This window comes from Roseibium sp. (assembly GCF_048261595.1).
In the GTDB taxonomy this organism is placed as follows: domain Bacteria; phylum Pseudomonadota; class Alphaproteobacteria; order Rhizobiales; family Stappiaceae; genus Roseibium.
Map to the genome: position 1 here is coordinate 523,715 of NZ_JBLXFW010000002.1, position 57,671 is coordinate 581,385.

At 60.2% G+C, this 57,671-nt stretch carries 50 protein-coding genes (2 of these 50 running past the window's edge); 25 read left to right on the plus strand and 25 right to left on the minus strand.

The features are described 5' to 3' along the window. The 4 genes from ACN0SY_RS09750 to ACN0SY_RS09765 form a co-directional block, all read right to left on the minus strand. A protein-coding gene (locus ACN0SY_RS09750) for a LysR family transcriptional regulator (RefSeq protein ID WP_417686765.1) crosses the window boundary here: on the minus strand, positions 1-545 show its 5' portion. It extends 403 nt beyond the left edge of the window; 545 of the gene's 948 nt are visible here — the first part of the coding sequence; the start codon lies at positions 543-545; the stop codon falls past the left edge of the window. Between the two features lie 88 nt (positions 546-633). Beyond that, complete coding sequence (locus ACN0SY_RS09755; RefSeq protein WP_417686767.1) at positions 634-1,644, minus strand: SDR family NAD(P)-dependent oxidoreductase; 1,011 nt, start codon at positions 1,642-1,644, stop codon at positions 634-636. Positions 1,645-1,722: 78 nt separating this feature from the next. Then, positions 1,723-2,631, minus strand: coding sequence for a sugar kinase (locus ACN0SY_RS09760; RefSeq protein ID WP_417686769.1), 909 nt, complete (start codon positions 2,629-2,631; stop codon positions 1,723-1,725). After that, positions 2,621-3,331 (minus strand): GntR family transcriptional regulator, encoded by a 711-nt coding sequence (locus ACN0SY_RS09765; protein WP_417686771.1) that lies wholly within the window; start codon positions 3,329-3,331, stop codon positions 2,621-2,623. The genes ACN0SY_RS09760 and ACN0SY_RS09765 overlap by 11 nt, the downstream gene beginning before the upstream one ends. Positions 3,332-3,426: 95 nt before the next feature. Between ACN0SY_RS09765 and uxaC the strand changes: the two genes are divergently transcribed. The 21 genes from uxaC (at position 3,427) to ACN0SY_RS09870 (ending at position 29,948) form a co-directional block, all read left to right on the plus strand. Continuing rightward, entirely contained in the window at positions 3,427-4,833 is a 1,407-nt protein-coding gene (gene uxaC, locus ACN0SY_RS09770) for a glucuronate isomerase (RefSeq protein WP_417686773.1), read from the plus strand. A gap of 27 nt (positions 4,834-4,860) precedes the next feature. Beyond that, positions 4,861-5,841, plus strand: coding sequence for a TRAP transporter substrate-binding protein (locus ACN0SY_RS09775; protein WP_417686775.1), 981 nt, complete (start codon positions 4,861-4,863; stop codon positions 5,839-5,841). A 70-nt stretch (positions 5,842-5,911) separates the two neighbouring features. Then, positions 5,912-6,424: a TRAP transporter small permease gene (locus ACN0SY_RS09780; RefSeq protein ID WP_417687202.1), complete on the plus strand. Its 513-nt coding sequence runs from the start codon at positions 5,912-5,914 to the stop codon at positions 6,422-6,424. Between the two features lie 3 nt (positions 6,425-6,427). Then, complete coding sequence (locus tag ACN0SY_RS09785) at positions 6,428-7,708, plus strand: TRAP transporter large permease (RefSeq protein WP_417686776.1); 1,281 nt, start codon at positions 6,428-6,430, stop codon at positions 7,706-7,708. Between the two features lie 10 nt (positions 7,709-7,718). Next, positions 7,719-8,036 carry a cupin domain-containing protein gene (locus ACN0SY_RS09790; protein ID WP_417686778.1) on the plus strand — a complete coding sequence of 106 codons (318 nt, stop codon included), beginning with the start codon at positions 7,719-7,721 and terminating at the stop codon, positions 8,034-8,036. Positions 8,037-8,059: 23 nt separating this feature from the next. Beyond that, the gene (gene kduI / locus ACN0SY_RS09795) at positions 8,060-8,884 is read left to right on the plus strand and encodes a 5-dehydro-4-deoxy-D-glucuronate isomerase (protein ID WP_417686780.1); all 825 of its coding nucleotides are present in this window, start codon (positions 8,060-8,062) and stop codon (positions 8,882-8,884) included. Beyond that, entirely contained in the window at positions 8,881-9,609 is a 729-nt protein-coding gene (gene kduD / locus ACN0SY_RS09800) for a 2-dehydro-3-deoxy-D-gluconate 5-dehydrogenase KduD (RefSeq protein ID WP_417686781.1), read from the plus strand. The genes kduI and kduD overlap by 4 nt, the downstream gene beginning before the upstream one ends. Beyond that, positions 9,581-11,044 (plus strand): mannitol dehydrogenase family protein, encoded by a 1,464-nt coding sequence (locus tag ACN0SY_RS09805; protein WP_417686783.1) that lies wholly within the window; start codon positions 9,581-9,583, stop codon positions 11,042-11,044. The genes kduD and ACN0SY_RS09805 overlap by 29 nt, the downstream gene beginning before the upstream one ends. Then, positions 11,041-12,225: a mannonate dehydratase gene (gene uxuA, locus ACN0SY_RS09810; protein WP_417686785.1), complete on the plus strand. Its 1,185-nt coding sequence runs from the start codon at positions 11,041-11,043 to the stop codon at positions 12,223-12,225. The genes ACN0SY_RS09805 and uxuA overlap by 4 nt, the downstream gene beginning before the upstream one ends. Before the next feature lie 475 nt (positions 12,226-12,700). After that, positions 12,701-13,711 carry a BMP family protein gene (locus ACN0SY_RS09815; protein ID WP_417686787.1) on the plus strand — a complete coding sequence of 337 codons (1,011 nt, stop codon included), beginning with the start codon at positions 12,701-12,703 and terminating at the stop codon, positions 13,709-13,711. Between the two features lie 82 nt (positions 13,712-13,793). After that, a complete protein-coding gene (locus ACN0SY_RS09820) occupies positions 13,794-15,341 on the plus strand; it encodes an ABC transporter ATP-binding protein (RefSeq protein WP_417686789.1) in 1,548 nt (515 codons plus the stop codon). Further along, positions 15,338-16,420: an ABC transporter permease gene (locus ACN0SY_RS09825; protein WP_417672487.1), complete on the plus strand. Its 1,083-nt coding sequence runs from the start codon at positions 15,338-15,340 to the stop codon at positions 16,418-16,420. The genes ACN0SY_RS09820 and ACN0SY_RS09825 overlap by 4 nt, the downstream gene beginning before the upstream one ends. Continuing rightward, the gene (locus tag ACN0SY_RS09830) at positions 16,417-17,361 is read left to right on the plus strand and encodes an ABC transporter permease (RefSeq protein WP_417672485.1); all 945 of its coding nucleotides are present in this window, start codon (positions 16,417-16,419) and stop codon (positions 17,359-17,361) included. Before ACN0SY_RS09825 ends, ACN0SY_RS09830 begins: the two co-directional genes overlap by 4 nt. A gap of 19 nt (positions 17,362-17,380) precedes the next feature. Then, positions 17,381-18,673, plus strand: coding sequence for an amidohydrolase family protein (locus ACN0SY_RS09835; RefSeq protein WP_417686791.1), 1,293 nt, complete (start codon positions 17,381-17,383; stop codon positions 18,671-18,673). 256 nt (positions 18,674-18,929) lie between these two features. After that, a complete protein-coding gene (locus tag ACN0SY_RS09840; RefSeq protein ID WP_417686793.1) occupies positions 18,930-20,129 on the plus strand; it encodes an MFS transporter in 1,200 nt (399 codons plus the stop codon). Continuing rightward, positions 20,126-21,478 carry a lysine N(6)-hydroxylase/L-ornithine N(5)-oxygenase family protein gene (locus ACN0SY_RS09845; protein ID WP_417686795.1) on the plus strand — a complete coding sequence of 451 codons (1,353 nt, stop codon included), beginning with the start codon at positions 20,126-20,128 and terminating at the stop codon, positions 21,476-21,478. The genes ACN0SY_RS09840 and ACN0SY_RS09845 overlap by 4 nt, the downstream gene beginning before the upstream one ends. A gap of 16 nt (positions 21,479-21,494) precedes the next feature. After that, complete coding sequence (locus ACN0SY_RS09850; protein WP_417686797.1) at positions 21,495-23,315, plus strand: IucA/IucC family protein; 1,821 nt, start codon at positions 21,495-21,497, stop codon at positions 23,313-23,315. Next, positions 23,312-24,370, plus strand: a complete 1,059-nt coding sequence (locus ACN0SY_RS09855) for a GNAT family N-acetyltransferase (protein WP_417686799.1) — start codon at positions 23,312-23,314, stop codon at positions 24,368-24,370. The genes ACN0SY_RS09850 and ACN0SY_RS09855 overlap by 4 nt, the downstream gene beginning before the upstream one ends. Continuing rightward, a complete protein-coding gene (locus tag ACN0SY_RS09860; protein WP_417686801.1) occupies positions 24,367-26,184 on the plus strand; it encodes an IucA/IucC family protein in 1,818 nt (605 codons plus the stop codon). The genes ACN0SY_RS09855 and ACN0SY_RS09860 overlap by 4 nt, the downstream gene beginning before the upstream one ends. A 183-nt stretch (positions 26,185-26,367) precedes the next feature. After that, positions 26,368-28,551 carry a TonB-dependent receptor gene (locus tag ACN0SY_RS09865; protein ID WP_417686802.1) on the plus strand — a complete coding sequence of 728 codons (2,184 nt, stop codon included), beginning with the start codon at positions 26,368-26,370 and terminating at the stop codon, positions 28,549-28,551. Positions 28,552-28,631: 80 nt separating this feature from the next. Next, a complete protein-coding gene (locus ACN0SY_RS09870) occupies positions 28,632-29,948 on the plus strand; it encodes a RhtX/FptX family siderophore transporter (RefSeq protein WP_417686804.1) in 1,317 nt (438 codons plus the stop codon). 32 nt (positions 29,949-29,980) lie between these two features. Here ACN0SY_RS09870 and ACN0SY_RS09875 read toward each other — a convergent pair whose 3' ends face one another. From ACN0SY_RS09875 to ACN0SY_RS09900, 6 genes are all read right to left on the minus strand, one after another. Next, on the minus strand, positions 29,981-30,262 hold the full coding sequence (locus tag ACN0SY_RS09875; protein WP_417686805.1) for a DUF2160 domain-containing protein: 282 nt from the start codon (positions 30,260-30,262) through the stop codon (positions 29,981-29,983). 14 nt (positions 30,263-30,276) lie between these two features. Next, the gene (locus ACN0SY_RS09880; protein ID WP_417686806.1) at positions 30,277-31,077 is read right to left on the minus strand and encodes a carbohydrate ABC transporter permease; all 801 of its coding nucleotides are present in this window, start codon (positions 31,075-31,077) and stop codon (positions 30,277-30,279) included. Next, positions 31,077-31,940: a carbohydrate ABC transporter permease gene (locus tag ACN0SY_RS09885; protein WP_417686808.1), complete on the minus strand. Its 864-nt coding sequence runs from the start codon at positions 31,938-31,940 to the stop codon at positions 31,077-31,079. The genes ACN0SY_RS09880 and ACN0SY_RS09885 overlap by 1 nt, the downstream gene beginning before the upstream one ends. A 10-nt stretch (positions 31,941-31,950) precedes the next feature. Next, positions 31,951-33,015: an ABC transporter ATP-binding protein gene (locus ACN0SY_RS09890; protein WP_417686810.1), complete on the minus strand. Its 1,065-nt coding sequence runs from the start codon at positions 33,013-33,015 to the stop codon at positions 31,951-31,953. Positions 33,016-33,047: 32 nt separating this feature from the next. Next, positions 33,048-34,115, minus strand: a complete 1,068-nt coding sequence (locus ACN0SY_RS09895) for an ABC transporter ATP-binding protein (RefSeq protein WP_417686812.1) — start codon at positions 34,113-34,115, stop codon at positions 33,048-33,050. A gap of 93 nt (positions 34,116-34,208) precedes the next feature. Beyond that, positions 34,209-35,945 (minus strand): ABC transporter substrate-binding protein, encoded by a 1,737-nt coding sequence (locus tag ACN0SY_RS09900; protein ID WP_417686814.1) that lies wholly within the window; start codon positions 35,943-35,945, stop codon positions 34,209-34,211. Between the two features lie 444 nt (positions 35,946-36,389). On the opposite strand from ACN0SY_RS09900, the gene fhuF reads away from it, so the two are divergent. Continuing rightward, complete coding sequence (gene fhuF, locus ACN0SY_RS09905; protein ID WP_417686815.1) at positions 36,390-37,187, plus strand: siderophore-iron reductase FhuF; 798 nt, start codon at positions 36,390-36,392, stop codon at positions 37,185-37,187. 62 nt (positions 37,188-37,249) lie between these two features. Here fhuF and ACN0SY_RS09910 read toward each other — a convergent pair whose 3' ends face one another. From ACN0SY_RS09910 to ACN0SY_RS09930, 5 genes are all read right to left on the minus strand, one after another. Further along, positions 37,250-38,032 (minus strand): DeoR/GlpR family DNA-binding transcription regulator, encoded by a 783-nt coding sequence (locus tag ACN0SY_RS09910; protein WP_417686817.1) that lies wholly within the window; start codon positions 38,030-38,032, stop codon positions 37,250-37,252. Between the two features lie 335 nt (positions 38,033-38,367). Then, positions 38,368-39,459: an ABC transporter ATP-binding protein gene (locus ACN0SY_RS09915; protein ID WP_417686819.1), complete on the minus strand. Its 1,092-nt coding sequence runs from the start codon at positions 39,457-39,459 to the stop codon at positions 38,368-38,370. Between the two features lie 33 nt (positions 39,460-39,492). Further along, complete coding sequence (locus ACN0SY_RS09920) at positions 39,493-40,626, minus strand: carbohydrate ABC transporter permease (RefSeq protein WP_417686821.1); 1,134 nt, start codon at positions 40,624-40,626, stop codon at positions 39,493-39,495. Between the two features lie 10 nt (positions 40,627-40,636). After that, positions 40,637-41,626 carry a carbohydrate ABC transporter permease gene (locus ACN0SY_RS09925; RefSeq protein ID WP_417686823.1) on the minus strand — a complete coding sequence of 330 codons (990 nt, stop codon included), beginning with the start codon at positions 41,624-41,626 and terminating at the stop codon, positions 40,637-40,639. 74 nt (positions 41,627-41,700) lie between these two features. Next, positions 41,701-43,059 (minus strand): ABC transporter substrate-binding protein, encoded by a 1,359-nt coding sequence (locus tag ACN0SY_RS09930; RefSeq protein ID WP_417686825.1) that lies wholly within the window; start codon positions 43,057-43,059, stop codon positions 41,701-41,703. A gap of 223 nt (positions 43,060-43,282) precedes the next feature. Here ACN0SY_RS09930 and ACN0SY_RS09935 point away from each other — a divergent pair, with 223 nt between their 5' ends. After that, complete coding sequence (locus ACN0SY_RS09935; protein ID WP_417686827.1) at positions 43,283-44,305, plus strand: LacI family DNA-binding transcriptional regulator; 1,023 nt, start codon at positions 43,283-43,285, stop codon at positions 44,303-44,305. Positions 44,306-44,319: 14 nt separating this feature from the next. Here ACN0SY_RS09935 and ACN0SY_RS09940 read toward each other — a convergent pair whose 3' ends face one another. The 10 genes from ACN0SY_RS09940 to ACN0SY_RS09985 all read right to left on the minus strand — a co-directional run bounded on the left by ACN0SY_RS09940 (position 44,320) and on the right by ACN0SY_RS09985 (position 54,827). After that, positions 44,320-45,582, minus strand: a complete 1,263-nt coding sequence (locus tag ACN0SY_RS09940; protein ID WP_417686829.1) for a LysR family transcriptional regulator — start codon at positions 45,580-45,582, stop codon at positions 44,320-44,322. 23 nt (positions 45,583-45,605) lie between these two features. Further along, positions 45,606-46,475, minus strand: a complete 870-nt coding sequence (locus tag ACN0SY_RS09945; protein ID WP_417686831.1) for an amidohydrolase family protein — start codon at positions 46,473-46,475, stop codon at positions 45,606-45,608. Continuing rightward, the gene (locus tag ACN0SY_RS09950) at positions 46,444-48,372 is read right to left on the minus strand and encodes a TRAP transporter permease (protein WP_417686833.1); all 1,929 of its coding nucleotides are present in this window, start codon (positions 48,370-48,372) and stop codon (positions 46,444-46,446) included. The genes ACN0SY_RS09945 and ACN0SY_RS09950 overlap by 32 nt, the downstream gene beginning before the upstream one ends. A gap of 60 nt (positions 48,373-48,432) precedes the next feature. Next, a complete protein-coding gene (locus ACN0SY_RS09955; protein ID WP_417686835.1) occupies positions 48,433-49,353 on the minus strand; it encodes a TAXI family TRAP transporter solute-binding subunit in 921 nt (306 codons plus the stop codon). Positions 49,354-49,380: 27 nt separating this feature from the next. Then, a complete protein-coding gene (locus ACN0SY_RS09960) occupies positions 49,381-50,448 on the minus strand; it encodes a 4-oxalomesaconate tautomerase (protein ID WP_417686837.1) in 1,068 nt (355 codons plus the stop codon). Beyond that, positions 50,441-51,115 carry a 4-carboxy-4-hydroxy-2-oxoadipate aldolase/oxaloacetate decarboxylase gene (locus ACN0SY_RS09965; protein ID WP_417686838.1) on the minus strand — a complete coding sequence of 225 codons (675 nt, stop codon included), beginning with the start codon at positions 51,113-51,115 and terminating at the stop codon, positions 50,441-50,443. Before ACN0SY_RS09965 ends, ACN0SY_RS09960 begins: the two co-directional genes overlap by 8 nt. Before the next feature lie 15 nt (positions 51,116-51,130). Beyond that, entirely contained in the window at positions 51,131-51,862 is a 732-nt protein-coding gene (locus tag ACN0SY_RS09970) for a PIG-L deacetylase family protein (protein WP_417686840.1), read from the minus strand. A gap of 12 nt (positions 51,863-51,874) precedes the next feature. Continuing rightward, positions 51,875-52,828 (minus strand): catechol 2,3-dioxygenase, encoded by a 954-nt coding sequence (locus ACN0SY_RS09975; RefSeq protein ID WP_417686842.1) that lies wholly within the window; start codon positions 52,826-52,828, stop codon positions 51,875-51,877. Positions 52,829-53,064: 236 nt separating this feature from the next. Next, positions 53,065-53,955, minus strand: coding sequence for a DUF1932 domain-containing protein (locus ACN0SY_RS09980; RefSeq protein WP_417686844.1), 891 nt, complete (start codon positions 53,953-53,955; stop codon positions 53,065-53,067). 200 nt (positions 53,956-54,155) lie between these two features. Then, on the minus strand, positions 54,156-54,827 hold the full coding sequence (locus tag ACN0SY_RS09985) for a GntR family transcriptional regulator (RefSeq protein ID WP_417686846.1): 672 nt from the start codon (positions 54,825-54,827) through the stop codon (positions 54,156-54,158). Positions 54,828-55,305: 478 nt separating this feature from the next. On the opposite strand from ACN0SY_RS09985, the gene ACN0SY_RS09990 reads away from it, so the two are divergent. Together ACN0SY_RS09990 and ACN0SY_RS09995 are read left to right on the plus strand one after the other, a co-directional pair. Further along, a complete protein-coding gene (locus ACN0SY_RS09990) occupies positions 55,306-57,402 on the plus strand; it encodes a putative bifunctional diguanylate cyclase/phosphodiesterase (RefSeq protein ID WP_417686848.1) in 2,097 nt (698 codons plus the stop codon). Positions 57,403-57,583: 181 nt separating this feature from the next. After that, positions 57,584-57,671, plus strand: partial view of a TolC family outer membrane protein gene (locus ACN0SY_RS09995; protein ID WP_417686850.1) — the 5' portion only. 1,394 nt of this gene lie beyond the right edge of the window; only the first 88 of its 1,482 coding nucleotides appear in the window; its start codon is at positions 57,584-57,586; its stop codon lies off the right edge, out of view.

Here is a 57,671-nt window from a genome sequence, read left to right on the forward strand (position 1 = left end):
AGGCAAACGAGACGGGAGCGGCGAAACGGCAACTGCTTGACGCCGGGCTGGCGCGTCGTGAAATCCGCAATCGCAAGGTCATAGCGTTCGTCCGCCACGTTCCGGATCAGGGAATCGGAATCACAGACGTCGAAAAACACCTCGAAGTCCGGTTGCAGGCGCATGAAGGAACTCATGCGTGAATGCAGGAAGCGATGTGCAATGGTCGGTGGCGCGCCGATACGGAGCTGGGGCTTGACCGAACTGACGCTCGCGCGCTGGTCGATCGAGGATAACGCCGTGAAGATCGGGTCGAGAGCCTCGTTCAGCCGTAGGGCCTCTGCGGTCGGCTCCAGTCGTCCACCGCTTCGAATGAAGAGCGTGCTCCCGATCCTCGCCTCGAGATTGGCAATAGATCGGCTTACCGCGGATTGCGAGATCCCGAGCTGCTTTGCCGCGGCTGTAGTGGTGCCTGCGACAATCATCGCTCTCAAGGATTCGTATTCACGAATGGAATGCCAATTCTGTCGCACTGCTCGGTCTTTCCGGCCACCTGCACACGACATAGGTCATCGCAGGTTCATCAAGGATGAGCAATACGCATATTTAGGGCAATTTGGCGTAAATATTATTCAAAATCAGGCAGGCGACCGATCAGACCGCGTAGTAGTCCCGGTACCAGGAAACGAACTTGGCAACCCCGGTCGTCACGTCGGTCTTGGGCCGGTAGCCTGTCAGTTTCTGGAGGAGATCGGCGTTCGCCCAGGTCGCAGGAACGTCGCCTGCCTGCATGGGCATGAGATTTCTCTCTGCCTTGCGCCCGACCGCTTCCTCGATTGCTTCGATATAAGCCGTCAGCTGAACGCTCTGGGAGTTGCCGATGTTCACGACACGCCAGGGGGCAACCGGTGAAAGGCTGTCCCCTTCCTCGACGACACCGTCCTCCGGCCGCACCGGCACCGCATCAATCAACAGCCTGATGCCCTCGACGAGATCCTCAACATAGGTGAAGTCCCGTTTCATATCTCCGTAATTGTAGACGTCGATGGGCTTGTTCTCGAGGATTGCCTTGGTGAACTTGAACAAGGCCATGTCCGGCCGTCCCCAGGGTCCGTAGACCGTGAAGAAGCGGAACATCGTTATCGGAAGTCCGAACAGATGCGCATAGGAATGCGCCATGTTTTCGGTCGCCTTCTTCGTCGCAGCGTAGAAGGACATCTGGTGATCGGCCTTGTCGGTCTCGGTGTAGGGCATCTGCGTGTTCGCGCCATAGGCGGAAGATGTCGATGCCAGAAGCATATGCTGCGGCGGATGCGCCCGGGCAGCCTCCAGGAGTTCGAACGTGCCGCAGATATTGCTCTCAAGGTATGAGCGCGGGTTCTCGATCGAATAGCGAACGCCCGCCTGGGCCGCGAGATGAATGACGACGTCGGGCGTTTCGCGCGCGAACAGCTGCATCAGCAGATCCGGAGCTTCGACACGGTCATTGACGGCGACGAAATGCTGGTTCTGCATCAGCATCTGCTGGCGCCGTTCCTTCAGCTTCACGTCATAGTAATCGGTCAGAGCGTCCAGACCGATCACCCGGAAGCCGTCGTCCAGAAGCCGCTTGCAGAGGAAATAACCGATAAAGCCAGCTGATCCGGTCACCAATGCAGTCTTCATGTCACCCGACACCTTAAAATATCCGTGCCGGATGCATACCCCGCCGATCAGGTCAATACAATGACGCTCCGGCCCGCACTACACTTTCGCCACGACATCGACCAGTGCGCCGCGCGCACCGATCACCGCGGATGCGATCCGGTTGCCGGATTGGACGGCGCCCTGCAGATCTCCCCCTTGCAGGTACGCGGAAAGAAAACCGGCATTGAAACTGTCCCCGGCTGCGGTCGTATCAACGACATCTGCCGCCGGGACTGCCGCATGAGTCGATACGATGCCCTCCGCCAGTGAGATCAGATCCTCCGGCCCGTTTTTCACGATCACCAGTCTCGCACCGCCAGCCGCGTACCGGTTTGCGGTTGCAAGAGGTGTCTCGTCACCGAAATGGACCGCTTCATCCTCGTAAGACGGCAACACGATATTGCTGACCTGCGCAGCCTCCGTGATGGCCTCGCACATTTCCGTTGTTGTCTCCCAAAGCCGGGGGCGGAGATTTGGATCAAAGGCGATGGTGGAACCTTGCGAGCGAGCGTTCGCAAGCGCCTGCAGAAACGGTCTGCGGTCGGTCTGCGGCAGGATCGCAAGACTGATCCCGGAGAAATAGATCATCTCGGCACCAGCCAGACTTTCGGCGAGTGCTTGCGCATCAGCCGCAATCTGACGCGCAGCAGAATCCGAACGCCAATAGGAAAAGCTTCGCTCGCCGTCATCCAACTGGATCATGTAGAGCCCGACGGTCTTTCCCGGTGAACGCAGGACATCGCTGGTATCGATCTGCGCGGACCTGAAAAAATCAAGCATGCGGTCCGATATGGAGTCCACTCCGACACCGGTCACATACGAAACCGTCCAATTCGCAGGCAGCAGTTTGCGGACATACCAGGCGGTGTTGAGCGTATCACCGGCAAAGCCCATCCTGTAGGTGCCCTCACCGGTCGGCGCCATCTCCACCATGCATTCGCCGATGGAGACAAATCTATTTCTCACTGTCAGCAGCTCCAGCGAAGAATTCGGAATAATTGGCCCGGATGCGCGGGATCTGCTCCTTGATACGTGACAGATGGAGATGCATGAGCGCCATCGCCGTCGCACTGTCGCGGGCCTTGATGGCCTCCATCACTTTCAGATGGTCGTCGTAGGCATGCTGCGAAGCAAAGGACAGGGACAGATATCGAACCCGGTCCATGTGAGCCTTGTTTTCCCGAATGATGTCCCACGCGAAATCGAGGCCGGAGCGCTGGCAGATTTCCCGGTGAAACTGATCGTCGAGAGCATGGAACCGGATCGGCTCCTTTGCTTCGACGGCCTGACGCTGAAGGTCAAGGATGTCTTCGAGTGCCTTGTGATCCTCGCTCGTGAGTTTTTCGCACGCAGCTCTCACGGTCTCGGCCTCAATGGCGCTTCGCACGAAGCGAGCCTGGAAAACCGCCTCTTCGGAAATCTGTGAGACGGTGGTCGCGCGCTGTGGCCTGATCAGAAGAAATCCGATCTTGGACAGCCGGTAGAACGCATCGCGCACTGGCTGGCGTGAAACACCCAGCGCCTTGGCGACATCGGCTTCCGACATCTTGGTTCCGGGCGGCAACTCCAGGGACAGGATCTGCTGGTGCAACTCTTCGAATACGGTGTCTGCAACCGATGGGCGGTTGAGTGGCTCCAGCACCCTCAACGGGCTCGATCCCGGCATTATTTCTCTCCGTTGACTCGTCATGCATACTAGCATATTACCAAACTAGCTTTATTGGAAGCCCCAGTTTTCCTGGGGCAATTCGGGAGGATAGCGTGGGACAACTCGATCCGAACAGGCTTCTGCCAGCGGATGAAAAGACCCGTGGAATTGCACAGGCGCTCTACGGCACCGTGAAGGATCTGCCGATCATCAGCCCGCATGGTCACACAGACCCGCGCTGGTTTGCTGAAAATGAAGCCTTTCCTGATCCTGCCCAGCTGTTCATCGTTCCTGACCACTATGTCTTCCGGATGCTTTGCTCCCAGGGGCACTCTCTGGAAAGTATGGGAATCCCGCGTGTCGACGGCGGCTGGACCGAAACCGACGGACGCAAGATCTGGCGCATCTTCGCCGAGAATTACCACCTGTTCCGGGCAACCCCGTCACGCATGTGGCTGGATCATTCATTTGAGCATGTCTTCGGCTGGACGAAGCGCATATCGGCCGAAACCGCGGATGAAGCCTACGATCACATCGCCGGCTGTCTCGGCAGGCCGGAATTTCGTCCGCGCGCGCTCTTCGATCGTTTCAACATCGAAGCGATCGCAACCACGGAAGCCGCTCTGGACGATCTCAAATGGCATCGCATGATCCGAGACAGCGACTGGAATGGCACCGTGGTGACCGCCTATCGCCCGGACAGCGTCATCGATCCCGAGTTCGAGGGCTTTGCTGCCAACGTCGAGAAACTCGGCGAGATCACCGGCGAGGACACTTCATCCTGGGTCGGGTACTTGAACGCCCATCGCAAACGCCGCGCCTACTTCAAGGAATTCGGAGCAACCTCTTCCGACCACGGCCACGCGACCGCGCGCACCGAGAACCTCCCACAGGCAGAAGCCGCAGCACTGTTCCAGAAGGCTCTCACGGGAAACTGTTCCCCTGACGAGGCAGACGCGTTCCGCGGCCACATGCTGACCGAAATGGCGCGCATGAGTCTTGAGGACGGGCTCGTGCTCCAGATCCATCCGGGCAGCTACCGCAATCACAGCGGTCCGGTGATGAAGGCATTCGGCCGCGACAAGGGCTTCGACATACCGACCCGAACCGACTATGTGCGCGCCCTGAAACCACTGCTCGATGCTGTCGGTATGGAACGGGACCTGAACATCATCCTGTTCACACTCGATGAAACCGCATACGCCCGCGAACTTGCACCTTTGGCCGGGGCCTATCCGGCCCTGAAACTGGGACCGGCCTGGTGGTTCTACGACAGCCCTGAGGGCATGCGCCGTTTCCGTGAAATGACGACCGAGACGGCCGGGTTCTACAACACCGTCGGCTTCAACGACGACACGCGCGCATTCTGTTCGATCCCCGCCCGGCACGATGTGGCCCGGCGTGTGGATTGTGCCTATCTCGCAACGTTGGTCGCAACTGGACGACTGGCTGAAGACGAGGCTTTTGAGGTCGCTCACGACCTCAGCTACCGGCTTGCCAAGCAGGCCTACCGGCTCTGAAGAGCCATCCTAATGGGAGGAATAGACATGAAACTTGTAAAGACGCTCGCGTCCGCATTGCTCGCAAGTGTAGCGCTCGCAACGACATCGATGGCATGTGAAGTCACGCTGAAATCCTCGGACACCCATCCGGACGGCTATCCGACCGTTGAGGCCGTCAAGCACATGGGCAAGCTGCTCGAGGAACGCACCGGTGGCCGCCTCTGTGTCGAGGTCTTCCACTCCGCTCAGCTCGGTCAGGAAAAGGACACCATCGAACAGACCAAGTTCGGCGTGATCGACCTGAACCGCGTTTCCATGGGTCCGTTCAACAACCTGGTCGAAGAAACCAAGGTTGTTTCCCTGCCCTACGTCTTCAAGGGCGTTGACCACATGCACCGCGTCATGGACGGCCCGGTCGGCGAAGACATCCTGAAGGCATTCGAACCTCATGGGTATGTCGGCCTTGCCTTCTTCGACGGCGGCTCGCGCAGCTTCTACAACAAGGTCAAGCCGATCAAGTCGATCGACGACCTGGCCGGAATGAAGGTACGCGTCATGCAGTCCGACATCTTCGTCGACATGATGTCCGCCCTGGGCGCCAACGCGACCCCGATGCCCTATGGCGAGGTCTACTCCTCGATCCAGACCGGCGTCATCGATGGTGCTGAAAACAACTGGCCGTCCTATGAATCCTCCGGTCACTTCGAAGTCGCCGGCTACTACACGCTGGACGAACACCTGATCGTTCCGGAAGTCCTCGTCATGTCCAAGGAATCCTGGGACAAGCTTTCCGCCGACGACCAGGCCGCCGTTCGCCAGGCAGCCAAGGACTCCGTCCCGGTCATGCGTGACCTCTGGCAGGCACGTGAAAAGGCTTCTGAAGAAAAGGTGCGTGCCGCCGGTGTCGAAGTCGTGACCGAAATCGACAAGGCTCCGTTCATGGCAGCTATGGACAGCGTCTACGAAAAGCACGTTACGTCCGACAAGCTGAAGGATCTCGTTGCACGCATTCGCGCAACCGACTGATGCTTTCAAACCCCGCGGCGCCTGTCGCCGCGGGGCTCACATGCCCCAGGACATCGCCGTGCAAAACCTGATGAAATCAGTCGCCCTGGTCCTTGGCCAGGTCGCAAAAGCCGCGCTTTGGCTCGCCGGAGCCGGGCTGATCCTCATGACCGTCTTCATCTCTGCCCAGGTCTTCATGCGTTACGTCATGAACGACAGCCTGGTCTGGAGCGAACCGGCATCCGTCATTCTCATGGGCTGGTTCATCTTCCTCGGAGCCGCGGTCGGCATCCGGGAAGGCTACCACCTGAGCTTCGACGTGCTTCTTTATTTCCTGCCGCAATCGGCAAAGCTCTGGCTCTATTCGCTGTCCGATATTGTCGTGACTGCTTTCGGCATCGGCATGGCCTGGTTCGGTTCCGAACTCGCGATCTCCGCTTGGGATGTAAAACTTCCCTCCCTCGGAATTTCCGGTGCAGTCGACTTCCTGCCCCTCGTGGCCGGCGGATGCCTCCTCACCCTGTTTTCACTTGAACGGCTTGCCCGACGCGCAGCCGGACTGCATACCGCCCGCTTCGGCGAGAGCGAACCTGAAGAGGCGTAAAAAATGGAACCTCTCGTCCTCTTCGGAACCTTCTCGGTTCTCCTGCTCATCGGCACGCCTGTAGCCTTCTGTCTGGGCGCAGCGTCCCTTGCCACCGTGCTCTACATGGGCCTACCGCCCATGATCGTTTTCCAGCGCCTGAACTCCGGCGTCTCGGTCTTCGCGCTGATGGCAATCCCCTTCTTCATCTTCGCCGGTGAACTGATGGTCCGTGGCGACATCGCCCGAAGGCTTGTCGCCTTGGCCGGCGCCGCGGTCGGACAGATGCGGGGTGGCCTCGGCCAGGTCAACATCGCCGCTTCCGTCCTCTTCGGCGGCATCTCCGGCTCTGCGGCTGCAGATGCAACGGCCATCGGCGGCCTGATGATCCCGCAGATGGAAAAGAAGGGGTATTCGATCGAGTACGGCGTCAACATCACGGTGATGTCCTCGATTATCGCCCTGATGCTTCCACCGTCGCACAACATGATCATCTACTCGATCGCCGCGGGCGGCCGTCTGTCGATTGCCGATCTCTTCACCGCCGGCATCATTCCCGGACTGCTTCTGGCGGGTTCCCTGATGGTCACTGCCTGGTTCATCGCAAAGCGCGATGGCTATCCGACGGAAAAATTCCCCGGCTGGCAGGCCCTCGGCATCCTGTTCTTCAACGCTGTTCCGGGTCTTTTGCTGATCGGAATCATCTTCGGCGGTGTCCGCTCCGGCGTTTTCACTGCCTCCGAAAGCTCCTGTATCGCAGCTGTCTATGCGATCCTCGTCACGACCCTTGCCTATCGGACCATGCGTTGGCCCGAGTTCGTTGCCGCCACCAAGGCTGCTGTACGCACAACGGCGATGGTGCTGCTCGTGATCGGCTGCGCGGCCTCCTTCGGTTGGCTTCTCGCCTTCCTGCGGATTCCCGCAGAGCTTGTCACGATGCTGAAGGCACTTTCGGACAACCCGCTGGTCATCCTGCTCCTGATCAACGTGGTCCTTCTTGCGCTCGGTACCTTCATGGACATGTCGCCGCTCATCGTGATCACGACCCCGATCTTCCTTCCGGTCGCCAGCGCCTTCGGCGTCGATCCCGTGCACTTCGGGGTCATCCTGATCCTGAACCTCGGCATCGGCCTTTGCACACCGCCGGTGGGAACCGTTCTCTTCGTCGGCTGTGCCGTCGGCAGGATATCGGTCTGGGACGCGATCAAGACCATCTGGCCGTTCTACGGCGCGGCCATCTTTACCCTGCTGCTTGTCACCTACATCCCCGCGCTGTCCCTGTGGCTCCCGGCACTCTTCCGCTAAGGACCAGAAAATGTTCGTGAAAACCTACCCCGAAGTCGAGGCGGATGCCGGAGTGACACGCCAGGTCCTGTCTGACAGTCCGGAACTCATGGTCGTTGCCTTCCGCTTCAAGGTGCAAGGCGCTGAGGGCAAGCTGCACAACCACCCCCATATCCAGTCGACCTATGTCGAGAGCGGCAAGTTCCGTTTCACAGTCGCTGGAGCGTCCTTCGAGGTCGGCCCCGGCGACAGCTTCGTCATCCCCTCACAAGCGATGCACGGCTGCGAGTGCCTGGACCCCGGCACCCTCGTCGACACTTTCACACCGCGCCGCGACGACTTTCTCTGATTTTCTCCTGAAAGGAGCATTCCATGCTGACCGTTGAAACCCGTTACGCAATCGATCCGGAAACCGCGAAGGGACTCGACACACAGGGCCTGCGTTCGCATTTCCATGCTGACGGTCTGTTCGTCGAAGGCGAAATCCGCCTGGTCTACTCTCACTACGATCGCCTTATCCTCGGCGGAGCGGCCCCCGGAAAAGGCACCCTGACACTCGATCACGTTCCCGAATGCGGCACGCCGTCGATCCTCGACCGGCGCGAAATGGGCATCCTGAACATCGGCGAAACCGGCACGGTTTCCGTTGCCGGCACCGACTACACCGTCAACAAGGGCGACGTTCTCTATATCGGCATGGGCGCAGGCCCGGTCCAGCTCTCCGGCAATGCCCGTTTCTATGTTCTGTCCGCTCCGGCCCACCGCACCTGCCCGACCAAACTGATCACGGTCAAGGACGCACGCCGTGTTGAACTTGGCTCCGCCGAGACCTCGAACGAGCGCGTCATTTTGCAGTTCCTCCACCCGGAAGTCGCCGAAAGCTGTCAGTTGCTCATGGGCTATACCCAGTTTGCTCCGGGCTCCGTCTGGAACACCATGCCCGCACATGTTCACGACCGCCGAATGGAAGCCTATCTCTATTTCGATCTCGGCCCGGAACAGCGCGTGTTCCACTTCATGGGCAAGCCGGAAGAAACCCGTCACCTCGTCATGAAGAACGAAGATGCCGTCATCTCCCCGCCGTGGTCGATCCACTGCGGTGCTGGCACCGGTGCCTACACCTTCTGCTGGGCCATGGCCGGTGACAACGTCGATTTCACCGATATGGACATGGTCGCCATGGAGGACCTTCGATGAACCCGTTTTCCCTGGAGGGAAAGACTGCACTGGTCACCGGTGCCAATACGGGTATCGGTCAGGCCATCGCGATCGCCATGGGGAACGCCGGTGCGGAGGTGATCTGCGCCGCGCGCCGCTCGTGCTCGGAGACGCTGGCCTCAATCGAGAACGGAAGCGAAGTGCAACTCGACTTCGCCGACCCGATGGCGGCACGGGACGTATTCTCGTCCCGCAAGATCGACATCCTGGTCAACAATGCCGGCATCATCCGCCGCTCAGATGCGACGGACTTCAGTGAAGCCGACTGGGACGACGTGGTCGATGTGAATCTCAAGGCCGTGTTCTTCACCTGCCAGGCATTCGGCAAGGCAGTCCTTGAGCGCGGCGGCGAAGGCAAGATCGTAAACATCGCCTCGCTCCTGTCATTCCAGGGCGGCATTCGCGTTCCGTCCTACACCGCATCCAAGCATGGCGTTGCGGGCATCACGAAGCTGCTCGCAAATGAGTGGGCCGCCAAGGGGATCAACGTCAACGCGATTGCCCCAGGCTATATCGCCACCAACAATACGGAAGCCCTGCGCAACGACGAAGTCCGCAATCGCCAGATCCTGGAACGGATACCGGCAGGCCGTTGGGGCGAAGCCTCGGACATCGGCGAGACGGCGGTCTTCCTTGCCTCCCCAGCGGCAAAATACATCCACGGCGCCGTTCTCAATGTCGATGGAGGCTGGCTTGCCCGCTGATTTGCCGCGCCTGAAGCGTCAAAATCCGAACATGTCCAAGGCCGGGATCGTTCATCTCGGACTTGGCGCCTTCTTCCGTGCATTTGGTGCCATTTACATCGAGGAGGCGGAAGCTCTTTCAGGTGGCGATTGGGGCATCATCGGCGTCAGCCTGCAGAGCCCACGCATGCGCGACCAACTGGCTCCACAGGACTTCGTCTACACGGCCCAGGAACTTGGTCCGGAAGGTGAGACCCTCCGCCAGGTCGAGATCCTTCGCGACGTTCTCGTCGCCCGGGAAGATCCGTCGGCCGTGCTCGAGGCCATGGCCAACCCCGATATCCGGATCGTCACGCTCACGGTGACCGAGAAGGGCTACTGCCACGACCCGGCATCCGGGCGGCTCAACCTGGACCACCCTGACATCCGCCACGACCTTTCGGAAGATCTTCCGCTCTCTGCGCCCGGCTTCCTCGTTCGTGCCCTGCAGCGTCGCCGGGACGCGGGACTTCCGCCTTTCACTGTGCTGACCTGCGACAACCTTCCCGAGAACGGACGGCTCGTTCGTGGCCTGGTGCTTGATTTTGCCCGTGCCGTCGATCCTGCGCTCGCGGAATGGATCGAGGCTGAGGGACGCTTCCCGAGCACCATGGTCGACCGCATCGTGCCGGCCACGAAACCGGAAGACGTGGAGGCACTGGCCGAAAAAACCGGCAACCTCGACGAAGCGCCCGTGTTGCACGAACCGTTCCGCCAATGGGTGATCGAGGACGACTTTGTTACCGCCTATGGCGACAACGCGCGCCCAGACCTCGGAAAGGTCGGTGTCGAACTGGTCAAGGACGTGACTGCCTACGAGCACATGAAGCTGCGCATGCTCAACGGCACCCACTCATCCCTCGCCTACCTCGGTTATCTGGCCGGTCATGAAACCATCGCCGACACGGTCGCGGACTCAGTGTTCGCAGACTACGTCAAGGCGCTGTGGAAGCGGGAGATCATCCCGTCCTTTTCTGCTCCGGATGGAGTCGATCTGAACGCCTATGCGGACGCCCTTTTCCAGCGTTATTCGAACCCAGCAATCCGTCACCGGACCTGGCAGATCGCCATGGACGGAAGCCAGAAACTGCCGCAGCGCATTCTCGGCACGCTCCGCGACAATCTCGCGGCCGGACGCCATTGCCCGAGCCTTGAGACAGCAATTGCTGCCTGGATGATCTATGTGAGCGGTACCGACCTGGCCGGCGCTCCCATTGATGTTCGCGACCCGCTCGCTGACGAACTGCGCAGCTTGTCTGCATCCGGAGCCACCCCGGGCGAAAAGGTTGCAGCGCTGTTGTCGGTGGAGCAGATCTTCGAGCCCGAGTTGGCAAAGGCAATAAGGCTCGATGTCGAGGCCGCCTACATCGTGCTGCAGGCCGATGGCGTGCGTACAGTTCTGGAGGATCTGGGATGAAGGAAGGCTGGCGCTGGTACGGCAGCTTCGACAAGATTTCCCTCGCCGAGATCGCTCAGACCGGCGCGACGGATATCATTACTGCCCTTCATGAGGTTCCCTACGGCGAGGTCTGGCAGCGCGATACGATCAAGGCAGTCCGCCAGAAGATCAGTGCCGCTTGCTTCGACTGGACGATTGTCGAAAGCCTGCCGATCCACGAACGGATCAAGCGCGGCGACGGCGATCTCTCCGGCCTCTTCGCCAACTACCGCGCGTCGATGGCGAACCTTGCCGCCGAAGGCATCAAGGTCATCTGCTATAACTTCATGCCCCTGCTCGACTGGACCAGAACGGATCTGGCGGCGCCCGTCGCACGCGGCGGAAGCTGCCTGCGGTTCTCTGCCCAGAAAATGGCAGCGCTCGAACTGTTCATGATCGATCGTCCTGAAGCGGCAGACGACTACCTCCCCGAGGTGGTCGAGGCCGCAAAGATCTGGTTCGAGCAATCGACTGGGGAAGATCGCGACCGACTGATCCATGCGGTAATGGCGGGCCTTCCTGGCGCCTATGATCGCTATGACGCCGCCGGCCTCAAGGAAGCCTTGAAGGCATACGAAGGCATCGGAAGAGACGAGCTGCGGGCGAACTACAAACGTTTTCTGGACGAGGTCATCCCGGCAGCTGAGGATCTCGGCCTGTCCTTCGGAGTTCACCCGGATGATCCGCCCCGCGACATACTCGGTCTGCCGCGTATCGTCTCCAGCGGCGATGACATCGGCTGGATTCTGAACGCTCATGAAAGTCCTGCCAACGGTCTGACCCTTTGCTCCGGTTCCCTTGGAGCAAATCCTGCGAACGATGTTCCTGCCATCGCGCGGCGCTTTGCGGACAAGATCCACTTTGCCCATCTGCGCAACGTGAGGAAGGATCCGGACGGCTCATTCGAGGAAGCAGCCCATCTCGGCGGCGACACCGACATGGTCGACCTGATCTCGGCATTGCTGGACGAGGAAACCCGCCGCCTATCGGACGGACGCTCAGATGCGCAGATCACGTTCCGGCCCGACCACGGCCATGACCTTCTGAACGACGCGGAACGCGGCGCCCATCCCGGCTACCCGCTCATCGGTCGCATGAGAGGATTGGCGGAGCTGCGCGGCGTCATCGCGGGACTGACCGGACCCCGAAAAGTCGCCTAGAGCCGTTGCTCTGACAGTCGAACAGCGATCGGCCGGCGTCCGCTTTTTCAAGGAGAAAGCATGCCGGCCCAAAGGCTCCCGGCGGGTTTTTTCCGAGCGCCCCGCTACCTCACCGGAAACGCATTTGCACAAATTCTGTGCGCGTTTCCGGTGCTTGTTTCCTTGGCTCCGGCCCACTGCCAAGCTTTCGAGCGGACGCGGCCGAATACGCCATAGGCCTAAAATCAGTTTTAATTTCAAATTCTTATAAACAAATATGCAGGCTTAAATAGGCAGGCAGGGCGCACAGCGCTGCAGACACCCTGACAAGTACACTGCTCGCGATCCAACCGTGAATTGAACCAACTGATCTTCGCGCCCAGCTCCTTGTCCATCTGGTCAAATAATCAGCATCCAATAGGCAGCGCACCGATTGTGGGCGTGCTGATTTTATGATCAACTCTCCGGGTTTCTTACAATCTTCCAGGGGGTCCCAATGGCTCTGACAAAAACGTTTTCGTGGTCTCGGCGGACCTTCCTGTCTGCCGCAATCGCCGTCTCGGCAACACTTGGCCTCGGCCAGCCTGCCGCCATCGCAAAGGACAAGCCACTCAAAGTCGCCGCCATCTACACGGTGCCGGTCGAGCAGCAATGGGTCAGCCGCATCAACAAGGCGCTGAAGGCAGCCGAAGCGCGCGGCGACATCACCTATACCTTCTCCGAGAACGTCGCCAACACGGACTACGAGCGCGTCATGCGCGAATATGCCGAACAGGGCATGGATCTCGTCGTCGGTGAAGCCTTCGCGGTCGAGCGCGCAGCCCGCAAGGTTGCCGCAGAATATCCGGAAACGGCCTTCCTGATGGGGTCGTCCTTTGGCCCTGCAAAGCCGAACTTCTCGGTCTTCGACAACTGGATCCATGAGCCGTCCTACCTGACGGGCATGATCGCGGGTGCAGCCACCAAGTCGAACGTGATCGGCATGGTCGGCGGCTACGCCATTCCGGAAGTGAACCGCCTGATGAACGCCTTCATGGAAGGTGCCCTCGCCGTCAATCCGGACGTGAAGTTCCTCGTGACCTTCATCAACTCCTGGTACGATCCGCCCAAGGCCAAGGAAGCTGCCTTTGCCATGATCGACAAGGGCGCCGACCTTCTCTACGCCGAGCGCTTCGGCGTTTCGGACGCAGCCAAGGAGAAGGGCATTCTCGCCATCGGCAACGTGATCGACACGGCCGCCGACTATCCAGGCACGATCCTGGCCTCCGCCCTGTGGCACATGGAACCGACAATCGACAAGGCGATCGAAGCCGTCGCAACCGACAGCTTTGAGCCGGCCGACTATGGCTCCTACAGCTTCATGAGCTATGGCGGCGGTTCCTTTGTCGCTGATGAAAGCCTTGCCCCGGCCGAAGCTCTTGCCGCCGCCAAGGAAAAGGAACAGGAAATCCTCGACGGCCTGTTCCGCGTCAACGTCAACGACGGCGAACCGAAGTCGACGATGTAATGCGAATGAAGGCGGGCCACCGGCCCGTCTTCACCCCACCGCCTGAGTAAACCTGTCAAGACCGAGACGCCGGGAGAGGCCAATGACCCGAACCGCAGACGACAGCAACGTCGTTCTGAAGCTCGACCGGATCACCAAGATCTTTGGCGCCCTGACCGCGAATGGTGACGTTTCCTTGACCCTGCACCGAGGCGAGATCCTCGCCCTGCTCGGCGAGAACGGCGCAGGCAAGACCACCCTCATGAACATTCTCTTCGGCCACTATGTCGCCGATGAGGGCACCGTCGAGGTCGCCGGCAGAGACGGCGGCCTCAGGGAACTCGAACCCGGCTCGCCCCATGCGGCGCTGGAAGCCGGGATCGGCATGGTGCACCAGCATTTCACACTGGCGGAGAACCTCTCCGCGCTTGAAAATATCCTGCTCGGCACAGAACCCCTGACGGCCTGGAAATCTGGCCGCGCAAAGGCAACCAGACACCTCGACGAACTGATGAAGCGCTCGGGCCTGACGGTCGATCTCAACGCCCGCATTTCCAGCTTGTCCGTTGGCGAGAAACAGCGTGTGGAGATCCTGAAAGCCCTTTACCGCGATGCCCGTGTTCTGGTTCTGGATGAGCCGACCGCCGTGCTGACGCCGCAGGAATCCGACAGTCTCTTTGCCACGTTGAAGAAGCTTGCCGCCGACGGTCTCGCCATCATCTTCATCTCCCACAAGCTCGACGAGGTGCTGACAGCCTCCAACCGTATTGCCGTGCTGCGCGGTGGACGCAAGGTCGCGGACCAACCAACCGCCGGATGCGACAAACGCCAGCTGGCCGAGCTGATGGTCGGCAAGAGCGTCCCGGAAAGTACAAGAGACAAACAATCGCCTGGCGCACCGCTTCTCACGCTGAGCAAGGTAACGACCGGAACCGGGCGCGATGCTCTGCACTCTGTGGACCTGCAACTGCTCTCGGGCGAAATCCTCGGCATCGCGGGTGTATCCGGCAATGGACAGGGCACACTCGCAAAGGTCATATCCGGCCTGATCGCCCCCCTGTCAGGGACAATGGAACTGGATGGCCAGCCACTCGGTCAGACCGATGCGCGCAAGATGATCGATGCCGGCATCGCCCGTATTCCCGAAGACCGCCACAAGGACGGTATTGTCGGCGCAATGAGCGTTGCCGAGAACCTCGCCATTGAAACAATCCGGAAACCCGAGAACCAGCGCTTCGGCTTCCTGCGTTTCGACGCCATCGCCCAGCGGGCCCGCGATGCGATCAAGGGCTACGACATCCGCTGCCAGGGCGAAAAGGCCTCGGCCCGCCTCCTGTCCGGCGGCAACATCCAGAAGATCGTCCTTGCCCGCACCCTCGACGCCAACCCTGTCGTCGTTCTGGCGGCCCAGCCGTCCCGAGGCCTCGACGTCGGCGCGACCGCCGACGTGCACCGCCGCCTGCTGGAAGCCCGGGCCAGAGGCGCGGGTGTCATTCTCATTTCCGAAGACCTGGACGAACTCATGCGCCTGTCCGACCGCATCGCCGTCATGCACCGCGGACATCTGTCCGCCGCAGACAAGACGGAGACCCTCGATCGCGGGACACTGGGCCTGCGCATGGTAGGGCAAACAAAGGAGCAGGCCGCATGATCCGCTTCGAGCCTCGTGAACCGGCCTCCCTGCCGCGCCTGATCCTTGTTCCTGTCGTGGCCGCCGTTGTTGCCCTGATCCTTGCGGCAATACCGATGCTGTCGGCCGGATTGTCGGTGTTTGAAGCCTATGGCCTGATGATCACCGGCGCCTTCGGCTCGCTCTTCGCCTTCACCGAGATGCTGACCCGTGCAGCGCCGCTGATCCTGACCGGCCTTGCCGCCGCCCTCGCCTTCAGGGCGAAGCTCTGGAACATCGGAGCGGAAGGACAGCTCTACGCCGGAGCGCTCGCTGCCGTGGCCGTCGGTTCCGGCATGATCGAAGCCCCCTCCTTTGTCCTGATCCCGCTCGTGGTGCTGGCCGGAGCGCTCGCCGGCGGCCTCGTCATGCTCGGCCCGACACTGCTGAAGACACGACTCGGCGTCGACGAAGTGGTTACGACGCTGCTTCTCAACTTCGTCATCCTGCTCTTCGTCCAGATGATGCTCGAAGGACCGATGAAAGATCCCATGGGAATGGGCTGGCCCCAGTCGGAGCCAATGCTCGATGAAGCCATGCTGCCCAAGCTCATGGACCGCATGCGCATCCATGGCGGACTGATCCTCGCCTTCATCGCTGCCATAACGGTCCATATCCTGCTGAAGCGGACCGTGTGGGGTTTCGAGATCCGCGCCGTCGGCGAGAACGCCAATGCCGCGCGCCACGCAGGCATTCCCGTCACCGCCACATTCATCCGCGTCGGCCTCTTTTCCGGAGCGCTCGCCGGTCTCGCAGGCGTCGGCGAAGTCGCCGGCCTGAAAGGCTATCTCACCGCCGACCTGTCGCCCGGCTTCGGCTATTCCGGCATCGTGGTTGCCATGTTGGCCGGCCTGTCACCCATCGGGGTCGTGATCGCGGCGCTCTGTATCGCCAGCATTTTCGTTGGTGCGGACTCCATGTCCCGCGCTACCGGCGTTTCCAACTATCTTGCCGATCTGATCGTCGCCATGGCGCTGATCTGCGTTCTGGTCTCCGGCCTGTTCCTCCGCTTCAGGATTCGTTTCGTCGGCCACAAGGCCGCACAGGGAGTTTCGAAATGAGCGACATTCTCGAAATCCTCCTGACCGCGAATTTCTGGGCAGCTGCCCTGCGCATCGCGACACCGCTCATCTTCGGCGTCATCGGCGCCCTTGTGTGCGAGCGCGCGGGCGTTCTCAATCTCGGCATCGAGGGCATCTTCACAGCCGGCGCCATGGCCGGGTGGATGGCCGTCTGGCTCGGAGCGGGTCTTTGGGGCGGCGTCCTTGTTGCGGCGCTCGCCGGCGGCTTCTTCGGCCTTATCCACGCGATCCTGACCGTGCCCCTCGGCCTCTCCCAGCACGTCTCAGGCATCGGCGTGACGCTCTTCGCCACATCGCTCAGCTACTTCGTCTACCGGACCGCCTTGCCGGATGTCTCGTCGCCGCCGCGCATCGAGGCCTTCAAGCCGCTCGACATACCGGTCCTCTCGGACTTGCCATTTGTCGGCCCGGCCCTGTTCCAGCAGACCGCCCTCACCTTCCTGGCGCTCGCCGTGGTAGCGGTGACCGCCTTCGTTCTCTACCGCACGCCGCTCGGCCTTGCCATCCGCGCCGTCGGCGACAACCCGTCGGCCGTCGAATCCCAGGGCCTCTCGGTCTATGGCCTTCGCATCGGAACCGTGGTTGTCGGCTCCGCGCTCATGGCCCTCGGTGGCGCCTTCCTCACCATGTCCGCCTTCGATGCCTTCTTCTTCGGCATGGTCAACGGCCGTGGCTGGATCTGCATCGCCTTGACGGTCTTTGCCTCATGGCGACCGGGCAAGGCCCTGATCGGCGCGCTTCTCTTCGGCGCCTTCGATGCCTTCCAGGTTCGCCTGCAGACGGAAGTCGGCAGCTTCATTCCCGGACAAGTGTTCCTGATGATGCCCTATCTCCTGTCGATTGCCGCCCTTATCCTGGTCGCCCGCAAGGCCGACTATCCGCGCGCCCTTCTGGTTCCCTACTTCCGCGGCCAGCGCTAAGGTCGCCAAGGACACGTCCATGAGCTTCGATCTCCTCATCAAGAACGCAACTCTGACCGACGGGCGCACCGGTGTCGACATTGCTTGCGCCAACGGCAGCATCGTCGCCGTCGAGACAGGAATCGCTGGCGAGGCCGCACGGACAATCGACGCTGGCGGGTATCTCGTTTCTCCGCCCTTTGTCGACAGCCACTTCCACATGGACGCGACCCTGTCCCTCGGGCTGCCGCGCATGAATGAAAGCGGCACCTTGCTGGAAGGCATAGCCCTTTGGGGTGAACTGAAGGCGATCCTGACGGTCGAGGCCGTTGTCGAACGCGCCCTGCGCTACTGCGATCTTGCCGTGTCACAGGGCCTTCTCGCCATCCGAAGTCACGTCGATGTCTGCGACGACAGGCTCAACGGCGTGAAGGCACTTCTGGAGGTGCGCGAGAAGGTCAAACCCTACATCGACCTGCAGCTTGTTGCCTTTCCGCAGGACGGCCTCTATCGCTCTCCCAACGCGGAGAAGAACCTCCTGAAGGCCCTCGACATGGGAGTCGATGTGGTTGGCGGCATCCCGCATTTCGAGCGCACCATGGAAGATGGCGCCAAGTCTGTCCGGCGCCTGTGCGAGATCGCTGCGGATCGCGGTCTGATGGTCGATCTCCACTGCGATGAGAGCGACGATCCGATGTCCCGCCACATCGAAACGCTTGCCTATGAGACCCAGCGTCTCGGCCTTCAGGGCCGCACGGCGGGATCACACCTGACGTCCATGCACTCCATGGACAATTACTACGTCTCAAAGCTCCTGCCGCTGATCGCCGAGGCGGAGGTCCATGCCATTGCCAACCCGCTGATCAACATCACGCTTCAGGGCCGCCACGACACCTATCCCAAGCGCCGCGGCCAGACCCGCGTTCCGGAAATGCGCAGCTACGGGATCAACGTCTCCTTCGGCCACGACTGCGTCATGGACCCCTGGTACTCTCAAGGCTCCGGCGACATGCTGGAGGTTGCCAGCATGGGCTTCCATGTGGCGCAAATGACCAGCCGCGACAACATTCGCTATGCCTTCGACTGCGTCACGAAGCATCCGGCCACGGCGATGGGGCTGGAAGGCTACGGTGTCGAGAAAGGCTGCAAGGCCGACTTCGTGCTGCTTCAGGCCACCGACACCATCGAAGCCATCCGCTTGAAGGCCACGCGCCTGGCCGTCGTGAAAGCGGGCAAGGTCATTTGCGAAACGCCGCCCAAGGTCGCCCAGCTTGCCCTCGAAGGCCGCCCCGCGACTGTCGATCATTCTGCCTATTTCCCTGTAAGCGCCTAGGCGGCGCGGCCTCCCGGCAAACGTCAGACACCCTCATTGGTTGAGTGAGAAATCGGCGATTTTGCGCCCATTCTCTCACTCCGACGCGCGCACCTGAATGGAGTTAGACGGCTATCAATTCGCCGTATCGTCTCCCTGTGACCAGCGCCAGGTCAGCCAGCAAAAAATGTAACGAATTGTAATCAACCCTATTTACCTGAGTATTTGACTCAGGTATTTGTCCGCCATCGAACACTTCATTCAGATGCCGGGCACGATGTCTCACAGGAACAGCATACTACTGATTTTACTATGTAATTCGTTCCATCAATCCGCATTGGTGGTGATGACACCAGTGCTGCAGGCTCTCTTTGACCTCTCTCTTTCGACCCTCGGCGCTATTGTCGGAGGCGGTCTTCTGCTCTCGGCGGCAACCACACCATTGTGGGGCAGATACGCTGGCCGGTACGGCACCAACCATTCGCTGAGCGTAAGCGCGATCGGCGGCTTCATCGGTATACTGTTCCTCAGCGGCTCCATCTGGATGGCCCAGCAGGAAGCTGACAACATCGGCCTATGGTTGCATTTCCTGGTGCTCGGCAGGGTGATCTACTGTGCGACAGCCAATGCGGCGCTCCCTCTTTCACAGGCGGCGCTTGCCGCCAATTCGGCGCCCCAAAACCTGTTCGGCACCCTTGGCACTCTCAACGCGATGAACGGCATCGGCCGCCTCGCCGGAAACGCCCTCGTCGGCCCCTTGCTCGCCCTTGGCACGTTGATGCCGGTAGCGATTGTCCTGCCGATCTATATCGCGGCACTTGGCAAGCTCATTGGCACTGCAGGTCGCACGACGCCCGAGCACCGCACCAAAACCACGCCGGTACACTCGGGGCGTGTTCCGATCATCGCTCTTGCCAACGCCTTCGGACTGCAGTGCGGTGTCGGCGCGGCCTATATCCTTCTTGGCCCGATCTTGAGAGACCGGCTGGATCTGCCGCCCACGCACGCCAGCAGCCTTGCCGGCATGGTCCTCGCCTTGGCTCTCGCCAGCGCGATCGGGACACAGATCTTTGCCACGCGGCGCTTTGCCGAGCGGACACATGCGGCCTTTCTGACCGGGTGCGTGCTGGTTGTCGCCGGTCTCGTGACGCTCTCGGTTGGCGAAAGCATCGGCGTCTTGCTCGTCAGCGCCTGCCTACTCGCGTCAGGGGCAGCCCTTGGGGCAAGCGCCAATCAGGCCCATCAACTCGGCAAGGCGGAAAATTCCGCACGGCCTCGTCTCTCCACGCTGATCGCAAGCGCCCAACTGCTCGGCCTGGCCGCAGGAACCAGCTTTTTTGGTCTCGTCGGCAGCTACGATCTGACGACAGCCGCCCTGCTGGCTGCGGCTCTTCCGCTAGCATTTACGGCGCCAGCCCTTCTGAAAATGTTTCCCCCCACTTCCTTTCTCCCCATCCGCAGAGGTTCAGGCGAATGACGACTTTGCCCACGATCACATCTCGATTTGCCTCGAGTTCCGCAAGGGACCTCGTTGGCATCGGCATCGGCCCGTTCAACCTCAGCCTTGCAGCCCTGCTGGACGGCCTGCCGGAGCTCGACGTGGCATTTTACGACCGCAAGCCGGATTTCGTCTGGCATGGCGGCCTGATGTTCCCGGGAAGCATCCTGCAGACCTCGTTCCTCAAGGACTTGGTGACACCGATCCAGCCGACCAGCCCGCATTCCTTCGTGAACTATCTGGTCGAGCACAAGCGCTTCTACGACTTCATGGCAGGGCGCTTCGTCGGGGTCAGCCGCACCGAATTCTCCGCTTACATGGCTTGGGTCGCAAGACGTCTCACCAGTACTCACTGGAACCATGCTGCCCGCGAAGTCACCTATAAGGACGGCCATTTCGAGGTGACTTTCGACAAGTCCAGCGTTCAGGCCCGGAACATTGCTGTCGCAACGGGCATGGAACCGAACATCCCCGACTGGGCAATGCACCATATGGGAGACACTTGCTTCCATGCCGGCACCTATCTGTATCAAACCACCCCGATGCAAGGCCGTCGGGTGACCGTGATTGGCGGCGGACAGACCGGTGCGGAGATCGTCCTGAACCTCCTGACCGACCCGGATCGCCGACCGGAACAGGTGACGTGGATCAGCAATCTCGCCCGCTTTTCGCCGTTGGAGGAAGGGGGGTTCGTGGACCAGGTCTTCACCCCCGGTTACGTCGGCGCCTACCAGTCCATGTCATCGGCAGCACGTCGCTCCGAAGTAGCAGGCCAGAAGCTGGCAAGCGACGGACTTACCCCGGCAACCATCGATGCACTGTATGAGGAAATCTACAGGCGCAAGCATCTGGCTGGCAATCCGGACAGCGTAACGCTGCTGCCTGGCCGAAATGTCACCGGCCTTCACCGCGACCATCGTGGCTATCAGATCCATTGTGAAACCACAGCGACAGATCAGAGCGAAACCCATGCCGCCGACATCGTCGTTCTCGCCGTCGGCGCGCGCCCCAAGCTTCCAGAATTCATGGCTCCGCTTCGCGACAGGATCGACTGCGACGAGAGCGGCATGCCGAAACTGTCGCCGTCCTATGAACTGGCCTTCGATGGCCCGAAAGACCGGAAGATCTTCGGGCTCAACATGGGTCTTGCCTCTCATGGCATCGTCGACCCGCAAATGAGCCTCATGGCCTGGCGCGCGGGCATCATCATCAATGCGCTTCTGGGCCGCGAAATCTTCAACACATCGCCGGGCGAGGAATTCGTCACCTGGCAGCGCGGATGCGAACCGGTCGCTGCGGCGGCTCCACAAGCCGCTGCGGCCAGCTGAACGGGACGATAGTGACATGAACGACCTCGCTCCTAACACATTCATCCCGGCGACTCCTCAGACGGTTGTAACACCTCGAGATCGTGCAGATCACGCAACAGGCACCGCATTCCTCAACGCTCTCCTGCGCGAGTGGGATGGGTGGACGGTGCTGGATCCGAAAACCGTGAAAACGCTCGATCTGGTTGGCGACTATGCCTGCCTGCCACTGGCGGGCAGACAGGATCAGATTCTGGTCCGCCTAAAACATCAAGGCCGCTTCCGCAGTGCATTTGAGTTCCCGTTCCTCATGCCGGACGGCGAGACAGCCTTACGGGAAGTGCCCCTGGCAGAAGCGATCGCGCTTCTGGCTCTGGATCCGGCGGCAAGCGGCGGCGACCCTAGCCGACAACTGAAGTTGTTGCAGCGGATCCTCGACAGCCGTCTGGCGATGGAGCGCGCATATGCGCAGCCAGACGATTGCACCCAAGCGGATCACTGGACGTTTCAACAGGCGGAACAGGCGCTTATGTCCGGCCATCCGACCCACCCGAACCCGCGCAGCCGCGACGAGGTGAACGAGGAAGAGGCACGGCAGTTCGCCCCCGAACTGCGCGGCCAGTTTCCACTGTTCTGGGTTTTGGCCGATACCTCGATCCTTGCAATGAAAGCCGCTGGAACGGATACCGCTGACGAATACGCAAGGAACCTGGCGCTCTCCGATCCATCGCTGCCGCAGATCCTCAAGGACGAAGTCCCTGCCGGATTTACGCCTGTTCCCTGGCACCCGTGGCAGGCCGCACGGCTCCTGTCAGATCCGCAGATTGCGCGCTGGGTGGAAAACGGCAAGCTTCAAATCGTCGGACCAGTAGGTTCAGACTTCGCCGCGACAGCGTCGATGCGCGGCGTTCATGCCTGGCATGCGCCGTACATGCTGAAATTCTCGCTGAGCATGCGGCTCACCAACTCCGAGCGTGTGCTGGCTGCCAAGGAAGTCGAACGCGGCATCCAGATGTGCCGCCTTCTGGACAGTCCCGTCGGCACTGCCATCATGACTGACGAGCCGCGCCTGACGATCCTGCGCGAACCGGCCTATATCGCGCTGAAAGCAGATGACGGAAGCACCATCGAAAAGAGCTTCGTCGTCTTTCGCGACAACCCGTTCCGCGGCAGCGGTCAGAGCGGTCCGGTCATGCTCGCAAGTCTTTGCGAAGAACGCCTCGAAGGCCTGTCCCCTCTCGGGAACCTTGTCGCCGAGCGCGCCAAATCGCTATCGATCTCGACCGAGACAGCCGCAGCAGAGTGGCTCGAGCGCTATCTTGACGTCGCAATCGCGCCTCTGATGCGCATTCGAGCCCGGCACGGTCTCCTGTTCGGCTCTCACCAGCAGAACATGATGATCTCGCTGACAGACGGCCTGCCTTCTCGGGTATGGGTGCGCGATTGCCAGGGGACTGGTCACCTCACCACCCACCACGCCGAGCTGGAGAAGCACGTCCCGGATATCGGACTTTATGGAGAAAACGTCGCCCCACCGGAGCTCGGCGACAACCTGCTCTGCTACTACGTGATCGTGAACAACCTGATGAATGTTGTCTCGATGCTGGCAATCGAAGGATTGCTTCCGGAACAGCAGGCCTACGCCCAGATCCGCCGGCACCTTGAGCGGGAAATGGCGGAGTGCGAGGACGACACCAGCTTCTACGTTCGTCTCCTGTCCGAGCCAACGCTCTGCAGCAAGGGCAACTACCGAACCAGTCTCAGTGGCGTCAACGAGGCAGCCGGTGATGCCGGTGGCCAGCTCGCCAGCTTCCTTGAAATCCCAAATCCTCTTTCAAACCCGGAGTTCCTGTCATGAACGTCCATACTCCCGCCTTTTCGGGCGAGACAGGCACCAGGCTTTCAAGCCTCGTCCGCCCCCTTGCCTCAAGCGCAATTGACCTCTCCGCCCGCTGGACGTCCGACGATGATCTGCAGGTTCTTCTCGAAGCCAGCGTGATTGCTTCCTGCATGGCGGCTCCCGGCGCTCCGGCACGCCTTGGGCTGACATTTGACGGGTCTCCAAATCCGGCCGAGCGCGTCGGCGCCGTCCTCGTTGCACTGGAGGCTTTCTTTGCCCGTGACGCAGAACTCGTGGAAGTTCAAGTGGATCAAGAGACGCTGGCAGGCATCGACACCCGCTCTCTGGCTTTCCTCCATCTGTCCGACGGAAAGTTCACGGTTTCCCGGTCCGGTTTCTACCAGACGTCTTCCCTATGGCTTGGCCACCCCCAAGCGGGCCGGACCAGGGCAGGCCTTGTCCCGGGGCCCGACGGCCGCGACCACCCTTTGCGCCCGCCTCATCCGGATGGCCTCGTCTACCAGCGCTACGATCCAGTGGCGGACGTCACTGTTTCATTCCGCGCAGTCGACATCGACCGCGATCTGGATACTTTCCATCGCTGGATGAATGATGGACGCGTGGCCTATTTCTGGGAACTGGCGCAGCCGAAGGAGGAACTGCGCTCCTACCTTGAGCAACTTCAGGCAAAGCCGCACACCTACCCGCTGATCGGCGCTTTCGATGGTCAGGACGCAGGCTATTTCGAGACTTACTGGGTGCGCGAGGATCGACTTGGGCCCTATTACGACTCCGGCCCCTGGGATCGCGGCTGGCACGGCCTGATCGGCGAACGCCGCCACCTCGGACGGGTCAAGACCGGTGCGTGGCTGCGCGGCCTTGCGCATTACCTCTTCCTCGACTGCCCGATGACCGAAAACATCATGGGCGAACCGCGCGTCGACAACGCAAAGCTTCTGACCTACGCCGATGCCCTGGCCTACGAGAAGGTCAAGGAATTCGACTTCCCGCACAAGCGCTCGGCACTGATGCGTTGCCGCCGGGACCGTTTCTTCGCGGAAGTGCGCCTATGAACGCGCATTTCGATGTCAGTCAGACCATCACTGAGCTTCATGGCGCAGCCGACTGGGAAACGGTCTGCCGCGCCAGTCTGGCGAAACTGATTGATGAGCTGACCTACGAGGAAGTCATTTCCCCGGTGCCTGACGACACGTCCGCGACAGGGGGAGGCTTTTCGCTGCCTTTGAAATCCGGCATCGTCTATACCTTCGCCGGCCGGCTCGGGGCTTGGCAGAACCTTCTGTCGGATCCCGCAACGATCACCCGCGAGCCGCAAGACGGCCCGATTCCGTCACCGCAACAGTTCGTCATTGATGCCAGGGCCGAGATGGCCATGTCTCCGGATACGGAGGCAATGTTCCTGCGCGAGCTCTCCAACACGCTGCGGCAGGATCTCGTCATTCTTCGCACCAACTCGCAGATCGATGGCTCAGCGCTGATCGATCGCCCCGCCCATGAACGCCATGCCTGCCTTGAGGGGCATCCGAAGGCGGTCGCGAACAAGGGGCGCCTTGGATGGGGTATCGACGACGTCCAACGTTACGCTCCCGAGCATGGGCAACCATTCGAGTTGCTCTGGCTGGCAGCCGACCGGGACCATTGCCGCATAGGCGACAGCTCAGGGCAGACGGAAACCGGGTTCCTCAGCGCAGTACTTGGCAAGCATGAGTGCGCCCGCCTTCTTGCCACGCTATCAGATGCGGGGCTTTCGCTGACCACCCACACGCTTATCCCCGTCCATCCCTGGCAATGGGATCACGTGCTACAGCAAGCCTATCTCGAAGAACTGATAGCAGGGCGACTGGTGGCACTCGGAACCTTTGGCGGGAAGTATGTCGCCGGTCCGAGCCTTAGGACGCTGACAAGTCTCGACCGACCCGGTTCGCTCGACGTCAAGCTGGCCTTGATGATCCTGAACACGTCGGCCTGGCGCGGAATTCCGGGCAAATATATTGCTCTTGGCAGCGCCATTTCCGACTGGCTCGAAGGCATCGTTGCGCGCGATCCGCTGCTCTCGGAGACGGTCACGATCCTGCGTGAGCAGCGGGGCATCTGGTATCGCCATCCACGTTATGACCAGGTTCCCGGAGCGCCTTACCAGCATCTGGAAACACTAGGCGTTATCTGGCGAGAGAATGCCAAGTCGCGAATCTCAGAGGGACAGGATGCCTGCCTCTATGCGGCCTTGCTGCACCAGGCAAGCGACGGCGCCCCGCTCGCCGTTCATCATGCTGCACGCGCCGGGATGACGATTGAAGACTGGCTGAAGCAGCTCTTTGCGGTCACCGTGGTGCCGCTCTACCACTTCCTCACGCGCTACGGCATCGGCTTCATCGCCCATGGCCAGAACCTGACAGTCATACTCGATAACCACCGCCCCGCCGGCCTTGCGATCAAGGACCTTCAAGGCGACGTCGACATCGTCAACCAGGTGTTTCCGGAGCACGTCGATCTGCCAGACGAGATTCGCGCGATCCTTCCGAACAAACCGCCCGAGTATGTCATTCACGACATCCAGACCGCGCATTTCGTGACTGTTTTGCGATTTTTCTCGGCGCGCCTTGCCGCTTGCGGCGCAATCACCGAGGAAGCCTTCTACGGACTATTGGCCGATGCGCTTCAGGAGCACATGGCACGGCACCCTGAGTTCTCCGAACGCTTCAGGTTGTTTGACCTCTTCACGCCGGAATTTCCGCGTGTGTGCATCAACAAGGTCCGCTTTGCCATCGGCTATGGCGACGCTGCGGAGCGGCCTCTTCCTGCCTTGGGAACGGACCTGAAGAATCCGCTTTTTGCAAACATGTCCGGGACAGTGGCTGACAGGTGAGGTAGGGGATTTTTCCCCGTGTGTCCGAAATACAACTTCTGGCATTCCTCTTTCGGAATGCCTGCTCAATAACTTGAATAATAGATTCAAGTATGATTGATGAGACCTTAACGGGAAGCCAGCACGCATCCGCGGCCCAGCCACCCATGCCATTGAAACAATTAGAGTATCGGGTGGGCTTTCATGAAACTTCGTTCCTGCATCCTTTTGGCGGGCACTGCACTCTGTGCGCTTCCGGCAAAGGCACAAGACGTATCCGGCGACACGGTTTTTCTCGACCGGATCATCGTAACCGCGAACCGCAGCGAGAGCGCAATCTCGACAGTCGCCCAGTCTGTGATCGTCGTTGAGCAGGAAGAAATCGAGCGCCTGCGCGTCACCTCCTCTGACACGGCCGACCTCGTTGCCCGTGTCGTTCCGGGCTATGCACCGAGCAACCAGACGATCTCCGGTGCGTCGGAAAATTTCCGTGGCCGCAGCGTGTTGGTGATGGTTGACGGAATTCCGCGGAACACACCCTTGCGCAACATTTCCCGCGTCCTGTCGCTCATCGACATAAACAACATCGAACGTATCGAGGTGATCAACGGCGCTTCCAGCCTTTACGGCGCAGGAGCCACGGGTGGAACGATCAACATCATTACCAAGCGCGGCGCCGGTGACGGACCGCAATTCTCGGCCCGTGTCGAAGCAAAGGCTTTCACGGCTGACGTTATGGAGTCCGTTGCACCGAACGTGAACCTGACGATGCAGGGCGTGACTGGTGGTTTCGATTACTTCCTGTCCGCAACCGGTGACTTCACCCGCAAGACCTTCGACGGCAAGGGCCGCGAGATGGCCTCGGACGCCATGCTCGGCCAGGGCGGTGGCGACCGTCTCTCCGAAGGCAATCTTTATGGGGTGCTCGGTTACGAAACCGGATCGAAGCGTTTCGAAGCGAGCGTTGACGTGAACTACACGGAGCAGAACCCGGACTGGTTCACCGACTATGCGGGCTTCAGGGTCGCTCCCGATTACAGCAAGCCCTATACCGGCAAGCCGCTCAAAGAGAATTCCAAATACGTCACCGCCAAGTTCAGTGAAAGCGAGTTCGCCCTGGGTGAACTGGAGTTCAAAACATTCTTCAACGATATCGAGAAACAGGCACCAAGGACGGAAATTTCGCTCGCAAATCCGTTTGTCTATGACAGCAACAATCAGACTGTGTTGAACGGCATTCGCGCAGGCGCGACGGCGACCGTAGCAAGCGACCTCAGCGCCCTGATAGAGGGTGCCAAGCTTACCTGGGGTGTAGACTATACATTCGACCGTACGACCCAGGAAAAGGTCTCGGGCGAGGATGCCATCGCACCAATGCTTCAGAACCAGATCGCAGGGTTCGCACTAGCAGAGTTCCCCGTCTTCGAACGCCTGCGCCTTCAGGCGGGTGGACGATTTGACAAGTTCTTCCTCAGTGTCGACGATTTTACCCGCCCATCTGGTCTCTACTATGACGCTTCGACGGGCAGGACATACGGCCTCGGATCAGTCGACGTAACCGGTGGCGACTTTGACTACAGCCAGTGGACGTTCAATGCTGGTGTCGTCTTCGACATAACCGATGACCTTCAGTCGTTTGCCAACTTCTCACAAGGCTACGAACTGGCAGATGTTGGTGCTTTTACACGACGAGCCGGTATCAACACCACATCGCTCGCCGCGACCTGCGCAATCACAACCGTAACCTACCTTGGCGTAACGCAGTGTACCGGCTCTGGTGTCACCAGCTATGCCAATATCGCGCCGGACCCCCAGCTTGTGAACACGTTTGAAGCTGGTTTGCGCGGCGACTGGGGACGGACGCAGGCGAACTTCAGCGCCTACTACTCGACATCGGACAAAGGGACCTTGTTCGATATTAAGACCAACCGTGTCTCTCAGCAGAAAGAGCAGCTCTGGGGCGCTGAGTTGACCGGGGCGTTCGACGCGACCGACATGTTGACCGTCGGTGGTATCCTCGCCTACGCCGAGGGCCGTTACGATAGCGATGGCGATGGCGATATTGACAGCTATTTGCCGAACAACCGGATCTCGAGCACCTTCAAGGGTACGCTCTACGGCGACATGGTTCTCCCCTACGACATTCAGGCACGGGCAGAAGTCGAGTTCTTCTCCGGACGTGATCGTGAACGCGGAGAGAAACTGAAGGGTGCTGCACTCCTGAATGCATCGCTTGCCAAGGAATTCGACAATGGCGGCAAGCTGGCCTTCGGTGTCCGCAACCTGCTCGACACCGAATATGTGAACCCGACAGCAACCGCCACACGCGGCGCCAAGGTCCCGGGTCTCGGCCGCACGCTCGCCCTGTCTTACCAGATCAAATTCTGATCCAAGACCGGCAGCAGGCATCCCACCGGATGCCTGCTGCCATCGCGTTCAAAGCGCAACCAATCTGAAAAGAGCCAGCCATGCGTCTGTCGAGAGCCAAGCTCACCGGAACTGTCCTTGAGGACAATGCGGAGCGATACCGCCTGTTCGCCACGCTCGGCGGCCTTTACCTTGCACAGGGAATCCCGACCTACCTGATCGCAGCAGCCCTGCCCCCCGTTCTTCGCGAGGCAGGCGTTTCGCGCAGCGCCATCGGTTTCTTCTCGCTCCTGATGCTGCCGCTGGTTCTGAAATTCATCTGGGCGCCACAGATCGATCGCCATCGTTTTCTGCCGCTCGGCCATCGCCGCGGTTGGATCGTTCCCATGCAGGTCGTGACCGCACTCGGCATCGCTTGTATGGCGTTCCTGGAGCCCACCAACATCACCGGTCTCTTTGTCGTCTGCATCATCATGGCACTGGCCATGTCCGCTCAGGATATTGCAACCGACGGCTACGCGACCTCATCCCTGTCTGAGAAAGACCGCGGTGTCGGCAACGCCTTTCAGGGCGGAGCCGTCGCCTTTGGCGTTCTGATCGGCGGAACCCTGTCGCTTATCCTGTTCGAAAACTTCGGTTGGACCGCGACGCTTCTATTTGTCTCCGCAATCTCGCTTCTGCCTCTCATCGTAACGCCGCTCATGCGTGAGGCGGCAACTGCCAGGAACACTTCTGCCGCAGCCTCAAAAGAGGATGTGCCGGCAAACAGCGCCACGGCAGCCCATGCCAGACCTTCCCTCAAGGCCTTTTTCCTGAGACCAGAAGCCGTTCAGATCCTTGTCATCGCCCTGGTCTTTCGCGCCAGCGAAGGTCTGGTGAAGGCAATGGAAGGCCCTTATCTGGTGGATGTCGGCCTTCCGCTTTCCTGGATCGGCTACCTGTCCGGTGCCTCAGCCGCAACCGCCGGGATTGTCGGCTCTGTGATTGCAGTGGTCCTCATCCGCTGGCAGGACACCAACCGGGCCCTGATCATTCTTGGGGCAATGCGGACCCTTTGTTTTGCCGCCTTCGCCCTTCATGCGCTGGAGATCTACGAAGGCCTTGCAGCGATCATGTCCGCCGCGGCCTTCCAGACCTTCATCAGGTACATGGAAATCGTGGTGCTCTATTCACTCTTCATGAGCGTCGCCTCGAAGAGCCAGCCGGGGACCGATTTCACGCTGCTCGCCTGCGCCCAGCTGATCGTTTACCTGATCGGCTCGAGCATCTCGGGTGTCCTTGCGGACAGTCTCGGCTATGACGGACTGTTCGTCATCGCTACCGTTCTGTCGGCCCTGGCCGTGATCATCACAATGAGGCTGCTGGTGTCCGGCAAAAAGACCGACAGCCCGGAAAACCGGGCTGCCAAAACACTCTGATCCGTCGCTTCAGTTCGCTGAAGGCAAAGGGCTCAGACCCAACGGAACACCGCCAGACCATAGACGATGGCAAGGACGAGGGGCGCCCAGAGCGGCGTCCCCATCAGCCCCAGCCAGGCCAGGAAGATGAAGGCGCTTCCCAGCAGGGAGATGAACAGCCGGTCTCCGCGCGTGGTGTGAAGCCCGAGAATCCCGTCGCGTGGCCCGCCCCCGGGTGAGAAATACTCCCAGACCCCCATGGTCGCGATACACAGCGCGACAAAGATGAAAAAGGCTGCGGTCGGCCAGGTCCAGGCCATCCATGTCAGACCCATGGCGTGTTCCTTTCTTAAACCCGGCCGAGGGCGAAGCCCCGGGCGATGTAGTTGCGGACGAAGTAGATCACGAAGGCGCCCGGGATGATCGTCAGAGTGCCGGCCGCTGCCAGGAGCCCGAGCTCATAACCGGAGGTCGACGCGGTTCTCGTCATCACGGCGGCAATCGGCTTGGCTTCGACCGAGGTCAGCGTCTTTGCCAGAAGCAGCTCGACCCAGGAGAACATGAAGCAGAAGAAGGCGGCCACGCCGATGCCGGCGGCAATCGTCGGGATGAAGATCTTCGTGAAGAAGCGCCAGAACGAATAGCCGTCAACATAGGCGGTTTCATCGAGTTCCTTCGGCACGCCCGACATGAAACCTTCCAGGATCCAGACCGCCAGCGGGATGTTGAACAGCGTGTGCGCCAGAGCCACAGCCCAGTAGCTGTCGAACAGGCCGACCGCGGAATAGAGCTGGAAGAACGGTAGCGCGAAAACGGCCGGAGGCGCCATGCGGTTGGTGAGAAGCCAGAAGAACAGGTGCTTGTCGCCCAGGAACCGGTAGCGCGAGAATGCATAGGCGGCAGGCAGGGCAACCGCGACTGAAAGCACGGTGTTCAACGACACATAGGCGAGCGAATTGACGTAGCCCATGTACCAGGTCGGATCGGTGAAGATCGCGACATAGTTCTCGGTGGTGAATTCCTGCGGCCACAGGGTGAAGGAGCCGAGGATCTCGTTGGTCGTCTTGAAAGACATGTTGATGAGCCAGTAGATCGGCAGCATCAGGAAGAGGATGTAGAGGGCCGGAACGAAGCGGCTTGCGTTCTTCATCAGTTTGCCTCGTTTCGCATCATCAGTGTGTAGAAGACCCAGCTGAGCGCCAGAATGATCAGGAAGTAGATCAGCGACATTGCGGCGGCCGGCCCAAGGTCGAACTGACCGAGCGCCACCTTCACAAGGTCTAGAGACAAAAGCGTCGTCGAGTTTCCGGGCCCGCCGCCGGTCAGGACGAAGGGCTCGGTGTAGATCATGAAACTATCCATGAAGCGAAGAAGCACGGCGATGGTCAGCACCCGCTTCATCTTTGGCAGCTGGATGTAGCGGAATATCGCGAAGGGCTTCGCGCCGTCGATCTTCGCTGCCTGGTAGTAGGCATCCGGGATCGACACGAGACCGGCATAGGCCAGCAGCACCACAAGCGACGTCCAGTGCCAGACGTCCATCAGGATCAGCGTGAACCAGGCGTCCCCCGGCTGGCGGGTGAAGTTATAGTCGAAACCCAGAGCGTTCAGCGTCCGTCCAAGCAAGCCGATGTCCGGCAGAGCGAAGATGTTCCACATCGCTCCGACCACGTTCCACGGAATGAGCAGCGGCAGCGCCATCAGGACGAGGCACACCGGCACCCAAGGACCTTTTCGCGGCAGGGTCAGGGCGATAAGAACGCCGAGCGGGATCTCGATCGCCAGGATCGAGAAGGTGAAGATCATCTGGCGGCCGAGCGACGCGTGGAAGCGGTCGGAATTCAGCACTTCCTCGAACCACATCACACCAGCCCAGAAGAAGGTGTTATCGCCGAAGGTCTCCTGGACGGAGTAGTTCACCACGGTCATCAGCGGAATGATCGCGTTGAAGGCGACCAGAAGAACCACTGGAAGAACGAAGAGCCAGGCTTTCTGGTTTTCAGTCTTGTTCATGGATACGACCTCAATTCACCAGCCAGCCGCCGGAATAGACCTGCGTATGGTCTTGGGCGAAGTTCAGGAAACCGCGACTCTCAGGAATGTCCTGCCCTTCCGGGACAAGAAGCTTGATGCTCTCATCTCCCTTCCGGGTGTCGACAATGCGGAAACGCCCGGCATCGGATACCTTCACGACGTCGACCTCTATGCCGGAAGACGCGAAATTGACGAACTCCGGACGCACGCCTAGCTCGAGTCCTGAACCGTCGGCACAAGAATCCGCATTCCAGCTCGGGATCTCCTCGCCGAGATAGAAGGCCTTGCCGCCCTTCACTTCGCACGGAAGCACGTTCATTCCGGGAGAGCCGATGAAGTGCCCGACAAACGTATGCTGCGGACGCTCGAATAGCTCGACCGGCGTTCCGATCTGGACCACCTGCCCGTCCTTCATGACGACAACCTTGTCGGCGAAGGTCAGGGCTTCGGTCTGGTCGTGGGTCACGTAGATCATGGTCGTACGGACGCGCTGGTGCAGCTCCTTCAGCTTGGAGCGCAGCTGCCACTTGAGATGCGGATCGATCACCGTGAGCGGCTCGTCGAACATGATGACGTTGACGTCGGTACGCACCAGACCGCGGCCAAGCGAAATCTTCTGCTTGCCATCGGCGGTCAGGCCGGATGCGCGTTGCATCAGCATGCCCGTCAGGTCGATCATTTCCGCGATCTCGCGCACACGCTTGTCGACATCGGCCTCTGCGACACCGCGGTTGCGCAGCGGGAAGGCGAGATTGTCGTAGACGGTCATCGTGTCATAAACGACAGGAAACTGGAAAACCTGCGCGATGTGCCTTTGATCCGGCGGCAGATGCGTAACGTCCTGATCGCCGAAGATCACCTGCCCGTGGCTCGGAGCCAGCAGGCCGGAAATGATGTTGAGCAACGTCGTCTTGCCGCAGCCGGACGGACCGAGAAGAGCATAGGCGCCGCCATCTTCCCACTCGACGTCGAGTTGCTTCAGGGCGAAATCGTCATCCGTTTTCGGATCGGCCATGTAGCTGTGCCGCAAGCCCTTGAGCGTGATCTTTGCCATTCCGGCAACCTCCCAATCGTTCTGCTTGCGCTTTAACCGGCGACCAGCGCGCCGGCGGAATTAAAATAAAAGGCCTTCGAGACATCGGCATGCAGCTGAGCGACTTCGCCGACCTCGAACGGATGGATGCCATGGGACTGGGACACCCAGGTCCGGCCACCAAGATGGAAATGAACGACGCTTTCCGACCCGCTCAGCTCCGTCACCATGACGTTCCCTTCAACAGGGATCGGTTGCTCACCGCTCGCTGAAGGCGTGACATGATGCGGGCGCAGGCCCATCGTGTAGGTTCCATCGGCAAGGCTCGCGGCACCGCCGAGCGCGGCCCAGGTCGGACCACCGGGAAGCGACAGGGTAGCCCCCTGCTTGACCACTTCCGCGTGGTTGATAGGCGGTTCGGAAAAGACTTCGGCGCTGATCAGGTCCTTAGGCCTGCGATAGATATCGCCCGTCGGCCCGAATTGCGTCACGCGTCCTTCGTGCATCGTCGCGGTCTTGCCGCCAAAGAGCAGCGCTTCGACCGGCTCGGTCGTCGCATAGACGACAACGCATTCCCGGTTGGCGAAAAGGCGTGGCAACTCGTCTCGCAGTTCCTCGCGAAGCTTGAAGTCGAGGTTGGCCAGCGGCTCATCCAGAAGCACCAGATCGGCTTCCTTGACGAGCGCGCGCGCCATGGCGGTGCGCTGCTGCTGGCCGCCGGAGAGTTCCGAAGGACGGCGATCGAGCATGCCGGAGAGCTTCATCAGCTCTGCCATTTCGCCGACGCGTTTCTTGATCTCGGTTTCGGCAACGCGCGCCACCCGCAAGGGTGAAGCGATGTTCTCGAAAACGGAAAAATTCGGATAGTTGATGAACTGCTGATAGACCATCGACACGTTGCGCTTTTGCACCGGCGTACGGGTGACGTCCTTGCCGTTGAAGCGGAGAGCACCGGTGGTCAGCTGGTCGAGACCGGCCATCAACTGCATCAGGGTCGTCTTGCCGGACAGGGTCGTGCCGAGGAGAATATTGATCCCGCCGGGCTCCAGAGTCAGGCTCGTCGGATAGATATGCTGCTCCACGCCCACGCGCTTGGAGACATCGATAAGTTCAAGTGCCATCAGGAATTCGCAGTCTGTCGTCCGCCGTCAAGACGGGCCATAGGGTTCCCGGGGCATTGCTGCCCCGGGAGGTCTTGCCAGGAGGAGACGATATTAGTTGGCGCTCCAGCGCGCTACGAGTTCGTCGTAGGCAATGGTTTCGCCCTGCGGCTTCTCGTTGTCGAGCTTAGCCTTTGCACCACCCTTGCCGAGCCACTCGGACGGATCCTTCTCGTCGTTCAGACGCGGTCCGCAGCCACCGTAGGTGTTGTTGGCTTCGTCAGCGCGCTGCATGCGGGCCATGACCTGGTCCATTTCACCGGCCAGACGATCCATGGCTTCCTGCGGCGTGAAGGCACCGGAGTTCACGTCACCGATGTTCTGCCACCACAGCTGCGCCAGCTTCGGATAGTCCGGAACGTTGACGCCGGTCGGAGACCAACGGACACGATCAGGCGAGCGGTAGAATTCGACCACACCGCCGAGGGCCGGTGCACGCTCGGTAAAGCTCGCGTGCTGGATCGAGCTGTCGCGGGTGAAGGTCAGGCCGACATGGCTCTTCTTCACATCGACGGTCTTCGAGGTGACGAACTGGGCATAGAGCCAGGCAGCCTTTGCACGGTCGGTCGGAGTGGACTTCAGGATGGTCCAGGAACCCACGTCCTGGTAACCGACCTTCTGGCCTTCTTCCCAGTAAGGACCATGGGGGCTCGGCGCTGCACGCCACAGCGGCATGCCTTCGTCGTCCACGGTGTTGTTGCCTTCGGACTTCGGCTTCACCATGTCGGCAAGGAAGGCGGTATACCAGAAGATCTGCTGGGCAACATTGCCCTGGCTAAGAGCCGGAAGCGACTGGTAGAAGTCATAGTCCGCAGCACCCGGAGGAGCATAGTTGCGCAGCCATTCGTCCCACTTGCGGATCGCGTAGACCGCGGCCGGGCCGTTGGTGCCGCCACCACGGGAGACGGAAGCACCCGACGGGTTACAGGAGTCGGCTTCCATGCGGATGCCCCACTCGTCGATCGGACGGCCGTTCGGCTCACCCTTGGAACCGGCACCGGCCATCGACAGCCAGGCATCGGTCATGCGCCAGCCAAGGTCCGGAGCGCGCTTGCCGTAGTCCATGTGACCATAGACGCGCACGCCGTCGATTTCCTTGACGTCGTTGGAGAAGAACTCGGCGATGTCCTCATAGGCCGACCAGTTGACCGGAACACCGAGGTCGTAGCCGTATTTTTCCTTGAATGCCGTCTTGAGGTCTTCACGCTCGAACCAGTCCTTGCGGAACCAGTAGAGGTTCGCAAACTGCTGGTCGGGAAGCTGGTAAAGATCGCCGTCCGGGCCAGTGGTGAAGCTGATGCCCATGAAATCGTCGAGGTCGAGCGTCGGAGACGTAACGTCCTTGCCTTCGCCAGCCATCCAGTCGGTCAGGTTCACAGCGAGCTGAAGGCGCGAATGGGTGCCGATAAGGTCGGAGTCGTTCACATAGGCGTCGTAGAGGTTGCGGTTCGTCTGCATCTGCGTCTGGACCGCCTGAACCACTTCGCCTTCGCCGAGGATCTGGTGGTTGACCTTGATGCCAGTGATTTCCTCAAAGGCCTTGGTCAGGGTCTTGGACTCATATTCGTGGGTCGGAATGCCTTCCGACAGAACGTTGATTTCCATGCCCTTGAATGGCTCTGCGGCCTTCACGAACCAATCCATCTCGGAAAGCTGCTCGTCCTGCGACAGGACGGAAGGCTGGAATTCGCTCTCAACCCACTTCTTCGCTTCGTCCATTCCGGCCAGGGACGGCCCGGCCGAGGCAAGAAGCGCCGCAGCCGCAACTGCAGTCAAAAATCTCTGCTTCATAATTTCCTCCCAAAACGACCCGCGTTTGCAGGTGAAACGAATATCAAACGAAAGAAAATGAAGGTCAATAGAAAATTACGAACTTGTTCTTCAATTCATGATTGTCAATTTGACGGTAGGTCCGATTTGACGAGAGCACCCCTGCGTTCTCCCAACCACGTATGCCCCTCCGGCGGAGCACATCGTCGAATGAACACGCGCCGACGAGGCGCAGCCGAGGTTTGCGCAACCTGCGGCATGCAAGAGCACTGGCAGATTTGCAAAGCCACCAGCACCAGAAAAAAGAATGTAATACTCCACTTTCCTTGAGGCGCTGAAACCGCTAAGCGTACCTTAAGATTGACCGGATATTCGAAGCCTTGATGACACGTTAGCCTCCCGACGTGACGCCACGGGGAATGCGACAGGGCCTCGGCGTTTAGCAGTAGATTTGTGGAACTTTTGATGCCCGGCGGCCCCAGCAGCCAAGACCAGCCCGTTGACCTAAGCGACTATATCGAAGGCCTTTTCCATGGTCCTGCGGCGCATCTTGCTGACCGTTTCACGCTGGCACCAGACTCGGGCGAAGGCATATGCTGCTCTGACCTGAACGATCCCGGCGCGCTGCAACAGCTGCTCTCCAGCTACGCCGGGTGCCGGTTTCCTCAGGACGACCCAAGGTCAGTCGCATCCTACTGGTCGCAGTGGTATCTGGGCTTCCTGATACCCCCCCTCGTCATGCTGGCATCGGCCGCCGGCAGCAATGTCCCGGCGGACCCGCACGCCCTCCGACTGGTTCTGGACGATAGCGGTCAACCGCTGCGTTTCATCCTGACCGATCCATTCGGCAACCCCAGCCCATCCGGCGCCACCCCCTTCGACCGTATTGGTGCCTTTGTCGACCGGCATCTGGCTCCGCTGGTCTTCTCCTTTTCGGCACGCTCCGGTGTCTCGGCGAAGGTTTTCTGGATGAGCGCAGCCGTCATCCTGGATTATACGAACGACGTGTTTCTCGGTGGGAGCCAGGACGGCTTCAAGACACTCACAACGGAACGCGCATTGCCCAATGGCCAGCGCAACCCGCTTTTTGGCCCCTATCGCCCTTCCGGGTCTGAAGCGACCAGGACCCGGCGCATTTGCTGCATGCGGTACAATCTGGATGGAATCGAGCGGTGCCCGGACTGCCCGTTAAAGCCGACGATTTCAGCAGACCGGAAACAACGGCCAGGTCTCGTGGGTGTTCTGGACGGCACCGCTACCTAAGCTTAAGGGCTCAAACCGGTTCGGCAACCGCCTGGAACCCGAAAACGGTGCGCCATGACGGATCAGACCGTGTCTTGCGCCGCTACGACGCGTGTTTCGCTTCCCTCCAGGAGAGCCTGAATGTGCTGCGGAACCGGACGATCGGTGTAGATGCAGGACACGTCGCGGATATGCCCGCCGCGAACATGTGCCGTTCGGCCGAACTTGCTGTGATCGAGAACCAGGAACGACTTGCGGCAGTTGGCGAGGATGGACTGACGCGCGGACACCTCGTCCTCGTGGAAATCGAGGAGCGTTCCCTCCTCATCGACGCCGGCCACACCGAAGATGCCGATATCGACCTTGTAATGAGTAAAGAAGTCATAGGCGCTGCGGCCAACCACATCGCGGTCGCCGGGGCGCAGCCGCCCTCCAGCGATCGTCACCTGGCAGCTCGGGTTCGCTGATGCTGTGAAGGCCACATTGAGGTTGTTCGTGAAAACGCACAATCCCTCATGGCCCGTAAGGGCCTGCATGACGATTTCGGGCGTTGTCCCGATGGAAAACGCGAGAGACTGACCATCATGAACATCGGCAGCGACGAGATCGGCGATCAGTTTCTTCTGCGCCAAGTTAAGGATCTGGCGCGTGCTGTAGTGAATGTTCCCGGCGCTCGCGGGGGGCTCCACGCCACCGTGTGTCCGGCGCAAGATCCCGAGTTCGCAAAGTCCGTTGACATCACGTCGAATGGTTTGGGCGGTAACCTCGAAGCGCTCGGCAAGTTCCTCAACGGAGGCGAAACCCGACCTCTGCACGATGTCGGCTATCTCGGCCTGACGCCTTGTGATATCGATTTGCCCCAGCATAGGCGCCGCCTCCCCGAATTTCCGCCTGTCATGTTCCTGACTTAGGCGATCCGCCTAGTTGCACCGGAAGGGACGATCAGTCCATCGAGGCAACCCTCACATGGGCATCGCTTACGATGTTCATATGAACGGAATTCAACGCTCATATGAACATGTGATGACAATAACATAAAGCCCCATATTCAAAATTGAGGCGTAGAGACCATCGTTGTTGAAATGGATTGGCCCGCGGGCACGCAGCCTAAGCCAGCCGTCCGCTCAGAAAACGCACACACATCAAAAAATGCCGCGCCAGGATCTCCCCGGCGCGGCATTGCTGAATTAAAGAGGTAGTGTCAGCGAGCGAGGAAGGAAATTCCGTCAGCGCCGAACAGATGCAGCTTGGACTTGCTCGCGTTCAAACGCACCTTGTCGCCTTTGCGGATCGCCTGAATGCCCGGAAGCTTCGCAATGAATGGTGCAGCATCTGGCTTGGCCTCGAAATAAAGAACAGTGGTCTCACCAAGGGCCTCGACGATTTCAACGGTTCCCTCGAAAAGACAATCATCGCCAGCCGTCACACTGAGATCCTCAGGTCGCACACCAAGCTGGACCGATGCCCCGCGATCTGCATCCACCGACGCAATCGGGACCGTCACCATCTTGCCGCCTTCAAGCGAGACTTGCGTCTCGGCACCGGAGGTTGCGACACTGGAAGGCAGGAGGTTCATTGCCGGAGAGCCGATGAACTGGGCGACGAAGGTATTCGCCGGACGCTCATAGAGTTCGAGCGGCGCGCCGACCTGCTCGATGTTGCCGCCATGCAGGACGACGATCCGGCTTGCCAGCGTCATCGCCTCGACCTGATCGTGCGTCACGTAGATCATGGTGCTGTCGGGCATGCTTTCCTTGAGCTGCGCGATTTCGATACGCGTCGCCACGCGCAGAGCTGCGTCCAGGTTCGACAAGGGCTCGTCGAACAGGAAGACCTTGGGATCGCGTACGATCGCGCGGCCAATTGCGACGCGTTGGCGCTGACCGCCGGAAAGGGCCTTCGGCAGACGGTCGAGATAAGGCTCGAGCTGCAGGATCCGCGCAGCATTGGAAACCGCGGCATCGATCTCGGTCTTGGACTTCTTCGCGATCTTCATGCCGAAGGCCATGTTGTCGCGAACCGTCATGTGCGGATAGAGCGCATAGCTCTGGAACACCATGGCGATGCCGCGCTGTGCCGGCGGCGTCTCGTTCATGCGCTCGCCGTCGATCTGCAACTCGCCGCCGGAAATCGTCTCGAGACCCGCGATCATGCGAAGCAGTGTCGACTTCCCGCAGCCGGACGGGCCGACGAAGACAACAAGCTCGCCCTGGTTGATCTCGAGGTTGATGTCGCGCAGGACCTCGACGTGCCCGTAGGACTTGCTGACATTTTGCAGGGACACCGAGGTCATGCGCCAGACTCCATGTTCTTCGCATTTGTCATGTTATTTCACCGATCCTGCCAGGAGCCCGCGAACGAGATAGCGCTGCAGGGAGAAGAAGACGAGCAAGGGCACGGCGATCGAGACGAAGGCAGAGGCCGTCAGGATTTCCCAGTTGCCGCCGCGCGAACCGAGCAGTTCGCGAAGCCGTCCGGTCATCACCAGTTGCTCTTCATTGTTTCCAAGGAACACCGTTGCGACCAAGAGATCGTTCCAGACCCAGAGGAACTGGAAGATCGCGAAAGACGCGAGCGCCGGGAACGACAGCGGCAGGATGATCTTGCGGAAGATCTCGAAATCGGACGCGCCGTCGACCTTCGCGCTTTCGATGATTTCCCGTGGCAGTCCGCGGATATAGTTTCGCAAGAGATAGATCGCGAGTGGCAGGCCGAACCCCGTATGCGCCAGCCATATCCCGACGTAGCTCTTGCCGATGCCGATGTCGGTATATAGGCGCAGCAGCGGGATCAGAGACATCTGCAAGGGAACGACAAGCAGGCCGACGACGACCGCCAGCAAGAGCGAGCGTCCCGGAAAGGTCATCCACGCCAGCGCATAGGCGGCGTAGGCGGCAATCAGGATCGGAATGATCGTCGCCGGGATCGTCACGGTCAGCGTATTTATGAATGACCGGCCAATCCCTTCAGAGAACAGGACGTTCCGGTAGTTCTCGAGAGTGAAACGCGGTGGATCGATCGAGGTAAAGAAGATGCGGCTGCCGCGCTTGCCTTTCATTTCCTCGTCGGAGGCAATCGTGAATTCACCATCGGCAGCGACAACAAGGCTCTGACCGTCCTGCATCTGCGCCGTGTTACCGGCGGAGAACTCCGCCGGCGCCTTGCTTGAAAAGCCGAACGCGACCACTTTGCCAGGCGATTGGCCGTCAAAGACGTTGCCCTTGATCACCCACTTTCCGCCTTCCTGGACCTGGGCATCTGCGGCAGGAGCGCGGATGACCTGGTTGCGCTCGGTAGCGGTCAGTGCGGTCCACCATCCGGACACGGAGAGCTGATCGCCATCACGGAAAGACGACACGAGCAGACCGAAGGTCGGAATAGTCCAGAGCAGCACAAGCAGTGCGACCGACAGATGCACGACCCAGATCAGGAGTGGACGCTGCCCAGCAATACCGTTCATTCGCCTCTCCTCACGCGTCTTTGCGCGCTTCGCGGATGTTCCAGATCATGATCGGAATGACCATGGCCATGATCACGAGCGCAATCGTTGCGGAGCGGCCGAAGTCCAGTCCGCGGAACATCCAGTCAAACATGTAGTTGGCAAGGACCTGGGTTCCCCATTGTCCGTTTGTCATCGCCAGCACGATATCGAAGACCTTGAGGACGAGGATGGTGATCGTCGTCCAGACGACCGCGATCGTGCCCCAGATCTGCGGCACCTTGATCTTGAGGAAGATCTGCAAGGGATTTGCGCCGTCCAGCACCGCGGCCTCGACCGTTTCTTCCGGGATACCGCGCAGTGCCGCCGAGAGGATCACCATGGCAAAGCCGGTCTGGATCCAGATCAGGATCACCATGAGGAAGAAATTGTTCCAGAAGGGAATGGTGATCCAGGCCTGGGGTTCGCCGCCAAAAGCCACCACGATGGCGTTCAGGATGCCGATCTGGTCAACACTTTCGCCGCGAATATCGTAGATGAATTTCCAGATCACCGAGGCACCGACGAAGGAAATGGCCATCGGCATGAAGATCAGCGACTTGGCGATATTGCCCCAGGAAATCCGGTCGGTGAGGGCGGCTGCGATAAGACCGAAGAAAGTCGCGGCTGCAGGCACAACAACGAGCCAGAGCAGATTGTTCCGCATGCTTTCACGGAAGCCCTGGTCGGCAAACAGCCAGGTGTAGTTCGCGGTCCCGACATACCTTTCCCCGGACGGCCCGAAGAAGGACAGGTATACCGAGTTGATGACCGGGTAGATCAGATAGACTGTCAGGAGGATGATGGCCGGGCCGAGAAACAGCCAGGGCCGGACGGCATTGGCTCGCGTGATGTTACGGGTCGCACTCGCGCCGCGTGCCGGAAAAATTCCATCGAGGATCCTGTTGCTTCCCCAGAAGTAGAGAATACAGGCTCCGACCCCTGCCGCCATGGACAGAAGTGCATATAGCAATTGCTCCAAGGTCCCCTCCCATCCAACCTTGCCAGCCGGCACGGCCGCGCAGACGGAACGTCCGCGCGGCCGCTATGGTCAGGTTACTTGATAGCGTCCCAGCTTGCCTGGATTTCCTTGCCAACTTCAGCTGCCGGCTTGCCGCCGACGAAGTCGACCATACCGGTCCAGAAGGAACCAGCACCAACGGCGCCCGGCATCAGATCGGAGCCGTCGAAGCGGAAGGTGGTCGCACCGAGCAGGATCTCACCGAGGCCCTTGAGCGTATCATCGGCGTAGGCGTCTACGTTGACACCCTTGTGCGGCGTCAGGAAGCCGGACTGTGCCATCCACACTTCGTGAGCGATCGGAGACTTCAGGAAGTCCATCAGCGCACGGGCTTCGGGGCTGTCGTTGGTGATCGCAAAGACCGTACCTGCGCCCAGAACCGGAGAACCGAGATCCTTGCCTTCATAGGCCGGGAAGTAGAAGAAGTCTGCGTCAACGCCCATCTCGGTGCCTTCCGGGAAGAAGGACGGGATGAACGACGCCTGGCGGTGCATGTAGCAGGCCGGCGGCGACGAGAAGAGACCCTTCGGGCTGTCACGGAAGTCCGAAGCGGCAACCGCACCCGGAGTGTCGACGAACTTCTCGTTGTTGGCGAACCAGCCGAATTCCTCGATGGCGCCGACGACACGCGGGTCGTCGAACGAAATTTCATTCTTCACCCACTGGTCATAGACCTCCGGAGACTGCGTGCGCAGCATCATGTCCTCGACCCAGTCGGTCCCCGGCCAGCCGGTTGCACCGCCCGATCCCAGACCGATACACCACGGCGTGCCGCCATCGGCAACGATCTGCTCGGTCAGCGCCTTCAGCTCTTCCATGGTCGTCGGCACTTCGTAGCCGGCATCCTCGAAGTTGTCCGGGCTGTACCAGACCAGTGACTTCACATCGACCTTGTAGAAGAAGCCATAGAGGTCCTTGTTGCCGTCCTTGCCGGCATAGGTGCCAAGATCAACCCAGGACTGACCAGCTGCGTAGTTGTCGCGCACCCAGTCGGCGGTCTCTGCGCCAAGCGGAGCCAGGAAGCCCTTGGCGGCCAGATCGGCGGCCAGGCCCGGCTGCGGGAAGATGGCGACATTCGGAGCAGAACCGGCCTGCGTATCAATGACGATCTGCTGCTCGAAGCTGTCGGAACCGGAATACTGAACGTCGATACCGGTCGCTTCCTCGAAATAGGCCAGCGTGTTCTCGACCAGTTCCTTGTCCGGACCAAGCCACGGACCGAAGAGGGTAACCGTCTTGCCGGACAGGTCGTTGGCTTTCAGTGCCTCGTAGCTGTCCCAGTTGAAGCGGGCATCCTCACCCGGCTTGAACAGCAGCTCGGCGTGAGCCGTGGCACCGGCCGCACCGATTGCCAAGGCGGCAACGGCACAACGGGTCAAGAAGCGTAGTTTCATGTGATCCTCCCAGAATCAAAAGCATTGCGAGCTCTTATCAAGCGGTCATCAGTGAGTGCATTTTGTTGTGTTTACACTCATCCAAACCGCTTTGAATTTTGTCGAAGAATGTCTCCGGCAAAGTTCCTTGTCAAGCAGCATGCTGCCAAACTATTGTTGGCGCGAGAAGCATGACGCCGACAGACCGGCAATATCAAAGCGATTTGAACTTGGAGCGTTTCGGTTGAACCTGAAGGAATTGGCGCAAGCACTGGAACTGTCCCAGACGACGGTGAGCCGCGCCCTCAACGGGTATCCCGAAGTCAATGCAGAAACGCGCCAGCGAGTGGTCGAGATGGCCCGCAAGCTTGGCTATGCCCCCAACCAGCAGGCCAGGAGACTCGCGACCGGCCGGTCCATGTCGATCGGCCATGTGATACCCCGCTCGATCCATGAAATGATGAATCCGATTTTCATGGAGTTCGTCGCGGGCGCCGGCCAGACCTATTCCCGTCACGGCTACGACATGGTCATCTCCGTCGTCGAGGATACAAAGGTCAACGCCGCCTATCGCGAGATTGCGACACGCAAGAAGGCTGACGCCGTCCTCGTTCATGGGCCCCGTCTTGCGGATGACCGCCCTGCCCTGCTGCGCGAGCTTGACCTTCCGTTTTTGGTTCACGGCCGCGTACCGGGTCAGGAAAAGACCACCAACTGGGTCGACGTGAACAATCGGCACGCGTTTGAACGCGCGACAAATCTGCTGCTCGATCTGGGCCACAGACGCATTGCGCTTCTGAATGGCTTCGAGGAGATGGATTTCGCGGACCGTCGGCGGTCAGGCTTCGAAAAGGCACATGCCGACCGCGGTCTTGAGACAGATCCGGACATCATGAAGGCCGCAGACATGACTGAGCCTTACGGGGCAGACAACGCGCGCCGGATGTTGCGCTCCTCCAATCCGCCGACCGCGTTTCTCGTGTCGAGCATGATCACGGCCATCGGCGTGGCCAGGGCCATCAGCGAATGCGGTCTGAAGATCGGCACTGACGTTTCCGTCATCACCCACGACGACGCCCTGTCGTTTCTACCCAACAGCGGTGATGTTCCGATTTTCACCTGCACCCGCTCATCGGTACGCCTCGCCGGAACGCGTGCGGCAGAACTCCTGATCGAGAACATCCTGCCCAATCCGGATGTGCCTGTTTCCGAATATCTCGAGGCGGAGCTGATCATCGGCCAGTCGACCGGACCCGCGCCGGTCTGACGCCCATCACGCGTTCATTCGTCCTGAATGATCGCCTGTTCCAGCGCCTGAAGGAAATCACGCTGCAGGGATGTGGGCTGCCAGTCTGCCCGCGTTGTCAGGCCAATCGGCCGCTCACCACCGTCGAGTTTGACCGGCAACTCCTGAAGGAGCCCCGATCTCAGTTCGTAATAGACCTGGCGCGGCGAAATGATGGTCAGATAGTCGGATTGGGTCAGAATGCCCCTGAGCGCCACCAGCGAACCTGTCTCGATCACGCCTTTCGCGCCGTCAGCGGCTTCTTCGCCGACCAGTGCCTCGAAAAGCTGCCGGGTCGGCGTTCCGGGACGCGGCAGAACCCAGCGATAGTTTGCCAGCTCACAAGGCGTGACGTCGGACCGCCCGACCAGAGGATGTTCCTTGCGGGCAACGATCGCAAGGCGGTCGTCGAACAGTCGTTTCTGGCTCAGACCAACCGTCGGAACCTGGCCGCGCAGGGCGCCGATGAGAACATCGACCACGCCTGTCTCCAGCCCTTGAAGAAGGTCCTCGTATGTCCCGTCCAGCACACCGATCGTGGCATCCGGGTGTTTGCTGGCCAGCGAGACCACTGCGTCTGGAACGATCCGAGTGCGCACCAGCGGCAATGTCCCGATGACGATGCGGCCGTCGAAGGCGCCGTCATATTCGCGCACTTCCTCGTATGCGCTGTCCAGCTCCTTGAGAACGAGACTTGATGTCTTTGCGAAATCGATCCCGGCCTGCGTAAGCTGCACCCGGCGAATACCGCCTGAGAACAATTGCAGCCCGATAATGCCTTCGATTTCCCGGGCAGCCCGCTGGACGGACGGCTCTGACTGATTGAGGGCCCTGGCCGCGGCGGAAAAATTTCCCGCCTGGCCTACATAGGACATGGCCTTGAGATGCGAGACCGTCACCCGGTTCTCGAGCGCCCCTCCCGCCGGTCGCTCAGTGCGAAGTCTCCGCGAGACGCTCTGGCTGTAGATCCTGATCAACTCCAGCACACGGCGGGTCCGGGCGATGACGATCTTTCCGCGGTCAGTGGCGAAGACACCGTTGCCGTGGCGCTCCAGCAGCTTGCCGCCGAACTGATCGTTCAACCGGCCGATGGCCTGGGAGGCGGCGGGCTGCGAAATGTGGATACCGTCGGCGGCGCTGGTCAAAGACCCCTGCCGTTCGGCTGCCTCCAGCAGACGCAAGTGCCGAAGGTTTGGATAGGTGACCAGTGCACCCGGCGCAGTCTCGCCTTGCGTTGCAAGTCGCCGATGCTGTCCCACGAGCCACCCCATGCCGGAAACCGTTACCGGGCCCAGTATAGGCGCATGGGGTTATCGATCAGGAGCTTTTTCTGCAGTTCTTCGGTCGGAGCGATCACCCGGACCCGGTCGACAAGAAGGCCATCATCAGGAAGATGGCTTTTCATGTTCGGATGCGGCCAATCGGTCCCCCACAACACCCGATCCGGAAATGCCTCGACCAGGGCACGCGCGAAGGGAGCGACATCGTCATAGGGCGCGCCTTCAACGGTCAGCCGCTCGGGACAGCCAACCTTGACCCAGAACTTCTCGTCCTCCATCAGCGCCATGAAATTCTGGAAGCCCTCGCCATCGACACCCGCGGCGACATCCGGTCGTCCCATATGGTCGATCACGACCGTCACCGGCAGGCTCTTCAGGAACGGCGTCAGCTCCTCAAGCTCTGGGGCTTCGAAATAGACGATCACGTGCCAGCCGAGCGCCTTGATGCGTTCTGCCATGCGCAGGTAGACGTCCCGCGGCTTCGGGTCGACCAGACGGCGAACGAAGTTGAACCGGATACCGCGCACCCCCGCCTTGTCCATTTCCTCCAGTTCCGCGTCGGAAATGCTCTCATCGACAACCGCGATGCCTCGGGTCAGCTCGGGTTCGGAACGCAAGGCATCGAGAAGCGCGGCATTGTCCTTTCCGTGGCAACTTGCCTGGACGATCACGTTACGGGACAGGCCCAGGTGATCGCGCAGCGCAAACAACATTTCCTTGGACGCATCGGATGGTGTGTATTTGCGCTCCGGCGCATACGGGAACTGATCGCCAGGGCCAAAGACATGGCAATGGGCATCGACCGCTCCGGCAGGAGCCTTGAACGAGGGCTTTGACGGTTCAGGATGCCAGGTGGGTGGATCGATTTTCATGTGAACTCCAAAGGCGCCAAAGCGGAACAATGACCAGAACGGTGCCGGCAACCTTCGCCGCAAGGCCGGCCGGGTCAAGCTGTCCGACAATCAGGGAATAGGTGAAGAGCGCCGCGGCCAGCCAAAGCAGGGCAAGCTCGGTCCGGCTCAAGGGACGAATGCACCAGCCGGTCATGGCGGCACCTGCCGCGAACACCCCGGCAAAGGCCGCATAGGTCGCCAGGGCGATCTCCACCGGAGTACCGATCAAAAGAAGCTCCGGCGCATAAACGAAGAGGAACGGTGCGACCACCTTTACGAAACCGAGACGGATCGCCTCGATTGCCGTCTCGTTCGGTGACGCTCCTGCAATGGAGGCCCCCGCGTAGGCAGCCAGGGCAACCGGCGGCGTAATCGCCGACAACAGGCCGTAGTAGAAGATGAACATATGCGCTGCGATGATGGGCAGGCCGAAGTTTTCCAGAGCCGGAGCGATCAGAATAGCCAGTAGCAGATAGGCCGCCGATGTGGGCATGCCCAGGCCGAGGACGAAGGATGCGATCATGGTCAGGCAGAGCACGAGGAACATGCTGTCACCGCCGAAGTCCAGGATCATCGTGGAGACCTTGAGTGCCATGCCGGTCAGGGTGAGAACACCGATCAACATGCCCGCAATCGCAACGGCGGCGACGACGGGCAGAACATTTCGGATGGTATCGACCATGACCTCGACAAGGGCGCTCGGCCCGAGGCGTGTCTCCTTCGAGAACAACGAGATGATCAGCGTGGCAATGACGCACAGAACCGCGGCCTTCGCCGGCGTGTAGCCATAGGCAAGAAAGCCGACAAGCGCAACGAGCGGCAGCAGCATGTAGCCTCGACCCGCCAGGACCGATGCCAGCGAGGGAATATCGTCACCTTCGGCTCGGGCCAGATTGAATTTACCGGCCTCCAGACGGACAGAAACCAGAAGCGCGAAGACATACAGGAGCGCAGGGATCAGGGCCGCTGCAGCAATGACCGCGTAGGGTGTCTGGGTCAATTCGGCCATCAGGAAGGCAGCCGCCCCCATGACCGGCGGCATGATCTGACCGGCGGAAGATGCCGCAGCCTCGATCGCGCCGGCGACCTTCGGGCGGTACCCCGTCCGCTTCATCAGTGGGATCGTGAAGGTGCCCGTGGTCACGACGCCCGCGACGGCAGATCCGTTGATCGACGAGAACATGGTCGAGGAAACGACGGCTGTCAGCGCCGGCCCGCCCTGGATCCTGCCGGTCATTGAATGCGCAAGATCGACAAAGACCTGACCAAGCCCGGTGCGCAAGAGCAAGGTGCCAAGCAGGGAGAAAAGCAGGATATATTGAGCGGCAACACCCATGGGCAGGCCGAACAGACCCTCAGTACGCAGAAACAGGTTGGAGGTCACACGGCCCAGGCTATAGCCGGAATGGCCGTAGGTGCCCGGAAGGTAACCGCCGAGGAAGGCATAGGCCAGCGCGACCACTCCGAGACCGACCATCACCCAGCCGATGGTCAGCCGGGCGAGAGCTAGGGCGGCGACGACCGCAAGCAGGAACAGCACCATATGCGTCGTGTTCGCGATGCCGCCCGAAAAGATGATGTCCATGTAGTTGGCATAAAGGTACGGCCCCGGAATGAGCACCACCGCGCCAAGCGCATAGAGGACGAAGCGCCCGAAACCGTTCTTCACGGCCGCCCCGACGATGAACAATCCGGCGGATGTCATCAGTGAGAAGAACATCGAGCGCAGCAGCAGCGCGGTCAGGCTGCCCGTCCACGCCGAGTGAATGACCAGCGCCGTCGCGGCAACGGCAAGAACGGCAACGATGACACACAGAGCACGGTGTTCAGTCCGGCCGAGGTTGCCCTCCGGCAGGATTTTCCAGAAGCTGGCCAAGTCGATGATCCTCAAAAGTGTGCCGGCAGGATCCCATGACCCTGCCGGACAGCTATCGTCTTACTTTTCGTCGAAGTACCGCTTCGCGCCTTCATGCAGAGCAATCGGCGTGTTGGCAGCGGTTTCAAGGCTGATTTTCTTGGCAGCCGGGTGAACCTGACCGAGTTCCTCGAGGTTGTCGAACAGGGTCTTCGTGATCTTGTAGACCATTTCCGGATCCGCATCGGCAGCGGTGAACAGGACCGCCGGATCGCCAACAGCAGCAACCGGCGCGTCGGTGCCCGTGTAAAGACCACCCGGGATCTCGACCAGCTGGTAGAACGGGAATTCCTTGATCAGGCCTTCAACCTTGGAGGTGTCGACCGGCAGGATGGCGACATCCGTGGTGGTCGTCAGTTCGATGAAGGCAGAGGCCGGCGTTCCGGCCAGGATGATCGAACCGTCAAGGCTGCCGTTCTTGATCGCGCCTGTTGCCTCGCCGTAGGACAGGAACGAGATGTTGTCCATGTTGAAGGCGCCATGGGCCTGCAGCAGACGGGTCGCCAGAACGGACGAGTTGGAGCCCGGAGGTCCAATGCTGATCTTCTTGTCGGCCAGATCTGCGACGGATGCCGCGCCACTGGACTTGGTTGCAGCGACCTGAAGAACGGCCGGGTACAGAACGGCGATAGCGGCCACATTCTGCGCTTCACCGAACGGCGGCTCTGCATTCTTGCCGGCATAGAGCGTGGACGCACTGGAGAAACCGATGGTCATTTCACCGGCCGACACGCGGCGCACGTTTTCGATCGAGGCGCCGGTCACTTCAGCGTTGGCGGTGACACCGTCGAGCTTCTTGGTCAGAAGGTCGGCCATGCCGGCTCCGACCGCGTAGAATACGCCGCCCGTTCCGCCCGTACCGATTGAGACGCGGTCTTCGGCAAGCGCCGGTGACGCGAGGAGCGCCGCAACAGCAGTTGCCGCTAAGAGTTGCTTGATCATTCATTCCTCCCTTGTTGGGTTTTGCATTCAGACGAAGACAAAGCCGTCGAATAGTTTTCGCGCGGTGCGCAGAACACCCGACGAAGTCAGTTCGCCGCTGTCATTGAGCGTGGCAACGACCGAGAACTCCCCGGTCGGATGTTCGATGGATAGGGTTTTCGGATTGCCCGATGGAACGTGCGCAACCTCCCGCGCCGGCCCTTCCGGTAACAGGCAAGCCGTACCGACACTGACCGCACCCAGAACGCCGATCGCCGCATGGCAGCGATGGGGAATGAACGTGCGCGTCGATACGCATCCACTCTCCGGGGCGCTGACAAGCGTCATTTTCGGCACCGATTTTTCCGTGACGTCGCCAAGATTCATCATCGGGCCTGCCTTCAGACGGATCGCTTCGACACGTCGCCGCAGCTCGTCGTTGGCTTCAAGCTCGGCAGGAGGTTCCTGTCCGGTGATGCCAAAATCCGAAGCTTTCAGGATGACGCAGGGCATTCCATTGTCAATCAAGGTCGCTGGGACACCGTCGATGACGTCGACCGGATTTCCGCTCGGAAGAAGTGCACCGCAGGTCGACCCGGCGGTATCCTCGAACACGATCGCAATCGGGGCGGATGTTCCGGGCGAACCGTCGATCCGGGCCGCTCCGTCATAGGTCACGCGGCTACCCGGGGTCTGGATCGTGGCGATCGCCAGCTGGCCGGTATTTTCCATGAAAATGCGGACGGGTGTTTCGCCCTCACGTGCCTCGACGAGGCCGCGTTCGATCGCGAAAGGTCCGACACCGGCAAGGATGTTGCCGCAGTTCTGCGCATCGGTCACGATTGCCTGGTCAACGAAGACCTGCAGGAACAGGTAGTCGACATCTACCCCCGGCCGCTCCGACTTCTTCACCACTGCAACCTTCGACGTCAGCGGATCTGCGCCGCCCATGCCGTCGATCTGCCTCTTGTCGGGAGACCCCATGACACGGAGCAGAACTGCATCGCGGTCCTCCGGATTTGCAGGCAAGTCTTCAGCCAGGAAGTAGCCGCCTTTCGACGTCCCTCCCCGCATCCACATCGCCCGAATTCCGGAGGCCCCGAAGCGGTCAGACATACTTGAGACCTTTTTCGGCAAGGCGCTCACGCATGTTGTAGATATCGAGACCGAGTTCACCGGCGGCAAGGCGCTGGCGTTTGGCTTCCTCGGCATCCATCCGGGCACGGGCCTTCTCCAGAACGCTTTCTGCTTCCTCACGCCGGACGACGCAGACGCCGTCATCGTCGGCAACGATGATGTCACCGGGATTGACGTAGGCACCGGCACAGACGACGGGAACATTCACCGACCCGAGCGTTTCCTTGACCGTTCCTTGCGCAAAGATCGCCTTCGACCAGACCGGGAAGTTCATCTGGGTCAGATCCCTGGTGTCCCGCACGCCGGCATCGATGATCAGGCCCACGCCGCCCCGCGCCTGCATCGAAGTTGCCAGGAGATCGCCGAAATAGCCGTCCTCACAGGGAGACGTCGGTGCGAGGACGAGAATATCTCCCTCCTTCACCTGCTCGATGGCCACATGGACCATCCAGTTGTCCCCCGGAGGCGCCGAGATCGTGACGGCAGAGGCCGCCAGCTGGACGCCGGAATAGATCGGCCGCATGTAGGAGGCGAGCAGGCCCTTGCGGCCCTGCGCCTCGTGAACGGTTGCGACACCGGCCTCGCCCAGCGCCTTGATGACGTCCGGATCGGCCCGCTCGATATTCTGTACGACAACGCCGCCCATCAGAGTTCCGCTCCCTTAGAGTTCGTCAACCGTACGCGGGAAGACAGACTGAAAACCTTCGGCATATTTCGCCGGGCGCCCGCCTGCCTGACCGCCGGAGTTGCGACGGAAGTGGTTGCCGCGGTTTTCAGCGACGTTGGTGTAATAGTCCCACAGGTGCTCCTGGCCCTGCATGCACTCGATCGCCGCGCGCTTCTTGTCCCACACCGAAGTGATGTCCAGGAACGTATCCGGCTTCCAGCCCATCTGCTCGGTCTGGTGCGGTTCGAACAGGTAGAGCTGCGGCGCTCCGAGAACCTTCTCGCCCGGATTGTGCCCCCACGCCTGCGCGATCATGCGGCACTCCAGCGCAATGCGTGTCGCGTACATGTGGTCCGTGTTGTACGGATCATACTGGGAGTGGCTCAGCATGAAGGCCGGCTGAACCTTGCGGATCACATCGACCAGCTTGTACTTGGCGTCCGTATCGAGCTCGAGCGGGTAGTCGCCCAGGTCGAAGAACTGAATATCAGTCACGCCAAGGGCAGAGGCGGCATTCTCCGCCTCCTTGCGGCGCTCGGTCTTGACCTTTTCGAGCGTCATGCCCTCCTGCTTCCACAGCTTGGCACTCTCGCCGCGCTCGCCGTAGGAAAGACAGACGACGGTGACGTCGTAGCCCTTCTCCTCGTGCAAGGCGATGGCGCCGCCGCAGCGCCAGACAAAATCTGCGGAGTGGGCGCTGACCACCAGGGCCGTCTTGTTCGCCATCTCGTTTCCCCCTTATTCACCCACCGGCGGAGTGCCGTGGGTGTGAAAGCTCTTGATTGTCTGAAGGCCCCAGGCCTGCCCCTTCTTGCGGTCCGTCTCCGTCCAGACCACCGGCTCCCAGTCGGGCTGCAGGATCAGGCGCGCACCGGCATTGGCCACCTCGACGCGATTGCCGGCCGGCTCATATACGTAGAGGAAGAAGGTGCCCTGAACCGCGTGCTTGTGAGGCCCTGTTTCGATAAAGACGCCGTTTTCGAGGAAGATGTCCGCAGCGCGCAGTAGGTCTTCGCGCTGGTCGACCGCATAGGTGACATGGTGGAACCGTCCCTTGGCGTCCGTATGATCTTCCGTGTAGGCGATGTCATAGGTCTTGTTGTTGACCGTGAACCAGCAACCGCCGAGGCGGCCATTATCGAGCTGGATCATCTCGGTAACCCGGCTGCCCAGCGCCTTCGGCATCCATTCCTTGATCTTCGACACGTCGCTGGCAAGCAGGTTCAGATGGTCGATCCGTCGAACGCAGGCGCCACGGCCATGGTAGCGCTGCGCGATGTTCTTCAGCGCCGGCTTTTCGCCTTCCGGCGCAACGTACTTCTTCGTGTCGTAATAGAGTTCGAAGACATGCCCGTCCGGATCAGTGAAGCGATAGGCGCGGCCATGGCCCAGATCGCCTTCGACCCAGCCGATGCCACAGCCCATTTCCTCGATCGCCTTGACCCGGCGCTGAAGGGCCGCCTCTGACGACGTGCGGTAGGCGATATGCCCGACACCGGTCGTGTCGGAACGTGTCAGTTTCAGGGTGTGGAATTCATAGTCGTCGAAAGCCCGCAGGTAAGCGGAAGTCTCGTCACGCCCGCTTTCAGTCAGACCGTAGACGTTGACGAAGAAGTCGAGGCTTTCCTCGAACTTGTTCGTAAGAAGCTCGACGTGGCCGAGATGCGCAACATCAAAGCAGGGCTCCTGCATTATAATTTCCTCACCGCTCTGGAGTTTTGCCAACACGTGCAGCGCGAGCCTCCCCGCACTGCATGGTGTCACGGCCGCCTACCGGCGCAGAGCCCGCGACAAGCTCTCCTTTGACGGGGAAATTACATCCCGACACCGCCTGGAACAAATCGAAGCACCGGGCAAAGTCATAAGTTTTGCCTACATGGTATATTCGGTTTTAATGGATCCAAGTCACTTTCGGCCAGCTGAGACGGTCACGCCTCGGGCACAGGAATCTCCTCGAGGATTTCCTCCAGAGGGCCTTCGAGAACAGATCCCGAGAGACCGAGTGCCGCGACCTCATCCTGGATATCCGCAACCGCAGCGGCCAGGCGTGCCCCTGCCGCATAACCGAGATCACCCATCGTTGCTGCGGACTCTCTCATCTCTTCAGCTCTCCGTTTGCCATGACGCGCGACCCGTTCAAACCTGTAGGTCGCAAAGTCCGGCCACCCCAGTTCGGGGAACGAGGCCTCGAGCGATTGCCTGACCTCATCAAGGCAACCCGCAGCCTTTGCAGCCAGAAGACATTGCACTGTGATTGCCTCCTGCCCCTTCACGAACAGGGAACGAACCATCTTGATGGAGGTGGCCCGGCCGACCGCGGAGCCGGCCAGGTCATAGCGGAAGCCCAGCTTTGCGAGTTGCTCTTCCGTTGCGTGTGGAAGATCGCCCGCGATCAGCACCGGCGTCAGGTGCCCTCTCGGGTGAACCGGCGCCATGACCGCCATGTCGATGTAGGTAACGCCGCCCACGGCGATAAGCTGCGCACAGTCCTGCTTGCGTCTTGCAGCAACGGAATTGATGTCGAAATACACCGAACCCGCCCGCAGGGAACCAGCCACGGAGGTGGCGGCCGCAGTAGAAGACCCCGCTGTGACCGCGGAGAACACCCAGTCAGCATTTGCAGCCGTCATCGGAGCGTTCGCGCCAAGACCGATACCAAGCCGGCTGGCGGCTTCGACTATACCCTGGCGCCCCGGGTGGTCGGAGGCCTCCTCCAGAAGAATGTCATAGGCCATGATCGAAAGATCCGGCTCGTTCCTTCCGAGTGTCTCGGCAAACGCCTGCGCTGCCTCGCCAAACCCGATGAATGCAATCTGCATGGAGCCCTCCCGACGCCCTGTTGCCTCAAGGCAGGAAAGAACCTCGTGATGACGGGCGCAAGTGGCTCGGGCTCACTTCCAATCTGCCCGGCGCATAATCAATGTCATTGAGTACGCGATGCCCCACTACCCAAGCGGCGGGAACCGGGCGCCCTATTGCAGTCTATCTGCGATGGCCCTGGCGGCCATCCTTGCCGGCATCAGACGTATGTGAGCCTGCAGGCCTTGAAGGTGTTCTCCAGGGTTTCCCTGATATGCTGCTGTTTCTTGCGAGCACGTTCGGCGACGACGTCCGCTTCACCCGAGAGAATGGCAGCGAGAAGATCCCGGTGATCCTGTGCGGAAAAGACAGGCTCCTTCTGCATGCGCAGGAGCACGCCTCTGCCCCGGTGAAGCTGATCCATCAGCTGACCGGCAAATTCCGCCAGCCTCCGGTTGCCACTCATCGACAGGAGTTTGCGATGAAACTTCTCATCGGCAATGCTCCACGCATCCAAGTCGCCTTCGGCACAGGCGCGCTCCAGATCGCCAATGATCGCCTCCAGAACGTCAAGTGCATCGGAGTTGACCGTGCGGCCTGCCATGTTGGAAAGGGCTGCCGGTTCGAGCACCAGCAGAATGTCGCAGATCTCAAGCATGTCATCCAGGGACAGCGCAAGAACCTTTGCCCCCCGGCGCGGGACGAGCTGCACCAGACCAGCGGCTTCGAGGCGGATAAGAGCTTCACGTACCGGCGTCCGGCTCATGCCCAATCGTTCTGCAATATCCGGTTCCGGCGCCTGAAATCCCGGCGGTAGATCACTTTCCAAAATGTCAGTCTTCAAGCGATCGTAGGCGCTGTCGACACGCGTCGATTTGGTTTTAGTTGCCATTCCGAATGCAGCCCCAAGCCCTGTTAGAAATTCGATCCGATTCAATGGCGAGCCGGAACTGGAAGCGACGCGTCGTGATCCTTCTAGCTCCCCTCACGGAACGTCACCCTTCTGACGACAATTTGGTTACTCATTGTAAAAAATAACAATAGGATTTTACACATGTCGAAATTCAATGCAGGAATTTTGCACGATTTTGAAAAAACCATTCGCCGCGCCTCAAAATGCCGCTCAAACAAACAAGATGGCAGCACAACCAGACTACACCCATAAATAGGTGACGTTTGGTCGCCCCGCCGTCGCAGCACATCTCAGACACAGGAAAAATAACTCGACGTTATCGCCAACAATAATAATTACAATGTAATTTCAGACAATTTTACATTTAATCACTCAGTAACCACCAGACAGCAACGCATCTATTATTATTGTTATATTTTCTTTTCATGGTCAGCATGCGATCACCTAGGAGGTTTGCATGCTCACTGCGGTCATCGCATCACTCGCCGATCACAATCCGTTTTTCATCTTTGTGTCCACAATGCTCAGCATTGTCGGCGGGCTCTTCACGATCCGACTCTACCGCCGTATCCGACGCGAATCGGGATTGCGTCGGCGCCTTTGGCTATTCCTGGCCAGCATGGTGGCGGGCACGAGCCTCTGGGCATCGCATTTCATTGCGCTGGTCGCCCACCACCCGACGGCTGAGTTTGCTCTCAACCCCTTCCTGACCTTTGTCTCGCTGCTGATCGGCGTGTGCGCGACCGCGCTTGGTCTTTGCATTTCCGCAAATCGCACAATTCCTCTGATGATCGAAGCCGGCGGCGGAATTATCGGGCTCGGTATCGTGGCCCTCCACTATGTGGGTGTCTCGGCTCTCGTCTGGCCGCAACCGCAGAGCTGGGATACAGGACTGATCGCGGTGTCCGTTGGCAGCGGGATCGTACTGGGCGCTCTGTCGATGAATCGCTACGCGCGACCGTGTACGCGCTACTGCGAACTGGGAAGCATGGCATTCCTGGTGCTGACCTTCATAAGCGTCCATTATTTCGGCATGGCAGCGGCGACGTTCCCGACAGTTGACATGGTGGCACACGAACAGTCCCTGTTCGGAAATGGCCTCCTGCTTGCGACGATCACGCTGGCGATCGTAGCGCTCATGCTCATCGTTGGAGCGGCCTATCTGATCGATTCCCAGGCCAGCATCGCAGCTTCCGCAAAGTACCGGTATCTTGCGCTCCACGATGCGATCACCGGCCTGCCCAATCGCCAGTATCTGAGCAATGAGGTTTCCCGCATCGTAGCCGAGCGCAACTCACCGGGTGAAGCAGCAGCGCTACTGTTCATCAGCCTCGACCAGTTCAAGACCATCAACGACCTGCATGGTTATGGCGCCGGAGACCAGGTCCTCTCCGCACTGGCCGCAAATATCCTGGGCGAGCTGGATGAGGATGAGTTTCTGGTCCGCTTCAACGGTGATGAATTCGTCGCTTTCAAGAGCAGTGTTCCGAACGTCAACGAAGCGCTGCTCTTTGCGCACAAGATCCGGAACATCATCCTGCGGCCGATCCCCTGGAACAATTTCGTTCTCAACCTGCATGCCAGTATCGGCATCGCGATGTTCCCTGACGACAGCGACGATGTTGAAACGCTCGTCGTGCGCGCGGCCCTTGCAGCAAAGCGTGCAAAGAAATCAGGCGGCCAGCAGATCAGGACCTATGTCGACGGGATGGAGGAAGCCAGCCGCAAGCAGGCCGTAATAGCCGCAGACTTGAAGCAGGCTGTCTCGGATCACCAGTTGCAGGTCTATTTCCAGCCGCAGAACAGCACCCGAACCGGCGAGATCATAGGCTATGAGGCGCTGCTCAGATGGCAGCACCCCATCAAGGGACAAATACCGGCGGACGATTTCATTCCAATTGCGGAAAAGACCGGCCAGATCCTGGAAATCGGGCAGTGGGCCCTCGAGACCGCTTGCCGCCATGCGCTCACCTGGACAAACCCCGTCAATGTCTCCGTCAACGCCTCCCCGCTGCAGTTCTCACGCAGCAACTACCCAGCGATCGTTTCCCAGGTCCTGATCGAAACCGGCCTGCCGGCAGAACGGCTCGAGATCGAATTGACGGAAAGCAGCATCATCGAGGACCACGAGCTGGTTCTGTGTGCAATCCGGAAGCTCCGTGCCATGGGCGTGAAGGTTTCGATGGACGACTTCGGGACAGGGTATTCTTCGCTCAATACCCTTCAGAATTTCCCATTCGACAAGATCAAGGTCGACCGGGTGTTCACACAATCCATCGAATCTGATCCCCGTTCACGGGCGATCATCCGCTCCGCGGTGCTGCTTGGTCACAGCTTCAAGATCCCCGTTTTGGCGGAAGGTGTCGAGAATGAGGTGCAACTGGCCTTTCTCAAGGAAGCTGGATGCACCCAGGTACAGGGTTTCCTGTTCGGCCGTCCCTTGCCGGCCAACAAGATACCGTCCACTACCGGCGAGAACATCATCCCCGAACGAGTCGCGTCGGTCGCGGCGCACGCGCTTTCGCAAGCGGGCTCCCCGAAACGGTATGCCTGACAGATTCGGCCCGGCGTTGTTCCTCCCTCTCGGACTTTGACAGTTTAGCGCCTCCTCTCCCGGTCGAATTCATTGTCATTTTCGACAGTGAACTCGAGATTTCAGGAAGAATAACGCCAGAAATTACGCTTGATTAACCATGACCAACGAAGGTTGGACCAAACAATAAATCGGTCTGGCCATGAACCAAGCGAACAAGCAACGATCACATGTCCTAGTGCACCGCATCGTGCGCAGCGTGCTGCCGTGCGCATCACTGATCCTCGGCT

What these genes read in the sequence shown, in the direction of transcription:
- ACN0SY_RS09755 (WP_417686767.1), bottom strand. Translation starts at nt 1,644, where the DNA reads ATGAAGACTGCATTGGTGACCGGATCAGCTGGCTTTATCGGTTATTTC.
- ACN0SY_RS09765 (WP_417686771.1), bottom strand. Translation starts at nt 3,331, where the DNA reads ATGCCGGGATCGAGCCCGTTGAGGGTGCTGGAGCCACTCAACCGCCCA.
- ACN0SY_RS09775 (WP_417686775.1), top strand. Translation starts at nt 4,861, where the DNA reads ATGAAACTTGTAAAGACGCTCGCGTCCGCATTGCTCGCAAGTGTAGCG.
- ACN0SY_RS09780 (WP_417687202.1), top strand. Translation starts at nt 5,912, where the DNA reads ATGAAATCAGTCGCCCTGGTCCTTGGCCAGGTCGCAAAAGCCGCGCTT.
- ACN0SY_RS09785 (WP_417686776.1), top strand. Translation starts at nt 6,428, where the DNA reads ATGGAACCTCTCGTCCTCTTCGGAACCTTCTCGGTTCTCCTGCTCATC.
- ACN0SY_RS09790 (WP_417686778.1), top strand. Translation starts at nt 7,719, where the DNA reads ATGTTCGTGAAAACCTACCCCGAAGTCGAGGCGGATGCCGGAGTGACA.
- kduI (WP_417686780.1), top strand. Translation starts at nt 8,060, where the DNA reads ATGCTGACCGTTGAAACCCGTTACGCAATCGATCCGGAAACCGCGAAG.
- kduD (WP_417686781.1), top strand. Translation starts at nt 8,881, where the DNA reads ATGAACCCGTTTTCCCTGGAGGGAAAGACTGCACTGGTCACCGGTGCC.
- ACN0SY_RS09805 (WP_417686783.1), top strand. Translation starts at nt 9,581, where the DNA reads ATGTCGATGGAGGCTGGCTTGCCCGCTGATTTGCCGCGCCTGAAGCGT.
- uxuA (WP_417686785.1), top strand. Translation starts at nt 11,041, where the DNA reads ATGAAGGAAGGCTGGCGCTGGTACGGCAGCTTCGACAAGATTTCCCTC.
- ACN0SY_RS09815 (WP_417686787.1), top strand. Translation starts at nt 12,701, where the DNA reads ATGGCTCTGACAAAAACGTTTTCGTGGTCTCGGCGGACCTTCCTGTCT.
- ACN0SY_RS09820 (WP_417686789.1), top strand. Translation starts at nt 13,794, where the DNA reads ATGACCCGAACCGCAGACGACAGCAACGTCGTTCTGAAGCTCGACCGG.
- ACN0SY_RS09825 (WP_417672487.1), top strand. Translation starts at nt 15,338, where the DNA reads ATGATCCGCTTCGAGCCTCGTGAACCGGCCTCCCTGCCGCGCCTGATC.
- ACN0SY_RS09830 (WP_417672485.1), top strand. Translation starts at nt 16,417, where the DNA reads ATGAGCGACATTCTCGAAATCCTCCTGACCGCGAATTTCTGGGCAGCT.
- ACN0SY_RS09835 (WP_417686791.1), top strand. Translation starts at nt 17,381, where the DNA reads ATGAGCTTCGATCTCCTCATCAAGAACGCAACTCTGACCGACGGGCGC.
- ACN0SY_RS09840 (WP_417686793.1), top strand. Translation starts at nt 18,930, where the DNA reads ATGTCTCACAGGAACAGCATACTACTGATTTTACTATGTAATTCGTTC.
- ACN0SY_RS09845 (WP_417686795.1), top strand. Translation starts at nt 20,126, where the DNA reads ATGACGACTTTGCCCACGATCACATCTCGATTTGCCTCGAGTTCCGCA.
- ACN0SY_RS09850 (WP_417686797.1), top strand. Translation starts at nt 21,495, where the DNA reads ATGAACGACCTCGCTCCTAACACATTCATCCCGGCGACTCCTCAGACG.
- ACN0SY_RS09855 (WP_417686799.1), top strand. Translation starts at nt 23,312, where the DNA reads ATGAACGTCCATACTCCCGCCTTTTCGGGCGAGACAGGCACCAGGCTT.
- ACN0SY_RS09860 (WP_417686801.1), top strand. Translation starts at nt 24,367, where the DNA reads ATGAACGCGCATTTCGATGTCAGTCAGACCATCACTGAGCTTCATGGC.
- ACN0SY_RS09865 (WP_417686802.1), top strand. Translation starts at nt 26,368, where the DNA reads ATGAAACTTCGTTCCTGCATCCTTTTGGCGGGCACTGCACTCTGTGCG.
- ACN0SY_RS09870 (WP_417686804.1), top strand. Translation starts at nt 28,632, where the DNA reads ATGCGTCTGTCGAGAGCCAAGCTCACCGGAACTGTCCTTGAGGACAAT.
- ACN0SY_RS09875 (WP_417686805.1), bottom strand. Translation starts at nt 30,262, where the DNA reads ATGGGTCTGACATGGATGGCCTGGACCTGGCCGACCGCAGCCTTTTTC.
- ACN0SY_RS09880 (WP_417686806.1), bottom strand. Translation starts at nt 31,077, where the DNA reads ATGAAGAACGCAAGCCGCTTCGTTCCGGCCCTCTACATCCTCTTCCTG.
- ACN0SY_RS09885 (WP_417686808.1), bottom strand. Translation starts at nt 31,940, where the DNA reads ATGAACAAGACTGAAAACCAGAAAGCCTGGCTCTTCGTTCTTCCAGTG.
- ACN0SY_RS09890 (WP_417686810.1), bottom strand. Translation starts at nt 33,015, where the DNA reads ATGGCAAAGATCACGCTCAAGGGCTTGCGGCACAGCTACATGGCCGAT.
- ACN0SY_RS09895 (WP_417686812.1), bottom strand. Translation starts at nt 34,115, where the DNA reads ATGGCACTTGAACTTATCGATGTCTCCAAGCGCGTGGGCGTGGAGCAG.
- ACN0SY_RS09900 (WP_417686814.1), bottom strand. Translation starts at nt 35,945, where the DNA reads ATGAAGCAGAGATTTTTGACTGCAGTTGCGGCTGCGGCGCTTCTTGCC.
- fhuF (WP_417686815.1), top strand. Translation starts at nt 36,390, where the DNA reads ATGCCCGGCGGCCCCAGCAGCCAAGACCAGCCCGTTGACCTAAGCGAC.
- ACN0SY_RS09910 (WP_417686817.1), bottom strand. Translation starts at nt 38,032, where the DNA reads ATGCTGGGGCAAATCGATATCACAAGGCGTCAGGCCGAGATAGCCGAC.
- ACN0SY_RS09915 (WP_417686819.1), bottom strand. Translation starts at nt 39,459, where the DNA reads ATGACCTCGGTGTCCCTGCAAAATGTCAGCAAGTCCTACGGGCACGTC.
- ACN0SY_RS09920 (WP_417686821.1), bottom strand. Translation starts at nt 40,626, where the DNA reads ATGAACGGTATTGCTGGGCAGCGTCCACTCCTGATCTGGGTCGTGCAT.
- ACN0SY_RS09930 (WP_417686825.1), bottom strand. Translation starts at nt 43,059, where the DNA reads ATGAAACTACGCTTCTTGACCCGTTGTGCCGTTGCCGCCTTGGCAATC.
- ACN0SY_RS09945 (WP_417686831.1), bottom strand. Translation starts at nt 46,475, where the DNA reads ATGAAAATCGATCCACCCACCTGGCATCCTGAACCGTCAAAGCCCTCG.
- ACN0SY_RS09955 (WP_417686835.1), bottom strand. Translation starts at nt 49,353, where the DNA reads ATGATCAAGCAACTCTTAGCGGCAACTGCTGTTGCGGCGCTCCTCGCG.
- ACN0SY_RS09960 (WP_417686837.1), bottom strand. Translation starts at nt 50,448, where the DNA reads ATGTCTGACCGCTTCGGGGCCTCCGGAATTCGGGCGATGTGGATGCGG.
- ACN0SY_RS09965 (WP_417686838.1), bottom strand. Translation starts at nt 51,115, where the DNA reads ATGGGCGGCGTTGTCGTACAGAATATCGAGCGGGCCGATCCGGACGTC.
- ACN0SY_RS09970 (WP_417686840.1), bottom strand. Translation starts at nt 51,862, where the DNA reads ATGGCGAACAAGACGGCCCTGGTGGTCAGCGCCCACTCCGCAGATTTT.
- ACN0SY_RS09975 (WP_417686842.1), bottom strand. Translation starts at nt 52,828, where the DNA reads ATGCAGGAGCCCTGCTTTGATGTTGCGCATCTCGGCCACGTCGAGCTT.
- ACN0SY_RS09980 (WP_417686844.1), bottom strand. Translation starts at nt 53,955, where the DNA reads ATGCAGATTGCATTCATCGGGTTTGGCGAGGCAGCGCAGGCGTTTGCC.
- ACN0SY_RS09985 (WP_417686846.1), bottom strand. Translation starts at nt 54,827, where the DNA reads ATGGCAACTAAAACCAAATCGACGCGTGTCGACAGCGCCTACGATCGC.
- ACN0SY_RS09990 (WP_417686848.1), top strand. Translation starts at nt 55,306, where the DNA reads ATGCTCACTGCGGTCATCGCATCACTCGCCGATCACAATCCGTTTTTC.